Source organism: Capnocytophaga sp. G1920 (assembly GCF_051417515.1).
The window spans coordinates 1-57,671 of sequence record NZ_JBPRKH010000015.1; the positions used below are offsets into that span (position 1 = coordinate 1).

The window sequence follows — 57,671 nt, forward strand, 5'->3', positions numbered from 1 at the left end:
TAAAAGGCGATTTTGTTATGGTTTACAAGATGAAATAATTAAAGAAATTGTAATCCATTGCGGAGGAGATCCTTCAAAAATGTATTCTTATTCAGATAGTTAAAAATGTTCCTTACAACCTTAGTTTGAAACTTTGGCAAAGTTGAAATCTACTAATAACATTCTTCTTATTTATATCTTAGTTTTAACTTACCCCCACTTTTCCTCCGCCTTTTGTTCGTTCTTTGTTCGTTCTTTGTTCGTTCTTTGTTCGTTCTTTGTTCGTTCTTTGTTCGTTCTTTGTTCGTTCTTTGTTCGTTCTTTGTTCGTTCTTTGTTCGTTCTTTGTTCGTCTTTTGTTCGTCTTTTGTTCGTCTTTTGTTCGTCTTTTGTTCGTCTTTCCTATAAGCTCTTTATATCTACATTATTTTATTCTCCCGTCCCCATTTGCTAATTGACTCATTTACTAATTTACTAATTTACTAATTTTATCTGTCTGTTGCGCTACGAGCTCACACTTTACCTTTTACCTTTTACCTTTTACCTTTTACCTTTTATCTTTTACCTTCAACAATTGGCATTATAGTATTAATTATGGATATAGTAAATATTTCTTTCTCACCTCCTTAAACTGCTCTATATCCTTTTGCCACGATTGGCGTATTTCGTCTTCGGTCTTCCCTTCGCTGATTTGCTTCTTTAATATCTCATTACCAGCAATCTTATTGAACGATGAAGTAAAGAAAGGTGTTTTCACTCCTTTGCCCTGTTCAAAAGCTTTTTTAAGCCAAGTGAGATTTAGTTTATCCAAACGAGGCGTTTTTCTCAAGTCCTCACCGTAACATAGTTCACCATTAAACTTCGGATTCTTGTCGCCTGCATTAGGGTGTGGCGTAAAGCTAAAAGCCGTCTTATCAAAATAAGGAGAGCCATAAATCTGAAACTGCATATCGGTACCGCGCCCCATACTTACATTTGTCCCTTCAAAAAAACACAAACTTGGGTACAAGTTCACCGATACATCATTAGGTAAGTTAGGCGAAGGTTTTACTGGTAAGCTATAAGACGTTTGATGTGTATAATAGGCAAGAGGAATCACTTTAAGGTCAGCAGTAACGCCTGCTTGCAACCACTTTTCACCATTTATCATCTGAGCGTATTCGCCAATAGTCATTCCATAAACCACGGGCACAGGGTGCATCCCAATAAAACTCTTAAAGGCAGGTTGCAATACCGCTCCATCAATATAATGCGCATTAGGATTCGGACGGTCGAGTACTATTACAGGAATATGCTGTTCAGCACAAGCCTCCATCACATAATGCAAAGTAGAAATATAAGTGTAAAAGCGCACCCCTACATCTTGCAAATCAAAGAGTACAAGGTCTACACCTTTCAGTTGCTCAGCAGTAGGTTTTTTGTTTTTACCATAGAGCGATACAATAGGCAAGCCCGTTTTAGTGTCTTTGCCGTCTTTCACCACTTCACCTGCATCGGCTTCCCCTCTGAATCCGTGTTCAGGAGCAAAAACCTTACTGATAGATACTTTCTTCTTTAATAACGTATCCACCAAATGCACATAATTCCCTTTTTCGGCTTTCACAATTCCAGTCTGATTCGTAACGATAGCTATATTTTTAGCGCGTAAATCCTTAATGTAAAGATACATTCGGTTAGCGCCTACCACCACTTCTTTCGTCTGCTTTTCAGTGTTTTGCACAGAGGCATTACCTTGTGTCTGTCCATTATTTTTGCACGATATAAGCGTACATAAGAAAAAAAGTGTAACTTTGGCACTTCTAAAAGGCATTATTGTTTTGAATGTTGAATATTTCATAGCAAAAAGAGTTATTTTTTCGAAAGGGGACAAAGGTACAATTTCTTCCCCAATTATCAAAATGGCAATAGCTGCCATTGCTGTGGGTATGGTGATGATGCTCATTGCCATTGCTACGGGTATTGGCTTGCAACGCAAGATTAGGGAGAAGTTGGTAGTCTTTCACGGGCACATTCAGATTTTTGATTACAGCAATAATATATCAGAAGTTAGTACCAAACCTATTAAGTTACAACAAGATTTTTACCCTACTTTTTCAGCAGTACCCGAAGTTACCCATATTCAGGCAGTGGCTACCAAAGGTGGTATTATCCGTACTGAAACCACTTATGAGTCGATTCTTGCTAAAGGTGTAGGAAAAGACTACAATTGGTCGCTTATTCGCGACTTTATTACCGAAGGGCACACCCCTAATGTAGCGAGTGAAGAAGTAACCGATGAGGTGCTAATGTCTACCTATTTAGCCAACAGATTGCACCTAAAACTGGGCGACCGTTGCCAAGCTATCTTTTTAAAAGACGAAGCTGCTCAAGCTCCTAACCAACGTAGTTTTAAAATTGTAGGGCTTTACAATAGTGGCTTTCAAGAATTTGATGCGTCGTACGTCTTCACTGATATACGTCATATTCAGAAAATCAATAAATGGCAACCTGACCAAATAGGCAATTTCGAGCTTTTTATCAAAGATTTTGACCGTATAGAAGAAGTAGGCAAACAAGTGTACGGCAAGGTAGGTTCATTCCTCGATTCGCAAACTATCATTCAGAAGTTTCCTTTTATCTTCGAATGGCTTGGTATGTTCGATTTCAATATTTACCTTATCATCGGGATAATGATAGTGGTAGGTGGATTTAATATGATTACGGCTATTCTCGTGCTCATATTGGAGAAAACACCAATGATAGGTACTTTAAAGAGCTTAGGTGCTTCTGACCGCAGTATCCGCAAGATATTTTTGTATAATGCTACCTATATCATAGGCTTGGGACTCTTATGGGGGAATGTTTTGGGATTCTTATTGCTCTGGTTACAACAGCGTTACAGCCTTATCAAGTTAGACCCTGCCACCTATTATGTAACCGAAGTACCGATTGCTTTCACTCCTCTGTGGGTGTTATTGCTCAATATAGGCGTTTTGCTATTGTGCTTGCTGATGCTACTCATTCCTACCTATGTGATTACCAAAATATCACCTACTAAATCTATGAAGTTTGCGTAAATAATTTGAGATAGCGCAAAAGTGAGAGTATAATTATTTAAAATCTTTGTTTTATTCAAAATAAAGAAGTACATTTGCCACAAATTAAAAAATGTGACTATATGAAAAGAAATATTAGTACTTTGGATAAGAATATCCGTTTGCTCATTATCGTTATCACTGCGATATTGGGGTATTTTAACGAGTTTTCTATTACCATTGCTTCCGTGTTATCAGGCGTTTCTATATTGCTTTTGGTAACCATTCTGATTAATTTCTCACCCATTTACGCACTTTTAGGTATCAGTACCTATAAGCCTAAAGAAAAATAATTATTATGACTTCTTTTTTTAACGAAACTCCCTTTGTCTTCCCTTTTAAGAAAAACGAAGTAAAACGTTGGGTGAAACGCGTAGCCCAATCCGAAGGTAAAGAGGCAGGTAATATCAACTATATTTTTTGCGATGATGAGTATTTGCACAAAATAAATGTAGAGTACTTGCAACACGACACCCTTACCGATATCATCACCTTTGATTATTCTGAGGGAAAGGTACTCCATTCGGATATTTATATTTCGGTAGAGCGCGTAAAGGAGAATGCTAACATCTTTAAAGTGCCGTTCCAAAGAGAGCTCCTGCGGGTATTGTCACACGGCTTGTTACACCTCTGCGGTTATAAGGATAAAACACCGGAAGACAGTGCGCTAATGCACAACAAAGAAGAAGAAAAGATGAACCTTTTTACGGTTGTTTAGGAAGAGTAGATTTGAGCTTTATAGTAAAACTCGCTAAATAACCATAAATAAGCAAAAGTAAGGTGCCTATGTAGATACTATTGTCAAAAGCATAAAAATTTACAAATGAGAAAACAACACTCATTCCAAGGAAGATTTTTATCTTCCTTTTTTTATAGGGTATCGGATAGTATTTTTGTCCGTAGTAATACGAAATAAACATCATCGCCCCATAGGTAATAAGTGTTGCTAAAGCCGCTCCTTTATAACTGAGCCAAGGAATAAGTGCAAAGTTAAACACTACTGTGATAGCCATTCCTATCAAGGATACGATAGCCCCGAAGCTGGTGCGGTCGGTGACTTTGTACCATACCGAAAGACTATGGTAAATACCTAAACATAGGTTAGCTAACAAGATAATAGGCACTATCCAAAGAGCTTCCCAATAGGCTTTGTTAGGTATCAAAATAAGTTTAAAAACATCGGTGAACACGGTAATAAAGAGCAAAATAAAGCCTCCACACACAATGAAGTATTCGGTGATACGAGCATAGGTTTTAGGTGCATTCTTATCCTGTGCACTGCTGAAAAAGAAAGGTTCTATGCCAAGTTTATAAGCAGTGACAAAAAGGTTCATAAATACCCCCATTTTGTAACAAGCTGAGTAGATACCTATAGTTCCATCGGCAGTATCAGCGGGAAGGAGCATACGCAAGAACACTCGGTCAAAACCTTCATTTACCGCAAAAGCAATACCTGCCAATAATACAGGGAAAGCATAAACCATCATCTCTTTCCAAAGTCGATAATCAAAATGGAAATGTATTTTGAAATAGATAGGCAGTAAGACAATGAAAGTCGCTAAACTCGCTATTACGTTGGCTAAAAAGATATAATATACACCACCGTTGGTAGCAAGAGCTTCATCAGGTAAATAGTTCAGGTAGTAAATGTTCAGAGCTAAATTCACTGCTGTATTCCCTATTTTAACAATAGCATAAAGTTTGGCTTTGCCTTTGTTCCTGAGCCACGCAAACGGAATCACCACTAAGGCATCAAGTACTAATATATAAATGGCAAAGACAATATACTGTACATCGTAGTTCAGCCAGGAGGCAATAAAGTGTCGCAATAAGTAAGCAATCAGCAGGAAAAACAAAGAGCTGACTGTAAGAGAAGTAAGCGCGGTAGATTGTACCTTCTTCTTCTGTTCGCCTTTGTTCATAAAACGGAAGAAAGCTGTTTCCATACCGTATGATAGCAGTACGTTCCCCAAAATAAGATAGACAAACAACCCTGAATAAATACCAAAATCGGCAGTATCGAGTTTATTCACGTACAACCTTGTGAGCAATAGGGTAAGCACACGAGGGAGTACAGTAGCAATGCCGTAGATAATGGTATCTTTAAAAAGTTTTTTCAACATAAGGCGTTTTTATTATCCAAATAGTTCTTGTATTGCATCTTCTATTTTGGCAACTTTTACAATCCTAATTTTAGTATTTTTAAGGGCTATTTTGTTATATTTTGATACAAAAATGGTGTTGAAGCCTAATTTCTCAGCTTCAGTAATGCGTTGCTCTACGCGTTGTACAGGGCGTATTTCACCGCCTAATCCTACTTCGCCGGCAAAACAGACGTCCTTTTCAATCGCTATATCTTCGTTAGAAGATAAGATAGCCATCGCCACTCCTAAGTCAGTGGCGGGGTCGTCGATAGTAATGCCTCCGGTAATATTAAGGAAGACGTCCTTAGCTCCTAAGCGGAATCCTGCGCGTTTCTCAAGCACTGCCAAAAGCATATTGAGGCGTTTGGCATTGAAGCCCGTAGTACTGCGTTGTGGTGTTCCATATACCGCTGTACTTACGAGTGCTTGTATTTCAATCATCAGCGGACGCATACCTTCCAAAGTGGCAGCTATGGAGGTACCGCTAATCGTCTCATCGGTTTTGGAAATGAGAATCTCCGAAGGATTATTTACCTCACGCAATCCGTTGCTAAGCATTTCGTAAATACCCAATTCGGAAGTAGAGCCAAAGCGGTTTTTCAGTGAACGCAAGATACGGTACACGTGGTTGCGATCGCCTTCAAACTGCAGAACGGTATCGACCATATGCTCTAATATCTTAGGCCCCGCTATTTGTCCGTCCTTAGTGATATGCCCAATGAGTATTACAGGAGTGTGAGTAGTTTTAGCAAACTTAATCAGTTCGGAGGCACATTCCCTAATTTGAGAAATACTCCCCGCCGAAGCCTCAATATAATCGGATTGTAGGGTTTGAATAGAGTCGATAATCACGATTTCGGGTAAGAGTTCTTTTATCTGCTGAAAGATATTTTGCGTCTTAATTTCAGTGAGGATAAAGCAATTATCGAGCTTATGCGGAATGCGGTCGGCGCGCATTTTTATCTGTTTCTCACTTTCCTCCCCCGATACGTAGAGCGTACGATAAGGCAAGTTAAGAGCTATTTGCAACAATAGCGTACTCTTGCCTATCCCTGGTTCACCTCCTAAAAGAGTAACCGACCCCGGTACAATTCCCCCACCCAAAACGTTATTCAATTCGTGGTTGTTGCTGTTGAGGCGCGCCTCCTGTTGTGTATCGATTTGCGAAATAGAGATATACTTAGGAGCTTTACTCTTGATAGGTGATTCTTTCTCTTGCCAAGCAGGAGCAGTGTCTTTCTGTACGACTTCTTCCACAATGGTATTCCACTGCTTGCAGACGTAACACTGTCCTTGCCATTTGCTATATTGTGCTCCGCAATTCTGACAGAAATATGCTGTTTTTAGTTTTGCCATTTTTTAGGAGATTAGATGTTAGGAGGCACGAGCTACAAGCTCACGCCAGCATAGATTAGGTTTTAGCGTTAGATTATTTGGAAAAGCAAATTATCTATTGTTCATCGTTAATTGCAAAAGGTATTGCCCGTATTGGTTTTTGAGCATTGGTTTTGCTAACTCTTGCAACTTTTCAGCAGTAATCCAACCCTTGCGATAGGCTATTTCTTCCAAACAAGAGATTTTGAGTCCTTGACGTTTCTCTAAGGTTTCTACGAAGTTTGATGCTTCGCTAAGCGAATCGTGGGTGCCGGTATCAAGCCACGCAAAACCGCGCCCTAAGAGTTGTACTTTTAATTCGCCGTCGTTTAGAAACTCTTGATTCACCGTAGTAATCTCCAATTCACCTCGTGCTGAGGGTTTGATACTTTTGGCTACTTTCACTACTTTATTGGGGTAAAAATAGAGTCCTACTACCGCATAGTTAGATTTAGGCTGTGTGGGTTTTTCTTCAATGCTAAGCACATTGCCCTCGGTGTCAAATTCAGCTACCCCATAACGTTCAGGGTCTTTTACGTAATAACCAAAGACAGTAGCTTTGCGTTCTTTCTTTACATTCTCTACCGCTTGAGCGAGCATTTTCGAGAAACTCTGTCCGTAGAAAATATTATCTCCTAATACCAGGCATACATCGTCATCGCCTATAAACTCTTCGCCTATGATAAAAGCTTGAGCTAAACCATCGGGACTGGGTTGCTCGGCATAGCTAAGGCGAATACCGAAGTCGGAACCGTCACCTAAGAGGCGCTCAAAACCTGGTAAGTCCTGAGGAGTAGAAATTACCAATATCTCGCGAATACCCGAAAGCATCAGCACTGATAATGGGTAGTAAATCATTGGTTTATCGTAAATAGGGAGTAATTGTTTAGAAACTCCCTTAGTAATGGGGTAAAGGCGTGTACCTGAACCGCCTGCTAATATAATTCCTTTCATCGGTTGTTAGTTTTCTAGACGTTAGTAATTACTATAACTTTCATATTATATTGAGCATTGCCCAAAGTTGTTATACGACAAGCTATCAAAAAAACTTTGGCAAAGGTACAGTATTTATTTGAAATTAGCAAATGTGTTATTAATACCACAATGCCAATTGTTGAAGGTAAAAGATAAAAGATAAAAGGTAAAAGGTAAAGTGTGAGCTCGTAGCGCAACAGACAGATAAAATTAGTAAATTAGTAAATGAGTCAATTAGCAAATGGGGACGGGAGAATAAAATAATGTAGATATAAAGAGCTTATAGGAAAGACGAACAATGAACGAACAAAAGACGGTGCGAGCCGCACGGGCAGATAATGAAAAGACGAACAAAAGACGAACAAAAGACGAACAAAAGACGAACAAAAGACGAACAAAGAACGAACAAAGAACGAAGAAAAGACGAAGAAAAGACGAACAATGAACGAACAATGAACGAACAAAAGACGGTGCGAGCCGCACGGGCAGATAATGAAAAGACGAACAAAAGACGAACAAAAGACGAACAAAAGACGAACAAAAGACGAACAAAGAACGAACAAAGAACGAACAAAAGACGAACAAAAGACGAACAAAAGACGAACAAAAGACGAACAAAGAACGAACAAAGAACGAACAAAAGACGAAGAAAAGACGAACAATGAACGAACAATGAACGAACAAATGAAGAAGAAAAAATGAAGGTAAGTTAAAGCTAAGATAGAAATAAAAAGAGGGTTATTAGTAGATTTCAACTTTGGCAAATTTTGAAACTTTGGCAAAGTTCGTACATATAAACGAATAAATGACGGTGCGAGCCACACGGCAGATAAACAATGAACAAAGGAAAAGTAGAGACAAGGTGGTGAAAAAGCGGAGAGCAAACGGAGGAAAATGACTGGAAAAATAAATTAGAAAATAATTTTGGGTAAATGAAAATAAATTCCTATCTTTGCCAAATTAACACATAAATAAGATTAAAGATTATGAAGAAATTACTAGCCTTAATAGCTTTTTTATGGGTAATGACTGCCTGTGAAAAATCAGGGGAAGATACGCCCCAAAATACGCAAACTCAAATACCTTATGATTGGGATTTTTATTTGAAGCCTTCTCGGTTATATGCAGTAAAAAATGAAAAAAATGCCGAGTTGAAAAAACTGTATTACCAAGTATATGGTACGCCCTGCGGAGATTGGTATGATGGAATTAACCCAAACAGTAAGGATAGCGACCTCTATCTAAAGAATTTTGTTGAAGGAGCTGAACACGCTCGCAAAACGCCTATTGTGGTGATTTACGGTATCCCCAATCGCGATTGTGGGTCGTTCTCAGGAGGCGGACACCCTAATGCTGCTTCTTACAGAGCGTGGATAGATCGTGTAAGTGCCATTATTGGACAACGCCGTGCAGTAGTAATTATAGAACCAGATGCCATTAACTACTGCGGACATAAAAAGGGCTCGGCTGAATACAAAGAACGCGCTGATTTGCTTACTTATTGTGCAAGAAAGCTAAAAGAGAATAACCCTAATGTAGCGAGCTATATTCACGCTGGGAATTCTGATTTGGTCACAAAACACCCTGAAGCTGTTGCCAATGCCATTATAGATGGAGGCTTACAATATATGCGTGGTTTCGCACTGAATGTTTCGGGCTTAGGAGGCACTGCTGAAGAACAAGCAGGAGCCGAGAAATTTGTAACTTACTTAGCTTCTAAAGGTTTTGACAAAGTGCGTTACGTGATTGACACAGGGCGCAGTGGTATCAATAGACCTAAACACCAAAATGCAAATGCTCCTTATAACTCTTGTAATAACTTTAATGCAGCTTTAGGCCCGCGTAGCACTACCAAAACCACAGGTGCACACGCCGATGCTTATTTGTGGATTAACGGAGGAGGTGGCTCTGACGGTGAATGTAATATGGGAGCCCCAAAAGCGGGAAAGCCTTATCCTGAATATACGAGACACTTGGTGCAAAACGCTATGAGAGTGAAAAGTATAGAGATTTTGGAAGTACCTCAAAACTTAAAATAGTCGTAGCACGACAAGCAATTATAAAATAACCTTTATCATTGCAAAAATAAGAATAATACAGATAAATAAGATTAAAGATTATGAATAAATTACTATCCTTAGTAGCTTTTTTATGGGTAATGACCGCCTGTGAAAAATCAGGGGAAGAGAGCGACCCCTCTACACAGACTCCAACAACGCAAACCTCTACTACACAAACTCCTACTACTCAGACCCCTACTACACCTCCTATTACGCCTCCGGTTACTCCTCCTATTCCACCTAACCCACCACAAGGTAAAAAGCCGGTAGCTTATGACTGGGATTTTTACTTGGAGCCTTCTCGGTTAAATACAGTAAAAAATGAAAAAAATGCCGAGTTGAAAAAGCTGTATTACCAAGTGTATGGTACGCCCTGCGGAGGTTGGTATGACGGCGGTGTTAGTCCTGGTAGTGGTGGTAAAGAGAAAAATGACCGTTGGCTTAAAAACTTCGTTGAGGGAGCAGAACGCGCTCGCAAAACACCTATTGTGGTGCTTTACGGTATCCCCAATCGTGATTGTGGGTCGTTTTCAAAAGGTGGACATCCTAATGCTACTTCTTACAAAGAGTGGATAGACCGCGTAAGTGCCATTATTGGACAACGCCGGGCGGTGGTTATTATTGAGCCTGATGCCATTAACTACTGCGGTCACCCAAGAGGCTCAGCTAAATACAATGAGCGTGCTGAACTGCTTAGTTACGCCGCTGAAAAACTAAATAAGAACAACCCTAATGTAGCGAGTTATATTCACGCTGGGAATTCTGTTTTGGTTACAAAAGACCCTGAAGCTGTTGCCAATGCTATTATAGATGGAGGTTTAAAATATATGCGTGGTTTCGCACTGAATGTTTCGGGCTTAGGAGGCACTGCCGAAGAACAAGCAGGAGCAGAAAGATTTGTAACTTACTTAGCTTCTAAAGGTTTTAAAGATGTGCATTACGTGATTGACACAGGGCGCAGTGGTATCAATAGACCTAAACACCAGAATGCACACCCTCCTTATAACTCTTGCAATAACTTTAATGCAGCTTTAGGCCCACGTAGCACTACCAAAACCACAGGTGCACACGCCGATGCTTATTTGTGGATTAACGGAGGAGGTGGCTCTGACGGTGAATGTAATATGGGAGCTCCCGCAGCGGGACTTCCTTATCCTGAATATACGAGACACTTGGTGCAAAACGCTATGAGAGTAAAAAGTATAGAGATTTTGGAAGTGCCTCAAAACTTAAAATAGTCGTAGCACGACAAGCAATTAGAAACTTTGGCAAAGTGTGTGAAGAGTCGTAGCACGACAGAAGAGACATTTTATTTACATTGCCATTGGAAGTCTTCGACTTTAGATTGCATTTCGGGGCGGTACTCATAGTGCCACCATTCTGAGAAAATAGATTTAAAGTTATATTTGTTGAGTACATCCTTCAACAACTTACGATTCTCAAGTACCTTTTTAGGGAGGGTCGTGCAAGTGTGATGTGCTTTTTTACCAAAGAAATCAAAAGGAGTACCCATATCTAATTCCTTGCCTTGTGCATCTACAAGGGTAAGATCGACAGCAGCCCCGCGATTGTGTTTAGAACCTTTCGCGGGGTTTGCTACGTAGTGGGTACCTGGAAGTATCTTCCACATCTTTTTCTGTACCGAAAGCGGTCGGTAGCAGTCGAACAATTTAATGCGGTATCCCAACGATTTAAACTCTTCATTAGCTTTGACCAAAGCCTTTGCAGTACTCTTGCGGAGATAACACTCACCACAATCATATACTGCTTGTTTGAGGAAATTATCGGGGGTGGCGTATTTCATATCGAATACAAAGTCATTAGAAAGGCTTCTGAGAAGCACAAAATCATTCTGCTGCGCTAAAAGTGAGGACACTGATAATAATGTAAAAAGTTGTAAGAGGTATTTCATAAGAGTGATTTTCGGCAAAAGTACAAAAAAACTTAAAAAAGGCTTGCTATATGTAACAAATTTACTACTTTTGTGCTATGATTCAGAAAACAGTACAAATACTCAACAAACGGGCAAAATTTGAATATGAAATCCTCGACAAATACACGGCGGGGATTGTACTTGTGGGTACCGAGATAAAGTCTATACGAATGGGAAAAGCCTCGATAGCTGAGAGTTTTTGCGAGTTTAACGATAAAGGAGAGCTTTTCGTAATTAACTCTACCATTGAAGCATATGACTTTGGCACCTATTACAACCACCGCCCCAAAAGCGAACGCAAACTGCTTTTGCAGAAAAAAGAACTACGCAAACTCAATAAAGAAGTGAAAAATAGCGGGCTTACTATTGTACCTCTCAAACTCTTTATTAACGAAAAGGGATTGGCTAAAATGGATATAGCCTTAGTACGCGGTAAGAAATTGTACGATAAACGCGAAACTATTAAAGACCGTGATAACAAGAGAAACTTGGATAGGCTGATGAAGAAATAATGGTTAATGATTAATGGTTAATGGTTAGCATAGAGAGCTTACCATTATCATTAGTTGCTAACTACTAAAAAGAAGTCCTTCTCTACGTTCCTTTCTAACAAGGAGAGGGGCAAACTGTGAATTAATTATTAACAATTAATCATTAGATAAGTGTATAGAGATTTTAAAGAACTCCCCGATGATGCCCGTGTGTGGGTATACCAATGCAACCGTAGCTTTACAGAAGATGAGCAAAAGCAACTGCATACACAATTAGAAGAATTTATAAACCACTGGATGGTGCACGGCAAGGATTTGCTATCATCATTTGAATTGCGCTATAACCGATTTATAGTTATAGGAGCATTACCCGATGCCCACGGTGTAGGAGGCTGTTCTCTTGATGCTTTAGCGCACTTTATTCAAGAGCTTGAAGCCCAATACAACGTTACATTGCTTGACCGTATGAATGTGAGTTACCGTCAAGGTGAACACATCGCCTATAAAAACCTTGCCGATTTCAAGAAGATGGCAAAAGAAAAAGCAGTATCGGCACAAACTATAGTGTTCAACAATTTGGTGAATACTAAAATAGAATACGAAGAGAATTGGGAAGTGCCTTTGGAAGACAGCTGGCACAACCGGTTTTTATAGCGCGAGTTGTACAGGCAATAGAAGAAGTATGAACTTTGCCAAAGTCTGAAACTTTGGCAAAGTGTAGCGACGCAAATGCGATTTTAAGACTTTTCGGACAGCCTTTTTTATTGTTAATATATTTGTCCTCTTAGTAAGTCTTCGAAGGTTTCTGCCTTTCTGATAAGTTTAGCTTCCCCATTCTGCCACAATACTTCTGCTGGACGCAAGCGTGAATTGTAGTTGCTCGCCATAGTGTAGCAATAGGCACCTGCATTGTGAAAACACAATATATCGCCCTCAGTAATCTCAGCTATTTGTCGGTTGGAGGCAAAAGTATCGGTCTCGCATATATACCCGACTACTGAATAGAAACGCTTCTTACCTTCGGGGTTAGAAATGTTTTCGATATAATGATTAGCCCCGTAGAGCATTGGTCGGATAAGATGATTGAAACCGGAGTCGATGCCTGCAAATACGGTAGAAGTGGTTTGCTTTACTACATTCACCTTTACTAAAAAGTAGCCTGCTTCACTTACCAAAAACTTACCAGGCTCGAAAGCTAATGTAAGGTTGCGACCGTACTCCTTGCAGAAATCAGCAAAGCGACTGCTGAGACGTTCGCCCAACTCTTCTATATTGGTTTGTATATCTCCCTCCTTATAAGGCACTTTAAAGCCACTGCCAAAGTCGATAAATTGTAAATCCTTAAAGTGTTTAGCGGTTTCAAAGAGTATTTCGGCAGCGTAAAGGAACACATCAATATCTAAAATATCACTACCTGTGTGCATATGAATACCGTTGATGTGCATCTTTGTATTCTGGACGATGCGCAAGATATGCGGTATTTGATGAATGCTAATACCAAACTTACTATCGATATGTCCTACCGAAATATTGCTATTACCGCCTGCCATCACGTGTGGATTGATACGAATACACACGGGTATCTCAGGGTGTTGTGTGCCAAACTGCTCCAAGAACGAAAGATTATCGATGTTGAGCTGTACTCCTAAGCGCATAGCCTCCTCAATTTCGTCCATTGAGACACCATTAGGCGTAAAAATAATTTGCTGAGGGTCAAAACCTGCCAGCAATCCCAACTGTACTTCCTGAATAGAAACGGTATCAAGACCAGCACCCAAGTCCTTCATCAATTTCAAGATAGAGATATTAGAAAGAGCTTTCATTGCATAGTTGATGCGCAACTTAGGTACTGAGGCAAAGGCATTGGTAAGTCGGTTATATTGAGAAGCAATCTTCTGGGCATCATATACATATACAGGGCTACCGTAAGTGTGTGCTATGTTTAGTAAATCGTTTATTTTCATTGAATATACTGTTGTTTAAATGATTATAGGGCACAAAAGTACAAATAATTAGCAAAATGGCAAATTTGAGAATTAGCAAATGGGGGCGGGAGAATAAAATAATGTAGATGAAAGCCTTATTTAATGATTAATGGTTAATGATTAATGATTAATGATTAATGATTAATGGTTAATGGTTAATGGTTAATTTAAAAGAAGCTTATAGGAAAGACGAACGAATGACGAACAAATGACGAATAAATGACGAATAAAAGACGAACAAAAGACGAACAATGAACGAACAATGAACGAACAAAAGACGAACAAAAGACGAACAAATGACGGTGCGAGCCACACGGGCAAATGAACAAATGACGAACAATGAACGAAGATAAGATAAAGCTAAGGTGGAAATAAGAAGAAGGTTGTTAGTAGAATTCATACTTCAACGGCGAAGGGTATATGAAGACGGGGTTGTTTTATGTGTAAAAAGCAGTAGTTTTCAGATATATAAATAATAATCTCAACTTGATTAAACACCTGGTATACAATATATAATAAATTAGTATACACAAAAACAATCTGAAAAAAGAGAAAAAAGTTTTGCTGTTTCAAAAAATAGTTATATCTTTGCGCCCTGAATATAAATAACACATTAATAAATAGAGAAAAAAATGGCAAGAGTTTGTGACTTAACAGGCAAAAAAGCATTGGTGGGCAATAACGTGTCACACGCAATGAACAAAACAAAACGTAAATTCAATGTAAACCTCCGTACAAAACGTTTCTTCATTCCAGAAGAGAATCGTTGGATTACCCTAAAAGTATCGGCAACTGCAATTAAAACTATCGACAAGAAAGGTATCTATGCAGTGCTTAAAGAAGTAGAACGTAACGGATATATTAACTAATTTAAAAGAATACTAAAATGGCTAAAAAAGGAAATAGAATTCAGGTTATTTTGGAGTGCACTGAGCACAAAGAGTCTGGTTTACCAGGAACTTCACGTTACATCACTACCAAAAACAAAAAAAATACTCCAGATAGATTAGAGCTTAAGAAGTTCAACCCTATCCTCAAGAAAGTAACTGTTCATAAAGAAATTAAATAATTAAAACATTATGGCAAAGAAAACAGTAGCAACCTTACAAGGTAAATCTAAGAAGCATACTAAAGCTATCAAAATGGTGAAATCACCTAAAACAGGTGCTTATACTTTCGTAGAAAGCGTAATGGCTCCTGAGCTTGTTGATGAATTTTTGAAGAAGAAATAATTAAATTTTCTCTATTTTTATCATATTTAAAAAAGCTGTCGTGAGACGGCTTTTTTGCATATATAAACTTTTTTACTACCTTTGCACTTATATCCTAAAATATACAATAAGCTATGGCATTGCAATTTCTGAAAAATATCTTTTCAAAAGAAAAGAAAGAAACCTTAGATAAAGGCTTAGAGAAATCTAAAAACAGCTTTTTTGACCGCTTAGGAAAGGCTCTCGTTGGGAAATCGAAAGTAGATGAAGAGGTGCTCGATGACCTTGAAGAAGTGCTTATTGCCAGCGACGTAGGGGTGAATACTACTCTTAAAATCATTGACCGTATAGAGGCTCGTGTGGCTAAAGACAAGTACTTAAATACTTCTGAACTGAATACTATCCTTCGTGAAGAAATAGCAGGACTTCTATCAGAAACTCATACAGGAGAAGCAACAGACTTTACTTTACCTACTGACAAAAAGCCTTATGTGATGATGGTTGTAGGGGTAAACGGGGCTGGAAAGACCACTACTATCGGCAAGCTAGCAAGTCAGTTTACTAAAAAAGGCTTGAAAGTAGTATTAGGTGCTGCTGATACTTTCCGCGCCGCTGCGATTGACCAGCTACAAGTGTGGGCAGACCGTACCGGAGTGCCAATGATTAAACAGCAGTTAGGTAGCGACCCTGCTTCAGTAGCCTATGATACCCTTAGTTCGGCGGTAAAACAAAATGCTGATGTAGTAATTATTGATACGGCAGGACGCTTGCACAACAAAATCAATCTAATGAACGAGCTTTCTAAAATCAAGCGCGTGATGCAAAAAGTGATTCCTGATGCTCCTCACGAAGTGCTGTTAGTACTCGATGGTTCTACTGGACAAAATGCCTTTGAGCAAGCTAAAGAATTTACCAAAGCCACTGAAGTAACCGCTTTGGCTGTTACTAAATTAGACGGTACCGCCAAGGGGGGGGTGGTAATAGGCATCTCTGACCAATTTCAGATTCCTGTAAAATACATAGGAGTAGGAGAAGGTATAGACGACTTACAAATTTTTAACAAATATGAGTTCGTAGATTCTTTCTTTAAAGAATAACAACTTCAAAACTAAAATGAGTAATTGATTAACATTGTACTAAAAGCGAACCTTTATTGTATCGGTCATCGCATAAGCTTGACAGGTAAGAATATAGCCTTGCGATACTTCTTCTTCGCTGAGGGTTTCATTCTTCGCCATTTTGGCTTCTCCTTCCTCTACCCTACCGATACAGCTACTACACACGCCGTTCAGGCAAGAGTAAGGTGCATCGTAGCCACGTAAGAGTGCCGAACTGAGAAGTGTTTGGTTGCGCGCACTCTCAAAGCTGTGCGTCTGTCCGTTAAGTTCAAGAGTAATGGCGACATTGCCTTGTAGAGTGCTGTAATCTATCTCAGCTGGCGATGCCTCAAAAAGCTCTGTAAAAATGCGGTCTTTGTCTATCCCTCTTAACAAGAGTATCTCACGGAGGTTTTTCACCAATTCCGTAGGACCACAAGCATAGTAACGCCCCCAGTTAAGATCTTTGTATTTAGCAAAAATCTCGTTTACTATTCTATCGTTGATACGCCCTGTATAGTGGTCGCCCCAAGGTTCTTGACTAAAGGTATAATGCACCAAAAAACGGTCGGGATATTGCGCTTTTAAAGCCTCAATTTCATCAAAAAACAAAGCCTCCTCTTTAGACTTATTGCCATAGACAAATACTACCTTGATATTCGTTTTAGACAAGGCTGTTTTAGCAATGCTCATCATAGGGGTTACGCCACTTCCTGCCGAGAAGAGCATAATATCGCGGTTGTCAAAGATGTCGTAGAAGAATACGAAAGAACCCTTAGGCGGCATCACTTCTAATACATCACCTGCTTTGAGTTGGGTCGTCGCATAGGTAGAGAACACACCATTAGGCACGCGCTTTACGGCTACGCTCAGTTCATCTTCGTTCACTCCAGAGCAAATAGAATAAGCACGACGCACCTTTTCTCCTCCAATCGTTTGCTGGAGAGTAAGGTATTCGCCAGCTTCAAAGTGAAATACTTTCTTCAATAACTCAGGTACTTCAAAGGTAATCATTACCGATGAAGTAGTAAGTTGTGTGATTTTAGATATGGTTAGTTCGTAAAATCGATTCATTTGTACATTTCATTCAAGCCAAAATAGCCAGAGGTAGAAGTACCAAGCTTCTCAAAGTAAAAAGTTTCTTTCGACGCTGATCGCGAAGCTCTTCCGGCAACATTCCCTGTAATCTCTTGTAAAGTGCGAGCCAAAAGAGGTTCAGTTTCGTCGCCTAATACCCCTAAATCATTTACAATCTCACTAATCTGGATATTAGATTCTAAGCCATTTACGTAATCACCCACACCTTTAGCATTTTCTATCTTCATCACCAAAGGTTGCATCGCCCATTTGTGCTTAGGGTTTTTAACTTTTCGTTGCTTATCGGTAAAGTCGTAAACAGTCACCGAGCCTTGGTTCTTACCCATTGTGGTTTCACCTATCTGCACTACATCTATGTAGGCTTTAAGACCATTGATAACCAATTCACTGGCTGAAGCTGTCCCGTCCGAAGTAATTACGTACACTTTATTAAGGCGCAAACTATTGATAGCCACCTGCCGACTGCCTTTTACCATATTAGACGTAAAATACTCTCTTTCATTCCCTCTAAAAGGTTGCAACTTGCTATTCCATTTTTCTATCGCAAACACCTGACCGTTAAACTGACCTGTAATCATCGATGCTAAGTAAGTAGCCGAATCGACACTTCCTCCTCCATTGTAGCGCAAATCAAGAATTAAGTCAGTAGCACCCTGTGCTTTAAAATCTGCAAAGGCATCGTTCAGTGCCTCATCAAAATCAGCTGTAAAGGCATTGTACATCAGGTAAGCTATTTTCTTTCCTCCCTTGTTGAATACTTTATGAATAAGTACAGGGTTTTCTGGCGTTTGAGCTTGGTGCAAAGTAAACGATTTTTCAGTAGGAGTTGCTTTGCCATTTACAATTCTATAGGTTGAAAACGAAATAGTAGCCGTATTTTGCAACAGTTGAAGATAATTAGAACGGTTAAGTGATTGCCCGTTGATAGTGGTTATCAAATCCCCCCGTTGCAAACCTTGTTGTTCTGCCTCCGATTTAGGCACTACATAACGCACTACAGCATAAACTCTAGTTTTTGTTTCGTCTACAAAACCAAAAGCGTAGTTTATACCCACACTGGCAGTAATCCCCTTGAATTGATTTTCAAGCTCAGTGTAATCATCTGTTATATAACTAAAACGGTCTATTTCTTCATATCTATTAAGTAACCCTTTATAGAAAAGGTCTTCAGGATTGCTAAAACTCTTTAAGAATTGAGTATAACTCTTATTTTTATCAGCTTTGGTATCAGATAGAGAACCAAAACGGTTGTTTTGCAAATTAGGCACATCGGCTTGCCACAAATAATACGTGTTAAGTCCCTTCCAAATAAAATCGCGTACGCGCAAATCGGTATCGTTACCGGTATAGTCAGAGCCCGTAAAAGACACCTCATTGCCATTAGTAACAGGTTCTTTAGCACAAGATAACAAGCTGATAGCTATGAATATAGAGATAAACAAGTGTTTCATATTGAAAATAATTTTCCACAAAAGTAATACTTTTTTTATATTTGCACAAATTTTGTACCAGATAAGAAGTAAAACTAAATACCGATGCGTGAAGTGTGAAAAACAAAATTTTCTGTTTTACAGCATAAAAAGTAGCTCTTTTTTTCAACTAAAATAGAAGATTTCTTCGGTTTTCATACGCTTATTGTTCGTTCATCGTTCGTCATTCGTTCATTTGCCCGTGTGGCTCGCACCGTCATTTGTTCGTCATTTGTTCGTCATTTGTTCGTCATTTGTTCGTCATTTGTTCGTCTTTTGTTCGTCTTTTGTTCGTCATTTGTTCGTCTTTTGTTCGTCTTTTGTTCGTCTTTTGTTCGTCTTTTGTTCGTCTTTTCATTATCTGCCTGTCGTGCTACGACTGTCCGTGTGGCTCACATTGCTTGCCGTGCTACGACCTCGCACTTTACCTTTTACTTTTTATCTTTTACCTAAATAAAATGTCAGATATTATAAAATTACTCCCCGATCACGTAGCCAACCAGATAGCAGCTGGCGAAGTGATTCAGCGTCCCGCCTCAGCAGTCAAAGAGCTGATGGAGAATGCTATCGATGCCGGTGCTACCGAAATAAAACTGCTCATCAAAGACGCAGGCAAAACCCTCGTGCAGGTGATTGATAACGGTGTAGGAATGAGTACTACCGATGCGCGTATGGCTTTCGAGCGTCACGCCACCTCCAAAATACAAAAAGCAGAAGACCTTTTCCATTTGCAAACTAAAGGTTTCCGCGGGGAAGCCCTTGCCTCCATAGTGGCAATTGCGCACGTAGAGATGCAAACCAAGCGCCCAGAGGACGAGTTGGGTACCGAAATACACATCGAAGGCAGTAAGATTACGCGCCAAGAGCCCTGCGTATGCCCTACCGGTACAAGCATTGCGATGAAGAACCTCTTTTTCAACATTCCAGCGCGTCGCAACTTTCTAAAATCGGATACGGTGGAGTTCCGCCATATACTCGATGAGTTTCACCGTGTTGCCTTGGCACATCCTGCCATTCATTTCTTTTTGTACAACAATGGCAACGAGCTGTTCAACCTGCCAGCTACCAATTTCCGCCAGCGTATCGTACATCTTTTTGGAAGCAAAACCAATGAAAAGTTAGTACCTATCATCGCCGAAGACACGCCTTTGGTGCAAATCAGCGGATTTATCGTAAAACCTGAGTATTTAGCAAAGACTAAAAACTTGCAGTTTTTGATGGTCAATCATAGGTTTGTGAAAAATCAATACCTCAACCACGCAATTGCTTCGGCTTACGAAGGTCTTATCCACACCGACCAGAAGGCGGAGTATTTCATCAGTTTGGAAGTAGACCCCACAACTATCGACATCAATATTCACCCTACGAAAACCGAAATTAAGTTTGAAGAAGAGCATAGTATTTATGCCCTACTGAAGTCGGCAGTAAAACACAGTTTGGGTCAGTTTAATATTGCTCCTACGCTCGATTTTAGCAAAGACCCTACTTTCGATATTCCTTATAACTACAAGGATAAAACCCCAGAGTTTCCTAAGATAGAAGTAGACCCCAATTTCAACCCATTTAAAGAAGAATATGTAAGCCGAAGCAGTGGAAGCGATAGCCATAGTAATTTCGGCTCTTACAGCAAAAAAGCACCTACGTGGGAGAGTTTGTACACGGGCATTGAATCTTCCATCAATACCTCAACTCCTGAAACTATCGTGAGTTCGCTCTTTGAAACCGAACCTACACGAAGCCAAGGTAAGAAAATCATTGCTTTGGCAAAGAAGTACCTTATAACTACTTTGGAAGGAGAGCTTATTATCATCAATATCAACAGGGCGCACCAACGCATCTTGTACGAAGATTTTATGAAGCATCTGGAATCCACACATAGTGCAAGTCAGCAACTGATGTTCCCCTACGAACTGCCTTTTGCACCTCACGAATTGGAAGTGATTGCACAACTGCGCGAGCTCTTTGAGTGCAGTGGCTTTATGTTTACCATAGAAACCGACAAGATTGTAGTAAGTGGGATTCCTCTGCACCTTACCGATAGTGAGATTCCTAATATTTTCAACGAACTCTTGCAACAGCATATCGAGGCATTACCCTCTACCGAAAACACTCAGAAAGAAGCCTTTGCTAAAGCTTTATGCAAGAGCTTAGCTGTAAAAACCGGACAAGTACTCAGTGAGGAAGAACAAGAAACTTTGATAAATAATTTGTTTAGTTGTGAAGAAGTATTAATTTCGCCTTTTGGAAAGCGAATTTATTACAACCTTTCAGTAAATGAAATAGAAAACCTATTTTAAATGCGAGTCGGATAGGCAATACAAGCATTATGAACATTGCTAATTAACCAATCTCTAATAACTAATAACTAAAGACTAAAATGGACAGAATATCTAAAACAGTACTACATCTGATTATTATCAATACGATAGTATTAATACTTACCGCATTGAATGAAAAAGGACTATTTTTACCTCAAATAAATATAGTCGGTACTTTTGCCTTACACCATTTTGAAACTCCTTCTTTTCACTGGTGGCAATATATCAGCTATATGTTTATGCACGCTGATTTTACACACCTGCTCTTTAATATGTACGCCTTATGGGCTTTCGGGACACCTTTAGAAAACATATGGGGGCGCAATAAGTTTCTATTCTTCTATTTCTCTTGTGGCGTAGGAGCAGCTTTGCTTCATACGGGAGTAAATTACTACTATGTACATCAAGCTGTCAATGCTTTAGCGGAAGCTGGTGTGCCTGCTAATGAAGTTTTAGAAATTATTGCAGAAGGTAAATACAATCCTAATTGGGGCAATATCATCAATCACAGCACCTTCCAAAGTATGTATGATGTACTTAGATCTACTACCGTAGGTGCTTCAGGTGCTATTTATGGTATATTAGTAGCTTTTGGAATGTTCTTCCCCGATGCCAAACTGATGTTGTTCTTTATCCCCTACCCTATAGCGGCTCGTTATTTTATCCCTTTACTCGTAGCCTTAGACTTAATAATGGGATTTGTAGGAGGAATTACTATTTTCGGTGGTAATATCGCTCATTTTGCACACGTAGGAGGGGCTCTCATAGGCTTCCTAATTATGTTGTACTGGAAAAAGCACAACTTTGATAAGAATAGATGGGACAGAAGATTGTAAAGAGCCTTTAAGTAGAATCCTATTTTTTAATAACAAATGATATGCAAAATATTCAAATTCCAGAAAACTGGACTGTCTATATCGGCAGATTAGAAGATAACCCCGCTGTATTCCGCCTCAATTTAGGATTAGAGGAAATTGCTCCTATCACCCAATACCCTCAAAGCGTACGCCTTACTTTTGAGCTAAAAGAACCTGATGAAAACGGTTTTTCAAATAACCGAGAACGTAACTTCCTCTATACGATAGAAGATGAAGAAATAATGCCTTTGCTTAATGAAAGTGATATCTTAGCGGGTATTGTCACTTATCAAGGCACTATCACGTGGTATTTTTATACCGAAAATACTTCTGATTTAGAAAAACGCTTGCAATCAGTAGTAACCAAACACCCTGATTATAGTACTCAAATCAAAACTACTGACGATACTGATTGGAAGATTTACTTTGAGTTTCTTTTCCCTAATATCTACGAAATGCAAAGCATTCACAATAGTAATTTGCAAGAACATTGTGAAGAAGCAGGCGACCACACCGACCAAGAACGCCCTATTGAACACTGGTTGTATTTCCAAACTGAAAAGGATATGAATAGTGCTATTACAAAAGCTGAAACCTTAGGTTTTTCAGTATATAACAGGGGTAAAATAGAGCCCGAAGAGGGTGAAAACCCTAATGAAGATTTAGGTTACCGCCTTATCCTCACCAAAGTAAATACCGTAGACAACATCGACCCCGATACGTGGGATTTGATAGACCTCGCTCTCGATACTCACGGCGAATACGACGGATGGGAAACAGTTTTAGTTAAGTAAAAATAATTAACCATTTATCATTAAACATTAATCATTATTTTGAACTTAGAAAGTAAAAAAACAATTGTAGAGAAAAGTGCTAAAGACCTCTTTGCACTCTTAGAAAATGTAGCTAATTTTGAACGACTGATGCCCGATAATATTAGTAAGTTCCAAATGCTCAGCGAGCAGTCTTTTGTGTTTGCTTTAAAAGGAATGCCTGAAATTTCTTTAGAAAAGAAAAGTAGTACCCCCAGCAGTCAGTTGGTATTAGGTGAAGCAAAAGGTAAGATTCCTTTTCAGCTTACTGCCAATATTACCGAAGTATCGAACAATGAGAGTGAGGTACAACTACTCTTCGAGGGCAACTTCAACCCCGTAATGGCAATGATGGTAAAGACACCTATCAGTAAGTTTATGGAGACCTTAGTAACCAAAATGAAAGAATTATAATGACTGGAAATAGTATAGGTACACTCTTTAGGCTCACTACCTTTGGCGAATCGCACGGCGAAGCCTTAGGAGGAATTATAGACGGCTGTCCACCTAATATAACCTTAGATTTTGAAGCCATACAGCACGAACTCGACCGTCGGAAACCAGGGCAGTCAGCTATTGTTACGCAACGCAAAGAGGGCGACAAGGTACGCTTCCTTTCGGGTATTTTAGACGGCAAAACTACGGGTACACCGATTGGTTTTATTATTGAAAATGAAAATCAGCATTCAGCTGACTATACCCATATAGCCGAGGTATACCGCCCCAGCCACGCCGATTATGTTTATCAACAGAAATACGGTATACGTGACTATCGTGGAGGCGGTCGCTCGTCAGCGCGTGAAACAGCTTGTCGGGTAGTAGCAGGAGCTATTGCAAAACAGATACTGAAAGGAGTACAAATTACCGCTTATGTATCAAGTGTAGGTGAGCTTACCCTTACCAAACCCTATACCGAACTCAATTTGGCAATAGCCGAAACTAATGCCGTACGCTGTCCCGAACCTACCTTAGCGGAACAAATGGAAGCCTACATCAAAGCCATTCGTAAGGAGGGTGACACCGTAGGCGGGGTAGTAAGTTGTGTAGTAAAAGGAGTACCCGTAGGTTTAGGTGAACCTGTATTCGATAAGCTCCACGCACAGCTTGGCAAAGCGATGCTCTCTATCAATGCGGTTAAAGGCTTTGAATACGGCAGTGGTTTTGCAGGTACTGCAATGCGCGGTAGTCAGCACAACGACCTTTTTAACCCTGATGGCACTACCCAAACCAACTATTCAGGCGGGATACAAGGCGGTATCAGCAACGGTATGGATATTTATTTTAGAGTAGCTTTCAAGCCCGTAGCTACTCTTATGCAAGAGCAACCCGCACTCGATACACACGGCAACATCGTAACAATGCAAGGTAAAGGCAGACACGACCCTTGTGTAGTACCTCGTGCAGTACCTATTGTCGAGGCTATGACTGCAATCATATTATTAGATTTTTGGTTGATTAGTCGTCAAAAAAACTAATGACTAAATATATTAGGAATGAGAGAAAATATAAATTATATTGCCAAGCCTTTTTTGAAATGGGCAGGAGGCAAAACACAACTCATAGAACAGATTAAAAACAACTTACCCAAAATTGTTTTTAAAGAGAAGTTCACCTACATAGAACCTTTTGTAGGGAGTGGCGCTGTGTTATTTTGGTTGCTCAGTGAGTTTCCTAATATGAAAAAAGCAGTTATCAATGATATTAACAAAGAATTGATAGATACTTATAGAACCATTGCTGAAAATCCTGAACAGCTAATTGCTATTCTTAATAGTCTGCAAATAGAATATCACGCTTTAGAAGAGCAACAAGAGGCTAAAAAGGCATATTATTACGAGAAAAGAACCCTATTCAATAGCCGAAGTGAGGGAAAAGTAATGCAATCAGCCTTATTTATATTCTTAAATCGCACTTGTTTTAATGGTCTGTATCGAGTAAACAGTAAAAATGAGTTTAATGTACCTATAGGTAGCTACAAGCGTCCTATGATTTGTGATAAAGAGAATATTTTAGCAGTAAGCAAGGCTTTGCAAAAGGTAGAAATTATTTGTGGAGACTTTGAGCAAACTATTCATTATACCAAAGAAAATACTTTATTTTATTTCGACCCTCCCTATAAACCTTTGAGTGAAACCTCTAATTTTAATGCTTACGCAAAAGATAATTTTGATGATAGTGAACAAATTCGCTTAAGAGATTTCTGCCATAAACTCAATAACTTGAATCATTATTGGATACTGAGCAACTCAGATGTAAAAGGAAAAGACGAAAACAACCATTTCTTTGATGATCTATATGTAGACTTTACAATAAAGCGCGTATTAGCCAAAAGAACTATCAATGCCAATCCTAAAAAACGAGGGGCGTTAAATGAATTATTAATTAACAACTATACTAATAATTTTTTAAATATATGATTTACGGAGGAAAAGGAGGAGGAAATACAAAAACAGGTTTAGTTTTTGAAGGTAAAACTGATTTAGCAGAATTTTTAAACTCCCAAAATGACTATGAAGTAAAAGAAAATAATGTTTTTTACAAAGGAGAACTTGTTGGAAGAATTTTTAAAAAATACGGTTTTTATAAATTTCTTGAAGAGTTAGATATTGATTGGAAACAATTAATATCTAAGAGGTTGTTACCTGATGATAGTATATTTGTAATCATAGCAAATACATTATTCATAATTGAATGCAAATTCCAACAAGTAGCAGGGTCAGTAGATGAAAAATTGCAAACTTGTGATTTTAAAAGAAAACAATACCAAAAACTTTTATCAAAAGCAAATATAGAAGTAGAATATATTTATTTATTAAGTGATTGGTTTAGAAAGCCTGAATACAAAGATGTTTTAAATTATATTCATAGTGTACATTGTTATTATTTCTTTGAGTATATTCCATTAATAAAATTAGGCTTACCTGTTCCTGAATAATGCTTACCCCCTATTTCAAATCCCAAGACAAATCCTTCTACCTCCTTCACGGAAATACGATGGAGCTGTTGCCACAGTTTCATCGTAAGTTTGATATGGTCTTTGCTGACCCTCCTTACTTTTTATCAAACGGAGGGCTTACTGTAAATAATGGTGAGATTGTAAGTGTTAATAAAGGGGATTGGGATAAATCAAAAGGAATAGCTTTTATAAATGATTTTAATAGGCAATGGCTTACTTTAATACGTGAAGTGATCAAAGAAGATGCTACTATTTGGATTAGTGGTACAATGCATAACATCTTTTCAATAGGACAAATACTTACTGAATTAGGCTTTAAAATACTTAATATTATTACTTGGGAGAAAACTAATCCTCCTCCTAACTTCTCTTGTAGATACTTTACTCATTCTACAGAGCAAATCATTTGGGCAAGAAAAGAAGAAAAAACGCCTCATTACTTCAATTACGAACTAATGAAAGAACTGAATGGCAACAAGCAAATGAAAGATGTATGGCGTTTCCCCGCTATTGCTCCTTGGGAAAAGTCGTGTGGCAAACACCCTACTCAAAAACCCTTGTCAGTACTAACAAGGCTTATTTTAGCTTCTACCAAACCTGACGCTTGGATATTAGATCCTTTTACAGGTAGCTCAACCACAGGTATTGCTGCTAATTTACAAGGACGAAAGTTCGTAGGTATTGATAGAGAAAAAGACTTTTTAGAACTGAGTAAACTTAGAAAATTAGAAATAGAAAAGAAAGAGATATTTGTAAAATATAAAAACCGTTTATGAACTCAAAAGAAATAGCAAATGGTATATTGCGTGCCGTAGGAATTATTGTATTGGTAGCCTTAGGGCTCTACACCCTTTACTTGCTACAATCTATTATCATTTACCTCATTGTATCGTTGGTACTGACGCTGATGGGCAAACCACTTATACAGTTTTTTTACAAAAAACTGAAAATAAAAAACCGAACCTTATGTGTAGTTCTTACAATGTTATTGTTCGTGGTATTGAGCCTTGGGGTATTCAGTTTATTTATCCCTTTGCTTATTTCGCAAGGCAAGAACCTCTCAAGCCTTAATATAGACTTGCTGAAGGACAATCTTGATGCCCTCCTCCACCAAACTCTTAGCAAGGTTGGACTTCAGAGAGAAGATTACTCTTTTGGAGTACAAGAGATGTTGAATTTTATCGATATTCCTAACTTCCTAAACTCTTTTATCTCGTTTATCAGTAGTTTTGGGGTAGGATTCTTCTCGGTACTTTTTATTACCTTCTTCTTTATGAAAGACGGTGACAGAATACTTATCGCATTGCTTTCTATTTTCTCTCCTAAACGCAAACGCAAACTAAAAACCTCTATTTTTAAAATAAACAACTTATTGTCGCGTTATTTTGTAGGATTAATGCTACAGTTTACTATTCTTTTTATAATTTACACCATAGTATTGCTTATTTTCGGAGTAGAAAATGCTTTTATCATAGCCCTTTTATGTGCTTTACTGAACCTTATTCCTTATATAGGTCCGATGATAGGTTTTATACTAATGGCTTTACTTACAATGAGTAGCAACCTACAAAACGATTTTATGACGGTAAGTCTGCCTACTACTATCTATGTGTTGATAGGGTTCATAATAGGTCAGTTTATTGATAATTTCTTTTCTCAACCGCTTATTTTCTCTAATTCAGTAAAATCTACTGCCTTAGAGATTTTCCTCATTACCCTTATCAGTGGTACACTTTTCGGGATAACAGGAATGGTAGTGGCTATTCCCGCCTATACGGTACTGAAAGTAGTGTTAAAAGAGTTTTTCCCGAACAACAAGATTGTAGAACTTCTCACTAAAAACATATAGCTATGACTCCTCTTGCTCTCTTCATTTTAAATTAGACAAATGGTGATAAACTCCGATTTTTAGGAAAAGATTGAACGAACAAAAGACGGTGCGAGCCGCACGGGCAGTCGTAGCACGACAGGCACAGATAATGAAAAGACAAATAATGAATGAACGAACAATGAACGAACAATGAACGAACAAATGACGAACAATGAACGAACAAAAGACGAACAATGAACGAACAAAAGACGAACAATGAACGAACAATGAACGAAGCTAAACTGAAGCTAAGACAAAGCTATAATCTTAGAAAAGTGAATACTAATTGCTTTTTTAAGGTAATAAAACTTTGGAAAAAACGCAATGATTTTAGAGTTTTTATGATTTTTAAACTTCAATAAAGTAAATGAGATTTACTTCGGACAATCAGGATTTAAATAGCTATTATTCAAACATATAAAATTACATATAAATAAAAAAGTGATTAAAATAGTTTTTATTCAAAATATTATTCGTAACTTTGTAGCCTAATATCAAACTTGATAAATTTTAAAAGAAATGAGTAAATACGACGTTATTGTATTAGGAAGTGGTCCTGGTGGGTATGTTACTGCCATTCGCGCTTCTCAATTAGGGTTTAAAACCGCTGTTATTGAAAAAGAAAACCTCGGTGGTATTTGTTTGAACTGGGGTTGTATTCCTACGAAAGCTTTGTTAAAATCAGCGCAAGTGTTTGAATACCTAAAGCACGCTGAGAATTATGGTATCACCGTAAAAAAAGAGTCTTTTGACAAAGATTTTTATGCGGTTATCAAACGTAGCCGCGAGGTAGCTGCTACAATGAGCAAAGGGGTGCAGTTCTTGATGAAAAAGAACAAAATAGATGTGATAATGGGCTATGGTACCCTAAAAGCTGGCAAGAAAGTAGACGTAAAAGATAAAGATGGTAAAGTAACTGAATACAGTGCTGACCACATTATTATTGCTACTGGAGCACGTTCACGTGAGTTGCCTGCTTTACCTCAAGACGGCAAGAAAATTATCGGTTACCGCCAAGCACTTACGCTCCCTGAGCAACCTAAGAAAATGATTGTAGTAGGTAGTGGAGCGATTGGTATTGAGTTTGCTTACTTCTATAACGCTATGGGTACTGAAGTAACCATCGTAGAGTTTATGCCTAACATTGTTCCTGTGGAAGATGAAGATATCTCTAAACAATTAGAAAAGAGCCTTACAAAATCAGGTATCAATATTATGACTTCGGCTGAGGTAACCAAAGTAGATACTTCTGGCAAAGGCGTAAAAGCATTTGTGAAAACAGCCAAAGGCGAAGAAGTTTTAGAAGCTGATATCTTGCTTTCAGCCGTAGGTATCAAAACAAATATTGAAAATATCGGTTTGGAAGCGGTAGGTATCAAAACTGAACGCGATAAAATTCAAGTAAACGAGTTCTACCAAACTAATGTTCCTGGTTATTACGCTATTGGCGACGTAGTTCCTGGTCAAGCCTTAGCACACGTAGCTTCAGCGGAAGGTATTATTTGCGTTGAAAAGATTAAAGGAATGCACGTAGAACCACTTAACTATGGTAATATCCCTGGTTGTACTTACTGCACTCCTGAAATTGCTTCAGTAGGTCTGACCGAAAAACAAGCTAAAGAAAAAGGCTATGAAATAAAAGTAGGTAAGTTCCCATTCACTGCCTCAGGAAAAGCAAATGCAGCGGGTACTACTGAAGGCTTCATAAAAGTAATCTTTGATGCTAAATATGGCGAATGGTTAGGTTGCCATATGATTGGCGCCGGTGTTACCGATATGATTGCTGAAGCGGTAGTAGCTCGTAAATTGGAAACTACAGGACACGAAATCATCAAAGCGGTGCACCCACACCCTACAATGAGCGAAGGTGTAAAAGAAGCAGTAGCAGCTGCTTATGGTGAAGCTATCGACATTTAATATTTTTGTTCCAATAAATTCATAAACGCAAGAAACTCCAAGTAAAAAAGATTTTACTTGGAGTTTTTTTATTAGTGGAAATTTGAGATAAGAAATCTAACAGACTGTTAGTTACAATTAACTTTGGCTAAGTTTAAAACTTTAGCTAAGTGTGGGAGTAAAAAACAGTATTGTATTATGTTAAAATAGTGCTAAAAGAGCGTTTGTAGCACCTCTAATGATTTTATTTGTCTAAAATTGGGGAAGTGCCATTCGTAGTATTTAAGCAGTTGAAAAAGCAATGCATTGCGCTCATTCTTATTGCTTTTAACGGTTGATAACTGAGGATAATCGGTGTGTAGGAGGGTTTTGAATAGCAACAAGGTAGTGCCTGCAATGGTGTATTTGCTTTCATCGGTAGTACTGAAAATGCCGTCTTCCAACGAAAAGGAGGGCAAATGCTCGTGAGTGGTATCGGGGTAAAAGCCGAGATAGCGAGTGATATCAAGCAGAAACTTTAAGTGAAAATTGGCAGAGAAGTCGTTTCTATCAAAAAAAAGGAGCTTCTGTTCTAAAAACAAAAACATTTCTTCATCGGGAGCTTCAGATGTGCAAACAAAAGCACATACTTCGGAAAGAAACATACTTACAGCACTCTTATACATATCAGTATGTAACGAGTAATAAGGGACGGCTATCTTAGCTTCCTTTACACGTCCTAACGTACCGTTATTTTTATGGGTAGCTACCAGTTCTAACAGCATAAAAGGCTGAAAAAGGGCTGTTTTTAAGTTCCCTTTCTTCTGTGCTAAAACGCCTTGTAACAAATAACTACGAGTACCCATCGTTTGAGTAAAACACTTCACTATAAGACTGTTATCGCTGTATTTGAGACTTGAAATAACTATGGCTCGGACTTTATCGTACATATTTCTTCTATAAATAGCGTTGCAAAAATACAAAAAAGACTTCAATAGGACGTAATCGATGATATAAATGAAAGGTAACGCCAATAATACCAATGAGAAAATTAGAAAATTAGAGAATTAGTAAATGGGGTACGAGCTTGAGTTAGAGGAATGAGGCTGTGCCTTGTGAAGTAACTTTTTGGAACATTAACTTTGGCAAAGGTCGTAGCACGACGGGCAATAGAAAATTAGAAAATTAGGAAATTAGCAAATGGGTAGTGATAAAAAAGGTTTTTTGACGGGTCTGACTTGTCGGACAAATTGGACTAGTCTGAGTTATCGGAGGAAAACGAAAAATATAAAAAGTGAGTTGGAAGGATTTTTGGTGAAAAAAGGGTGTAAGGAGGGTGGGGTTAGCTTATAGAGAGCTTATAGGAAGCTTATACGAATCTTGGACGATTGATATAGAAAGGGTATATAAGTAGTTGAATCATAATATAATACAACAAGGCTAAAAATGTTAAAAACGGGGTTACGAGGCGAAAGAAAGAGAAAAGGCACTAGGCCTCAGGCCATAGGCAATAGGGGGAAGTATGACAGAAAGAAGAAGGAATAATTAGGAAATTAGTAGGTTAGTGAGGATATTGGAGAATCTTGGAGGAAGTTTGAATATAATGAAAGCATTTGTAATTCGCAATTATTTTGTACCTTTGCACCCATAATGAGCAAAAATAAGCATATAACCATTGAAAATGTAACGGTGATTGATGCAGGAGCCAAAGGCAAAAGCATTGCTAAAGCCCCTGACGGACGTGTGATATTTATAAATAACGCTATTCCTGGTGATGTAGTAGATGTGCAGACCACCAAGAAGAAATCGGCTTATTATGAAGGTTTTGTAACTAAATATCACCAACTATCAGAACAACGAGTAACGCCCGTATGTTCTCACTTTGGCTATTGTGGCGGTTGCAAATGGCAAGATATGAACTACCAAAGTCAGCTATTTTACAAGCAGAAAGAAGTAGAAAACAACTTAGTACGGTTGGGCAGGATAGAAATTCCTGCTGTAATGCCTATCATAGGCTCTGACGAGACTTATTACTACCGCAACAAAATGGAGTTTTCTTTTTCGGATATGCGCTGGCTTACTCCCGATGAAATTAAGAAAGCTGACGAAATAGACAATCGGAATGCCTTAGGTTTTCACATAGCAGGAGCTTGGGACAAGATTTTGGACATAGACAAATGTTACTTGCAAGCCGACCCTTCTAACGCGATACGCTTGGAGATAAAGCGTTTTGCCTTGGCGAACGAAATGCCTTTTTACAGTCCGAGGCAACAAACAGGCTTATTGCGTACTATGATGATACGCATTAGCTCCATTGGGCAAATAATGGTAGTGATACAGTTCTTCCGCAACGACCCTAAAATTACACTGCTCCTCGACCATATTGCAGAGACATTCCCGATGATTACCTCTTTGCAATACTGTATCAATAGCAAAGGCAACGATGCTATTTATGACCAAGAACTTATTTGCTATAAAGGTACTGACTGTATTTATGAGGAAATGGAAGGGTTGCGATTTAAAATCAATGCCAAGTCGTTTTACCAAACTAACTCGGCACAAGCGTACAAGCTGTACCAAGTAGCTCGTAACTTTGCCGATTTAAAGGGTGATGAATTAGTGTACGACCTTTATACGGGGACGGGCACTATTGCGCAATTTGTAGCCAAAAAAGTGAAAAAAGTGATAGGGGTAGAAGCTGTACCAGAAGCTATAACAGATGCCAAAGACAATGCTTTTGCCAATGGTATTGAGAATGTTACTTTTTACGTGGGAGATATGAAAAACATTTTCAACGATACTTTTATAAAAGAAAACGGCACCCCTGATGTGATTATCACCGACCCTCCTCGCGACGGTATGCACAAAGATGTAGTAGCTAAAATTCTTCAAATAGCCCCCAAAAAGATAGTATATGTAAGTTGCAATAGTGCAACGCAAGCGCGAGACCTTTCCTTGCTTGATGTAACTTATAAAGTAACCAAAGTTCAGCCCGTGGATATGTTTCCACAAACCTACCACGTAGAGAATGTTGTATTATTAGAAAAGAGAAATGAAAAAAGCTGAAAAAGTAAACTTTATCATTGATACACTGGAAAGTATCTATCCTGAAATTACTATACCCCTACAACACAAAGACCCTTATACGCTACTAATAGCCGTACTCTTATCGGCACAAACTACCGATGCACGGGTGAACCAAATCACGCCTATACTATTTAGCAAAGCGGACAATCCGTATGATATGGTACTACTTTCGGTAGACGAAATACACGATATTATCAAACCCTTAGGGCTTGCCCCTATGAAATCTAAAGGTATTCACGGGCTTTCCCAAATACTCATAGACAAATACAACGGCGAAGTTCCTCAAACCTTTGAGGGTTTAGAGTCTCTCCCCTCAGTAGGACATAAAACTGCCAGCGTTGTTCTTGCGCAAGCCTTTGGCATTCCGACCTTCCCCGTTGATACCCATATACACCGACTGATGCACCGCTGGAAGCTTTCCGACGGTAGTTCGGTAGTGCAAACGGAGAAAGATGCCAAACGACTCTTCCCCAAAGAAAAATGGAACAAACTGCACGTGCAAATCATCTTGTACGGGCGCGAATACAGTCCGGCGAGAGGCTGGAATATGGAAAAAGATATTATAACCAAAACCATTATACAATCGAAAAAATGAATTTACAACAGCGAGACGAAAAACATTTGTGGCACCCGTATACCCAACATCAAACGGCTGCCAAACCTATCGGAATTGTGAAAGGAAAAGATGCTCTCCTTTGGGACGAGGACGGCAAAGAATACATAGATGCCATTGCCAGTTGGTGGGTGAACCCCTATGGGCATAGCAACGAGCGATTAGCCCAAGCTGCCTACAAACAACTCACCCAGTTAGAGCACGTACTCTTTGGTGGCTTTACACACCGACCTGCGGTAGAGCTTGCTGAAAAGCTTATCAGTATCCTGCCTAAAAACCAACAGAAAGTATTCTTCTCGGATAACGGGTCGACAGCAGTGGAAGTAGGTATCAAAATGGCGTTACAGTACTTTTTCAATAAAGGCGAGAAACGCTTTACGGTAGTTGCTTTTGAAGATGCATTTCACGGAGATACCTTTGCCGCTATGGCAGCTTCGGGTATTTCATTCTTTACTGATGCTTTTAAAGAACACTTGTTGAAAGTAGTGCGCATACCGTTACCCAAAAAAGGAAGCGATGCAGCTGCTAAAAAACTAAAAGAAGTGATTGCTGAACATCACCCTGCCGCCTTTATATTTGAAGCCTTAGTACAAGGAGCCTCAGGAATGCAAATTTATGAACCAGAAGCCTTAGACAAGCTGATTCATATCGCACAAGAAAATGGTGTGATTACCATTGCCGACGAGGTAATGACAGGCTTCGGGCGTACAGGACGCACTTTTGCTTCGGACTATCTCACTCATAAACCCGATATTATGTGCTTATCGAAAGCTCTTACAGGAGGAACAATTCCGCTTGCAGTAACTACTGCTACCCAAGAGATATTCGACGGTTTTTACAGTGAAGACGTGAACAAAGCTCTTTTCCACGGACATACCTTTACAGCAAACCCGACGGGCTGTGCGATTGCCTTAGAAGCCATTCGCATATTGGAAAGTGACGAAATGCAAGCCAATTTAAAACGCATTGCACGCCGTCATCAGGAGTTTTTAGCCCGTATTGCGAAATATCCATCGGTAGAGAATGCACGTACCTTAGGTGTTATTTTGGCATTCGACCTCAAAACCTCTCAAAATACTGACTACTACGGCTCATTCAGGGATAAACTGTACAACTTCTTTATCTCAGAAGGCGTAATACTGCGTCCGGTGGGAAATATTATCTACATTTTGCCCCCTTACATCATCACAGATGCTCAATTAGACCGAGTGTATGATGTTTTGGAAGAAGCGATACAGAAGTTCTCTAATCAGTAAGAGAAAAGAAAAACACATTTAAGAGACTATTTTCATAAGAGAATAGTCTCTTTTTTATTTAGTAACACAAGAGAAAAGTTAAAATAATTTTATTGAGATATTAGTACGAGATGCAATCTTTAGAATTTTATTTTGATAGTAAGAAAATATTCTATATCTTTGCACCACTTATGAAAACTTTATAACAAAGAAGTTTAAATACTGTACACAATGAAAAAATTAGTCTTATTAGTCACCGCTTTATGTATGGTGGCTTGCAAAAGTATTGAAGCCCCAAAATCAGTGGGAGCTATTCCTTCCGCACGTCAGTTGCCGTGGCACGAGTTGGAATATTATGCTTTTATCCACTTCAATATGAACACGTTTACCGATATGGAATGGGGCACAGGTGGCGAAGACCCTGTTTTATTCAACCCTACTGAGTTAGATGTAAATCAGTGGGTGAAAGTCATTAAAGACGCTGGTATGAAAGGCGTTATCATCACGGCTAAGCACCACGATGGTTTCTGCTTATGGCCATCGAAGTACACCGAGCATTCTGTAAAAAACTCACCTTGGAAAAACGGCAAAGGCGATGTTATAAAAGAGCTTTCAGAAGCCTGCCACAAAGCAGGACTTAAATTTGGAGTGTATTTATCACCTTGGGATAGAAACCACGCTGAGTATGGCAGAGAAGCCTACGTAACCTATTTTCATAACCAACTACGAGAATTGCTTACCAATTACGGTGAAATATTTGAAGTATGGTTTGACGGTGCCAACGGTGGTTCAGGTTATTACGGTGGAGCTAACGAAACTCGTACTATTGATGCTCATACTTATTATCAGTGGGATAAAACATTCGCCATAGTACGCGAATTGCAGCCTAATGCTACTATCTTTGGTGATGAAGGTCCGGATATTCGCTGGATAGGTAATGAAAAAGGCTTTGGTACTCCTACTAACTGGAATCCTTTTACCTCTAACCCTTCTCTACAAGGGAAAGATCACTTACATCATTTGGGTGAGGGCGATGAAAATGGCGTAAATTGGATTCCTGCCGAAGCTGATGTATCTATTCGCCCAGGTTGGTATTACCACGCACGCGAAGACCACCAAGTGCGTCCATTAGAAAAAATGGTAGACATATACTACGCTTCAGTAGGTCGCGGTTACAACTTATTACTCAATCTTCCCGTGGATAGACGTGGCTTAGTACACGAAAATGACATCAAGAGACTTATGGAACTCAAAAAAGTTATAGAGGCAGATTTTGCACGTAACCTCGTAACTGATGCCTCTGTAACGGCTTCTAATATTCGTAAAAATAACAAGCAATTTAAACCTGAAAAAACTACCGATAGTGATAAAAATACCTATTGGACAACCGACGAAGGAGTAACAGAAGCTTCTATAGAACTAAACTTTACCAAACCTACTACTTTCAATCGCTTTATGGCACAAGAGTATATCCCATTGGGGCAACGTGTAAAGAAGTTTAAATTAGAATACCAAAAAGATGGCAAATGGGAAACTATAGATGAACAAACAACTATTGGCTACAAGCGATTATTGCGCTTCCCATCAGTAACGGCTACTAAGGTACGTTTCACAGTTTTAGAAGCTAAAGGTTCGCCATTGATTAGCAATATAGGGTTATACAATGCACCTGTGTTATTGGTAACTCCTCAGCTTTCTCGTGATAAGAATGGTCTAGTAACCCTCACTCCCGCTGATACCGAAACTGAAATTTACTATACTTTAGACGGCAGTCAGCCTACTGAACAGTCGTTGCGTTATACAGCTCCTTTCCCCGTTACTCAGCCTACTTCTTTAAAATTTGTAGCCTATGACGGCAAGCAGCAATTGTACAGTGAAGTAGCTTCTTACGCATTGGATATCCCCAAAGCAAAGTGGAAAGTGTTATCTTCTGCTTCCTCTGATATCCAGAAAGTAATTGATGAAAAACCTAACACGTGGTTTGCTCAAGAAAAGGGCAATACACCCACTGCCATTACTATTGATTTGGGAGAGCTGTTAAACTTAAAAGGATTTACCTATTTGCCTTCACAGGACCGCTGGGCTGAAGGCACTATCAGTCATTACATTTTTGAAGTGAGTACTGATAATGTTCATTGGAAGAAGCTAAGTGAGGGAGAATTTGGCAATATCAAGAACAATCCTATTGAACAACGCATTACTTTCCCTGCCGAGAAAGCCCGTTATATCAAGCTTACCGCTACCAAAACTGTAGATGATACCAATAAAGTATCATATGCCGAAATAGGTATTATTACACAATAAAGTTATGTATCTTAAAAACGGAAGATTGTCACAGAGCCCTAAGTGGCTTTATATTATAGTTCCAACCCTGTTCTTTGCTTTTACAGGGTTGAACTTTTTAGTAGCACAGTTTTTTGATACTACTACACTTATACAGTCGGAAATTGCCCAAAAAGGAGAATTACAATTCTTGTTCGAGAGTTTGGCTATCTTTGCTATCTTCTTAGGGTTATTGTTACTATGGGTGAAGTTCATACATCGCCAGCCCTTGGTAGCACTTATTACGGCGCGACCCCGTATCAGTTGGAAGCGTTTTTGGTTTGCTTTCTTGTTGTGGGGAGGCGTAACCATAGGCATAACTTGTATCGACTACTTATTTTTTAACCCCGATGATTATATTTGGAATTTTCAGTGGATACCTTTCTTAAAACTACTCGTGATAGTAGTGCTATTCATTCCTCTGCAAACCGCTTTTGAAGAAATATTCTTTCGTGGCTACCTAATGCAAGGCTTAGGACTCGTAATGCGTAATGCGTGGTTTCCTTTGCTTTTTACCTCTATCACCTTCGGACTAATGCACATTGCCAACCCCGAGGTAGAAAAATTAGGATACAGCTTGCTTATCTATTACATAGGTACAGGCTTGTTCTTAGGTATCACTACCTTAATGGACGATGGCTTGGAATTAGCCTTAGGTTTTCACACCGCCAACAACCTTTTTACAGCTCTTTTAGTAACTTCCGACTGGACAGTTTTCCAAGTTCCTTCCGTCTTGCGTGATGTCTCAGAACCCTCTTTAGGCTTCAGTGTATGGACTCCTCTATTGCTCTGTTTCCCTTTTTTATTGTATATCTACGCCAAGAAATACCATTGGAAAGAGTGGAAAAAACACTTATTATAAAAGAAAACTTAATTTTTTGTTAAAATAATTTCCTTCATATCATAATATTTCATATCTTTGCAACCGATTTTAAATAGCAAAAGGCGACACCCCGAAAAGCCTTTAACAGAGTAGGGAGTAATTTTAATTTTCAGTTTTTTATGGAAGAAAATACAACTTCAACACAAGAGCAATCTGTTTCTCAAGAACAGCAAACTGCTAAAGAAAACAACCCAACCATCATTATCCAAAACTCCTCTAAGAGCAACGGAATAGGCACCGCTGGTTTCGTATTAGCTTTAATAGCTGTATTCTTAGGTTGGGTTCCTGTTTTAGGATGGATTATCTGGCTTTTAGGACTCGTCCTTTCAGGTATAGGTGTTACTAAAACTCCTAAAGGATTAGCCATTGCAGGGCTTGTGCTCTCTTTAATTGGGCTTGTTATCCTTATTCTTTTAGCTACTGTTTTTGCAACAGCGGCAGCTGTTTCTTCAATGCCAGTACAATAAGAATTTACAAAAAAGGCTATCTGAGAAGAATCTCAGATAGCCTTTTTCTATAAAGTTACATATCATTTTAGCTCCCTATAATAAAAATAGTAGGTCTCTTCTGCACATCAATATTCGTTTTCTTCCAATGATGCACAGGGAGTGTTTTAATTTCTTCAGTAGGAAGCGTAATATCGCAAGCCACGCACAAAAGAGTATTAGCCTGTAATGTCTCTATCAAGTCAGTAAGCATCTGCTTATTGCGGTAAGGCGTTTCTATAAATAGTTGCGACTGTCCTTCTCGTGCTTTGCGCTCTAAGGTTTTAAGTGCCTTCTTTCGCTCTTGTTTATCAATAGGGAGATATCCGTTAAAAGCAAAATTCTGCCCATTAAGTCCACTCGCCATCATTGCCAGTAACAGCGAAGAAGGTCCTACCAGCGGAATCACCTTCAGTCCTTTTTGGTGAGCCACCCGCACAATATCAGCTCCTGGGTCGGCTATCCCTGGGCAACCTGCCTCCGAGATAATCCCTATCGAGTGTCCTTCCATACAAGGGGTTAGGAAACTCTGATAGTCAGTATCCTGATGGTGCTTATCTATCACAACTATTTTTAAATCTGCTTGCACCTTGTCCGGAGTAACGAGCTTGATAAACTTCCTTGCCGACTTTTCGTTTTCTACTACAAAATAAGTAAGCGATTGCACTACATTTGCCACCTGTGCTGGCAATACATCAAGAGCTACACCCCCTAATAAGTTCGGTATTAAATAAATATTTCCCATCGTTGTTTGTATCAACATTACTAACAGATTGCAAAGGTATATTTTTTTCATCATACTTATAGTATTAAATGATTAATTATTTGTACCTTTGTCGCGTATATCTCAACAATCTATAATCACAACAAATGAAAAACATTCTCTCTTATAGTATCATTTTCTCGGTTATTACACTGATAAGCTGTAATAAAGACAGCAACAGCAATAACCTTTCTGAGCATTCCCAACAAATGCTACAACAAGCTATGCGCAATACCGAAGCAGGGCACGACACAAATTTTAGTGACAACACTCCCTTCATTTTCAATGGTTATAGTAATACTTCCAACAGATTGTTCGAAAAAGGAGGTAACATATCCATCGGGGCTGCCTTAAATTTTGCGTCTCTTAATCACAACAAAATCATTTATAAAAGTTGTTATTGGGGGCTTTATGGCAAAGAAGGCTACTGCAAGTACCCCAACGAAAACCGATATTTTGAATTGTACAACCTTTGGGGGGTGCTATTTTCTGAAAAGAACAATCAGAACCCTAACGCTTTGATAAATGTAAAAAACTTCCGCTTCTACGTGCTTTACAAAGGTGAAAACGTATGGCGGAGAGTCCATTTTCCTGAAACTGATATTACCGACCAAGCCCCTATCACGTGGGCGGCTACATATTATAAAGATATCGTAACAGAAGCAGGCAATGGGAAGATTAAAGTAATACAAGAAAAAAACTATTCCACTATCCCTATTGCCAAATCAGGAAAATACGACGGCAAATGGTATGATGCCAAAATATTAGTAAACCACTTTGGTTCTAAACTTATGAAACCTGTGGGAGAGTTCACCCCCAGCAAAGTCGAAGGCGTGTATATGCAAGTAGAGGTACGTCTCGACCCAAGTACCCCCAACGCCAAAGTAGGTATACAAGCTGGTATGGACGTCCGCCACGAAGGCATTAAAACTACTTACTATATGGCTTTTGGCTCTACCCGCATCGTTACTGTTGCCCCTCATTGGAAAACCGTTAATTGGGTAAACTACGCAGGCGGACAAGGAGCTGACGAAGGAGGCGTCTTACTGAGTAAAGAACGACTACTAAACACCTCTTTTCCAAGAGAATAACCTCCTATTAAACAGCTCTAAAAAGCACTTTATCTCTCAAAACGAAATATATCTTATATAAAACGAAATTAGAATAGGGATTACTACCTTATATCATTCGTATAGCTTTTCTATATCTATCGTCCAAGATTCGTATAAGCTTCCTATAAGCTTCCTATATCTATCCCTTAACTATCAAGCTCTTACAACAATAGCAAAACAAACCCAAAAAAGTACCTAACAAACTAATTATCACAATGAAACAGTCATTTTATCAAAAAGAAGGAAAAAGAAAGAATAAGACAATTGTCTTCCTTCACGGCTTTTTAGAAGACCATACTATATGGCAACCTATTACTAAAGCTCTCTCTACCGAATATTTCACACTATCCATCGACCTTTTAGGGCACGGGCAGAGCCCCACTATCGCCCCAGTACACACAATGGAAATGATGGCAAACCAAGTAAACGATATCTTACTAAAAGAAGAAATAGAACATTGCACCATCGTGGGGCACTCAATGGGAGGTTATGTAGCCTTAGCCTTTGCCGAGTTATTCCCCAAAAAAGTAGAAGGAATAGTATTGTTAAACTCCACTACCCTACCCGATTCCCCAGAGAAAAAAGTAAATAGAGACCGGGTGCTGAAAGTAATCGATGAAGAAAAAGAACTCTTCGTGCGCACTGCCGTTACAAACCTATTTAGCGATGAAAACAAAACACTGATGAAACCCGCGCTCAACAAACTAATCGATATAGCAATGCGCACCCCTAACGAAGGTATCAAAGCAGCTTCCTTAGGAATGAAACAACGCCCCGACCGCACTGAACTATTTGAACAACTAACCGCTAAAAAGCATATCATTATGGGTAAAAAAGACGCTCTTATCCCTTCCGATAGTTTGATAGCATTAGCCCAAAAAGCAGGCGCAAGCTATACCTTGCTTTCAGGCGGACATTTAGTATATATTGAAAACGAAGCCGAAACCATAGAAGCCTTGCGCAATTTTATGGCACAACCCTAATCTTAACTCCTTTTCTCAAATTCCAAGATATGTATAAGCTATTTATTCGCCCATTCCTTTTCAGTCTCGACCCCGAGAAAGCTCATCACTTTACATTTAAATACTTAAAGTTTGTTCACAAAATCCCCTTAGTGCCTTTGCTCATTCGCAAAATATACAATGTAGAACACCCTTCTCTACATCGCGAAGTCTTTGGGCTACACTTCAAAAATCCCATAGGATTAGCCGCAGGATTAGATAAAGATGCTAAATTGTACAAAGAGTTAGCCAATTTAGGTTTTGGTTTTATCGAAATCGGAACCATTACCCCTAAACCACAACTGGGAAACCCAAAAAAGCGATTGTTCAGACTCATAGAAGACCAAGGAATTATAAACCGTATGGGCTTTAATAACGAAGGAGTTGAAGCTGCTGTAAAGCGCCTTAAAAAGAACACCAATGTACTGATAGGAGGAAATATTGGTAAAAATAAAACTACCCCAAATGAAGAAGCCGTAAACGATTACCTGATTTGTTTTGAACAACTCTTTAATTATGTCGATTATTTTGTAGTAAATGTAAGCTCTCCCAATACTCCTAATTTGCGTACATTACAAGAAAAAGAACCACTTAAACAGCTTTTAAGCACTTTGCAAAACACAAACCTAACCCATAAAAACCCTAAGCCTATCCTCTTAAAAATCGCCCCTGACCTTACCGACGAACAGCTGTTAGATATCATCGAAATCGTACAAGAAACTCATATTGCAGGCGTAATAGCTACCAACACCACGATTGGTAGAGAAGGGTTAGTATCTGGTAATCAAAAAGAAACCGGCGGACTCAGTGGGAAACCTCTAAAAAATCGCTCCACTGAGGTAATACGTTTTCTAAGTGAAAAGAGCAACCACGCATTTCCCATCATTGGCGTTGGAGGAATATTTAGTGAAACCGATGCCCTCGAAAAGTTAGAAGCAGGAGCCTCACTTATCCAGCTCTATACAGGTTTCATTTACGAAGGCGCAGGTCTCATAAAACGTATTAATAAACAGCTAATTGCTAATTCTAACCAACATTAGCATTATTTTCGTTATTTGTTATTTGCGATTCTTAATTCACCGATACAAACCAAACGCATTGATGAAATAAAAGTCTTGATGAAATTTTATAAACATACTCACCTCACAAATATTGTCAATTACTAATTATTTTATACCTTTGCACTTATTTTCAAAAACGATATTATGATACAGTCAATGACAGGCTTTGGCAAGAGTGTACTATCTCTCACCGATAAACATATTAGTATAGAAATCAAATCCCTAAACAGTAAGAGTATTGATATCAATACACGTATTCCGCAAGCGTATCGCGAAAAAGAACTCGATTTCCGTAAACTCATTGCCGAGCAACTCTTGCGCGGGAAAGTAGATTTTAGTATCTTTGTAGAAAATACAGGTACACAAACACCTTCTAAAATCAATCCTAATATCGTAAAATCCTATATCGAGCAAATGCGTACTATTGTTGATGGTGACCTTACCGAACTGCTAAAAATGGCAGTACGTATGCCCGATGCCTTACAAACCACCACCGAAAGTGTTTCCGAAGAAGAACTTTCAGCTATTTTCGAACATATCAGCCTCGCCATTACCGATTTGCAAACCTTCCGCATTCAAGAAGGTAAAGTTTTAGAAAAAGACTTCGTTTTGCGTATTAGTAACATCGATAGCTTACTGCAAGAGGTACAAGCTCTCGACAGTGAACGCTTAGCGCTCATTCGCGAACGCTTGGAAAAAGCGGTAGCTGATATCCAGAGTGTAGACGCCAACCGCTTTGAGCAAGAACTCATTTTCTACTTAGAAAAATTGGACATCACAGAAGAAAAAATCCGACTCAAAAAACACTTAGACTATTTTCTCGAAACCCTTCACAGCGAAGATTCTAACGGACGTAAATTGAGTTTTATTGCACAAGAAATAGGCAGAGAAATCAACACCTTAGGTTCAAAAGCTAACTTCGCTCCTATGCAACAGTTAGTAGTCCAAATGAAAGACGAACTCGAAAAGATTAAAGAACAAGTATTAAACGTCCTGTAACCTGACACCTATCACCTGACACCTAAAAATGAACAAACTAATTATTTTCTCAGCTCCTTCTGGGAGCGGCAAAACTACCATAGTGAGGCATTTACTCTCGCTCGAAAAACTAAACTTAGCCTTTTCTATTTCGGCTACTTCTCGTGCACCTCGTGGTGAAGAACAACACGGCAAAGAATACTATTTCCTTTCTGCTGATGAATTCAAAAAACGTATTCAGCACAACGAATTTATGGAATGGGAAGAGGTATACACAGGTTGTTATTACGGCACATTAAAATCAGAAGTAGAGCGCCTATGGGCAATGGGAAAGAATGTGGTATTCGATATTGATGTCGCAGGAGGTCTCCGTCTCAAACAACAATATCCTGGGCAAACCTTAGCAGTATTTGTTGAACCGCCAAGCCTTGTTGCCTTAGAAGAACGCTTACGCAACCGTAAGACCGAAACAGAGGAGAAAATACAAATGCGTCTCAACAAAGCCGAACAAGAAATGGCAACTGCTCACCAGTTTGATGTGATTATCAAAAACGATAATCTACAACAAGCCCTACAAGAAGCAGAGCGCATAGTAACCGATTTTATCAACCGATGAAAAAACAAATAGGCTTATTCTTTGGCTCGTTTAACCCTATTCATATAGGGCATCTCATTATCGCCAATCATTTGGTGGAGCATAGTGCAATGAACGAACTGTGGTTTGTAGTAACACCTCAAAATCCGTTTAAAGAAAAACAATCGTTATTAGACAACCACTTGCGATTGGAAATGGTCAATTTGGCAATAGAGAGCTATCCCAAGTTACGCGCCTCAAACATCGAGTTTCACTTGCCACAACCTAATTACACAGTTAATACCTTAGCCTATTTAGAGGAAAAACACCCTAATACTAACTTTGCCCTAATTATGGGGGAAGACAACCTAAAAAGCTTTCACAAATGGAAGAACTACGAGCATATTTTAGCAAATTACTCTATTTACGTCTATCCTCGTATTTCAGAAGGTACAGTGCCCGAAGCTTTAACTGAGCACCCGCATATCACCCGTGTACCCGCCCCTATCATCGAACTCTCAGCCACCTTTATCCGTGAAGAAATCAAAGCTGGGCACAATATACGCCCGCTCCTCCCCGAAAAAGTATGGCAATACATTGATAAATTAGGACTCTATTTCAATTAACAATTGACAAGTAACAACTAACATTTTTGCGTCACACACTTAGCCAAAGTTTCACACTTTGGCTAAGTTAAAACCAATAATCTCTTTGTTTAATTTCTAAGGCGTAAGCCTTATCTCTTTTAATATATGAAAAAAACGAAAATACTAATGGTTTGCTTAGGCAATATTTGCCGTTCTCCTTTAGCCGAAGGCGTGATGAGGAGCAAACTCCCTTCCGATAACTTTGAAGTAGATTCAGCTGGTACCGCCAACTATCACGTAGGCGATGCTCCTGACACTCGTTCTATCGCCTCTGGCAAAAAACACGGAGTAGATATCTCTATGCTTAGAGGTCGTCAGTTCTCAGCCAAAGATTTTGCCCTTTTCGATTATATTTTCGTAATGGATAAAAGCAATTACCAAAACGTTATCCGGCTTGCTAAGAACGAAAAAGAGCGTGCTAAAGTACATTTCTTAGCTGATGCTTTGGGTAGAATGACACAACACGAAATCCCCGACCCTTATTACGGCACAGAAGCTGATTTCGAAAACGTCTATCAGCTCATTGACGAGGCTTGCACCAAAGTTGCTCACAAACTATCTCCTAACCCCTAACTACTATCTCCTAAAATGGACTTCTCATCTAAACTCTTAGAAAACGCCGTCTACGAAATAGCCCAATTGCCTAGTATAGGCAAACGTACGGCTTTGCGTTTAGCCTTGCACCTGCTCAAACAACCCGAAGAACAATCACTACAATTGGCACAAGCTATTGTGGCTTTACGCACCCATATCCAGTATTGTAAAAACTGCCACAACATCTCCGATGTAGATTTGTGTGAGATATGTGCTAACCCTATGCGTGATACGGGAGTCGTTTGTGTTGTAGAAGATTTTAGAGATGTAATGGCAATAGAAAACACAGGGCAATTCTTTGGTCAGTATCACGTCTTAGGAGGCAAAATATCCCCTATCGATGGCATCGCTCCTTCCAATCTACACATTGCCTCACTGATAGAAAAAGTAAAGACAGGTAAAGTAACTGAGTTAATCCTCGCTCTGAGCAATACAATGGAGGGCGATACTACCAATTTCTATATTTACAAACAAGTAGAGCCTTACCATATCACCATTTCTACCATTGCCCGAGGCATAGCCGTAGGAGGCGAACTCGAATATACTGATGAGGTAACTTTGGGCAGAAGTATTACTCAGCGCATTCCCTTTGAAAAAGCTATTAAAGCCGTTTAAAATATGATACAAGTAGCCAATACCATTATTTCGGAAGATATCATAGATTGCGATTTTGTTTGCAACCTTAATGCTTGTAAAGGTGTTTGTTGTATAGAAGGTGATGCAGGAGCACCCGTAGAAGAAAGCGAACTAAAAGTGATGAAGCGCATTTATCCCGAAGTAGCTCCTTACCTTACCGAGGAAGGTCGTACAGCTATCGAGGAACAAGGAGTATACATCAAAGGAGAAGACGGCGAATGGGAAACTCCTCTCATCAATGGAGGCGAATGTGCTTATGTAGTACGCAATGAAAAAGGTTGGGCTCTTTGTGCTATCGAGCAAGCATATAACGATAAAAAGATAGACTGGAAGAAACCTATATCGTGTCACTTATATCCTATACGATTACAAGAGTACAGCTCCTTCACAGCAGTCAATTACCATCGTTGGAGTCCTATATGCGATGATGCTTGTGTCTTAGGTAAAAAGTTACAAGTGCCTATCTACAAATTCGTAAAAGAGGCTCTTATTAGAAAGTTTGGAGAAGAGTGGTATCAAGAGTTAGAGCTTATAGCTGAGCACTTGAAAAAATAACATACAAATAACAAAATAAAAGAGACAGTACTTTTAATATTGTACTGTCTCTTTCTTATATAGATATTATGGGATTTCTTACTTCATTGTCTCTAACTTCCCTTGTGATTTGAGCAACTGTATTTCTGCTAATTTGTAGTCCAACAAAGCATTGGTATAATTGTTCTTAGCATCCGATAAAGAGCGTTCTGCTTCCAATAAATCTGTAAGCGAAGCCAAACCTTGTTGGTAGTTGTTTTGGGTGTTGAGCAATACCTCTTCTGCAAGCTTTACATTCTCCTTTTGCGAATCAATAGTAAGAAGATTATTAGTAAGCCTACTGTGGGCATTCTCATAAGCCAAATCCATTGCCAAACGAGTGTCTTTAAGGGTCGCTTCAAGCGCTTGACTTTCTATCTGTGCTTGGCGTATCTTAGCACGTGTACCAAAACCCGAAAATATAGGTATTTTAAGTCCCAATGTAATAGCCGAATAATCAGCTCCGTACACTTTATCTTTCTTGCCGTAAATAATCGGTGTTTTGGGTCCCATACTCAAATAACCATAAGTAGCCTGCAATGCTAATGATGGATAAAGTGCTGCGCGTTGTACTTTGGTATTGAGGTCAAGGAGTTGCTTTTGCTTTTCGAGTACTTGTAACTCTATACGAGTATTGCTATTACCTTTCTCAAAAGCCAAATCGTAATTGGCTTCAAAGCCTTCTTTAGGCAAAGTAATTGCTTCACTCATTGGCATACCTATCATATATTTGAGCGCGTTCTCCGAGAGTTGTACCCCATTAAGGGCTTGTTGGCGAGCCGATTTGAGATTATTTACAGCTACAGTAGTGCGGTCAACGTCTATTTTTTTTGCTAATCCCGATTGATTTAATCCTTTTACAACATTAGCCGTTTTCTCGGTAAGAGCCAAATTACTTTCTATATTTTCTAATGTTTGTCGGGTTTGGTATACTTGATAGTAGGCTTGTGCTACTTTCTCAATGATTTCATTCTCGGTAAGCTGTTGGTTAAGCATATAAAACTCACGTGTCGTACGAGCCGCTTTCAAGCCCATAAACACCGTTTGATTAAACAATACTTGGGTAAGTTTAGCCTCAGCATTAGCCGACCATTTTTGCCCCATTTCCATCTTTATAGGCTCATTACTTGCGGACATACCCGGGAAAGGAAAAGTGCTGGCATCAATATAAGTAGCTTGTAACTTAGGGTTGTACACCATACCGCCCGAAGCCGAAATACTAGGCAGTGCGTTAGCGCGTACTTCTTGTATTTTGTATTCACTTTTGGTTACTTCCAATCGCGCTTTCTCAGCGTCCGCTTTATTTTCTAAAGCATAACGAATAGCGTCTTTTAAAGTCAATTCTTTTTGTTGTGCAAAGCTCATAAAACTGAGGAACAACAAAGCACTCGTAATGATTTTTTTCATAATAATTGTATTGCCTATTAATAGGCTTATTTATATTGTCTTTTTAATTCTGTTGTAACTTCTTTTTACTTTGTTTATTCAGATACCCTTCTCTCGCTGATCTTACTTTTTCACCTCTGATGATTAGTATTATTGGCATTTTTAGTATTATAGTATTAAATTAACCTTTTACCTTTTATCTTTTACCTCCTTAAGCACTCGTTCCAATTCTTTGAGTCCTTTTTCATTCACAAGTATCCTGAAAAAATACTCTATAATAGTATAAATAGTTTCCCAAAAAGAAAACTCAGTTTCAGGAAATAACTCCGATTGTGCTTTCATTCGTTGTACAGCCGTATAGAAAATCTTAAAGAATTTAAGATTGATATCTTCTCTAAAAAGTCCCTCCTGTATACCTCTTTCCATTACTTTATCCACAAAAAGACAGTCAGCTTCTATAAACTCCTTATCCATTCGTTCATAAGTTTTAGAATAGTATTTTTGCAATTCCCAAATAGGACGACCACTTTTTATATTGAATGTAGTTTGAACTGTTCTTTCATTCCTAAAAACATTCTCTATCACTGAACCCTCTCCTTGTACAAAGTTCTCTATGTTTTTACAAGTCATCTGCAAAACGTAGTCTAAAGTACTCTCTACTAAATCTGTCTTAGAAGGAAACAACTCATACAGTGTTTTCTTAGACATACCTAACTTATGAGCTAAGTCGTCCATAGTAAAACTCTTAAACCCATAGTGCATAAACTCCTCTAAGGCTCTTTTCACGATTTCTTCTTTCATCTCTCTCATCTTTAAATTCGGGGGCAAAGGTATAACAAAAAAACTTAATAAACAAAAAAAGTTTCCATTATTACCTCTTACCTCTTACTTCTTATCTGTTTAAAGACTCAAGAAAGTAAAGCCTACTCCCACAATAGTTTGTTTGTAATTGTAATCGATAAGAGAATCACCATAACCGTGAGAGGCTTGCAACAAAATACGCAGGTCGCGACTCAGTGGATATACCCAGTTCAGCTCTACGTGTCCGCGATTATGATTAAAATTTAAATTATTCCTCACTCGCAAATTAAAAACACTTTTACGGAAGGGGTAAGCAATGCTCAATTCACAACGTCCTATATAATTCTCAATATCGGGATTGTCATCTTCCCTTGCCTTTTCTGAGAAACGCCACCAAAAACGGCTATTAACCATTAAATCATTCCATTGGAAAATACCTGATAAAATAATTCTGTTCCAACTGCGCGAATGTGCCGCTTCTTTACCATTAGATTGGTGGTTTACGGATAGTCCTGCCATTTTCATTTTAAAATTCCCCACCGAGAGATTCAGCGGATAAGTAAATATCAATTCAGGTTCGTAATTCACTTCTCTAAACGGACGTGAAAGCTCACCGTTGTACATCTGCCAATACGATTGCTGAGTGAAAGCTACCCACACATCACCCTTCCCAAAAGCATCTTGCATAATCTTAGCTTTTAAGCTCACTTGAAATTTTAACTCTACGTGCTGGTAGTCGCGCCATTCAGGTATAGGGCGGTCGGGGTTCAAACTTATAGGTTGTTCCGTAGGTTTATCCGTAAAACGGAAAGGCATTACGTACATAGGTAAGTAATCCACAAATTTAAAAGTACCTCTTTGGTCTTCTCGGTCAAGCTCCCATAGCTTAGAAATAGCCCTCTCTAACTGGGCTCTTCTATCGGCTTTTATTCCTGTCTTAGGAAGTTCCTGCAATGTGTCATTCTCCACCTCCTGAGGAAAAATAGGTGTTGCAATAGCCAAGAGCATTATAAATAAAGTGTATTTCATCATTTTGTTTTTTGCGGGTGCAAAAGTACAGCAAATAAACTTTATAAACAAAAAAAGTTTCCTACATTTTAATATGAGGAAACTTTTTCTATTCTGATACTTTATGTATATCAATACTTCTTCTTACTCAAACTCCGATGTAAAGTGCAACTTTAAGTTCGGATATTTTTGTTTTACCATCTCAATAGAGAAAGCTGAGTCGGCTAAGAAGACTAATTGATTCTGCTTATCGCGTGCTAAGAACTTCTGTTTTACGCGTAAGAAATCAAGATACTCAGCATCTTTGGGGTTTTCAGGCGTCTCTACCCAACAAGCTTTATAAATAGGAAAGTTTTCATAACTACACTTTGCCCCATACTCGTGTTCTAATCGATACTGAATCACCTCGTATTGGAGTGCTCCTACCGTCCCAATTACTTTGCGACCGTTGAAGTCTAACTTAAAGAGCTGTGCTACCCCTTCGTCCATTAGCTGGTCAATGCCTTTTTCTAATTGTTTAGATTTCAGTGGGTCAGCATTGTTAATGTAGCGGAAGTGCTCAGGAGAGAAGCTCGGTATCCCCTTAAAGTGCAATATTTCACCTTCGGTAAGTGTATCGCCTATCTTAAAGTTTCCCGTATCGTGCAAACCCACAATATCCCCCGCATACGAGATATCCACTACTTCTTTCTTTTCGGCAAAGAAAGCATTTGGACTGGAGAACTTCAACTTCTTGCCCAGACGCGTATGTAAATAAGGTTTATTACGCTCGAATGTGCCCGAAACAATTTTTACAAACGCCAAACGGTCGCGGTGGTTAGGGTCCATATTTGCGTGAATCTTGAAAACGAAGCCCGTAAAAGTAGGTTCTTCAGGGTTTACGATGCGCTCTTCACTGGCTTTCGGGCGGGGCGAAGGAGCAATTTCCACAAAACAATCCAAGAGTTCTCTTACCCCAAAATTGTTCAATGCCGAGCCAAAAAATACGGGTTGTTGGTCTCCTTTGAGGTAGGCTTCTCTATCAAATTTAGGATATACTTCATACACTAACTCCAAATCGGAACGGAGGTTCTCGGCAGATTGTTCGGATATAATCTTCTCTAATTCAGGACTGTTAATATCGTTGAAGGCAATAGTCTCCTCTATATTCTTACGGCTGTCGCCTGAAAAAAGGTTGATATTCTTCTCCCAGATGTTGTAAATCCCTTTGAAATCATACCCCATCCCTATGGGGAAACTCAGCGGAGTAACCTTTAAGCCCAACTTCTGTTCTACTTCGTCCAACAGGTCAAAGGCGTCTTTCCCTTCACGGTCTAACTTATTAATGAACACAATCATAGGAATATTGCGCATACGGCACACCTCAACGAGTTTTTCGGTTTGCTCTTCCACCCCTTTGGCAACGTCAATAACCACGATTACACTGTCCACAGCCGTGAGAGTGCGGAAGGTATCCTCGGCGAAATCCTTGTGCCCGGGGGTATCTAAAATGTTTATTTTATGCTCTTTGTAGTTAAAAGCCAGCACCGAAGTAGCTACGGAAATCCCACGTTGGCGTTCAATCTCCATAAAGTCGGAGGTAGCTCCTTTCTTTATTTTATTCGATTTCACCGCACCAGCTTCTTGGATAGCCCCCCCGAAAAGTAAGAGTTTTTCGGTAAGGGTTGTCTTTCCCGCGTCGGGGTGAGAGATGATGCCGAAGGTACGGCGTTTTTGTATTTCTTGTTGTAAAGACATAAAGTTAATTTGCTAATTGACAAATTTGCTGATTTGCTATTTTTTAAAGGGTATAATTGGTAGCGAGTTCACTATCATTAATGCTGTTACCTTATTAGTCGAACATTCTTCGTAAGTGCTTACATACGAACAACCATAGGTTGTAAACAACAGCGCTACCACACTGAATATTAATAAGATTCTTTTCATTCTTACTAATATTTTATCCAAAAATCGGGTGCAAAAGTAGTGAATAAACTCCAAAAAGAGACATAAATAAGTAAAAAATTCACTTTACCTTAATTTAATCCTCCTCTTAACCTCAACGTACCCCCACCCTTCCTTCGCTTATTAGTTATCTGCCCGTGCAGTTCGCACCGTCATTTGTTCGTTCTTTCTCCATCTGCCCGTGCGGCTCGCACCGTCTTTTGTTCGTCTTTTGTTTATCTGCCCGTGCGGCTCGCACCGTCATTTGTTCGTCATTTGTTCGTCATTTGTTCGTCATTTGTTCGTCATTTGTTCGTCATTTGTTCGTCTTTTGTTCGTCTTTTGTTCGTCTTTTGTTCGTCTTTTGTTTATTTGCCTGTCGTGCTACGACTGCCCGTGTGGCTCGCACCGTCTTTCCTATAAGCTTCTCCCAAATTAACCATTAACCATTAATCATTAACCATTAAACAATCGGTATTATTAGCATTATTAGCATTTTTGGCATTGTGGTATTAAACTCATTTATCCATTTGATAATCAATAAATATATAAGAGCATTCACCCCTTATACCAGCCTTTCAAATGTAAATAAAATATATTTTTTTAGGACTTTATTTTTCTATGTTCAGTAAAATATATATCTTTGCCGTTTGAAGAGATAAAATAAGTAAATTATTTAATTAAAAAAATGCAAAACAAAGGACTTGTGAAACTATTTGCCATATTGTTTGGGCTAATATGTATTTATCAGCTTTCATTCACTTACGTGGCAGGTAGAGTAGAAGATGAAGCCAAAGCATTCGCTGAGGCAAAAGTGCCTAATACTCAAGCTGACTATATCGCTAAACGCGAAGCTATAGAAGCGAAGTATTTGGACGATAAAATGGGGCAAGATGTCTATAACCTCGGTTTTACAAAATTCACTTATGGTGAAGTAAAAGCTAAAGAATTGAACCGTGGTCTTGACCTTAAAGGCGGTATCAACGTGATTCTGCAAATTTCCGTAAAAGACATCTTGAGAGGTCTTGCTGACAACTCCAAAGACCCTATCTTTAACAAATCATTAGCCGAAGCCGATGAACAGCTCCGCAAAACCGACAAAACCTATTTGGATTTGTTCTTCGAGGCTTACGCTAAGAACGGAGGTAAATTAGCCTCCCCCGATGTGTTCGCTAATAAAACTCTCAGCGACCAAATCAACTTCCAAATGAGTGATAGTGAGGTGCGCCCTATCATCAGAAAACGCGTAGACGAGTCTATCGTATCTGCTTTTGAGGTATTGCGCAAACGTATCGATAAATTTGGTGTTTCTCAACCTAATATCCAGCGCCTTGGTAACTCAGGTCGTATTCTTGTAGAACTTCCAGGTGCTAAAGATATCACTCGTGTGCAATCACTCTTGCAAAGTACCGCTCAGCTTGAGTTCTGGGAAACTTATAAGAATACTGATGTTTTCCCTTATTTACAAGCCCTCAACGAGCAACTTAAATCTACTGCTAAAACTACAGATAAAGTAAAAGATACGCTCACAGCCGCTACTCAATCAGGTAGTAGTGCTATCGACTCTCTACTTACTGATGTAAAGAAGGATTCTGTTCCTACTCAACAAGGAAAAGGAAATCCTTTGTTTGACCTTATCAAAGCTAATTCTTATGAAGGTTCTCCAGTACTTTTTACAGTAAGTTTAAAAGATACTGCTCAAGTAAATAGCTATATCAATTCTCCTGAAGCAAAACATTTGATTCCTGCTTCATTGCAGTATGTAAAATTCGCTTGGGGTAAACCTGATAAAAAGACCTCCCTTATCGAACTTTATGCCCTAAAAGGTAACCGCGATAACACCCCTCCTCTTACAGGTAACGTAGTAACCCAAGCCGAACAAACCTATGATGTTCGTAACCAGCCTGCCGTATCTATGCAAATGGACGGTAAAGGAGCCCGCATTTGGGAAGCGCTTACAGGTAAAGCATTTACTCAAAACACCAATATTGCTATCGTACTCGATAACATCGTATATTCAGCACCAGGAGTAACTACAGGTGCTATTTCAGGAGGTCGCTCTGAAATTACAGGGCATTTTACTTTAAATGAAGCTGTCGACCTTGCTAACGTGCTCCGTGCTGGTAAATTACCTGCAAGCGCTGATATCGTACAATCTGAAATCGTAGGACCTTCTTTAGGACAAGAAGCTATTGATAGTGGTATGAACTCTTTCCTTATCGCTACTATCTTCATCTTTGCGTGGATGATATTCTACTACGGTCGTGCCGGTATTTATGCCGACCTCGCTTTGGTATTCAATATACTCCTTATATTTGGAGTGCTAGCAAGTATAGAAGCTGTACTTACGCTCCCTGGTATTGCGGGTATCGTGCTTACCATTGGTATGGCAGTCGACTCGAACGTGCTGATATTCGAGCGGTCGAAAGAAGAACTGCGCAAAGGTAAAAACATCAATCAAGCAGTGGTTGATGGTTTCAAACACGCCCTATCGTCTATCTTAGACTCTAACATTACTACAGCACTTACTGCTCTTATCTTGTTGTTCTTTGGTAGTGGTCCTATCCAAGGTTTTGCAACTACCTTGCTTATTGGTATTGCAACTACTTTGTTCACCGCTATCTTTATCACTCGTTTGTTTATTGACTATAGCGTTGAGAAAAAACATACGCTTACTTTCACCACTCCTATTACTAAGAACTGGTTCAAAAATGTAGATCTCAACTTCATCGGCAAGCGCAAAATAGGATATGCTTTTTCTATTATCCTATCAATAATAGGTATCATTTCTCTCTCTACTCGTGGTCTCGACCAAGGTATCGATTTCGTAGGTGGTAGAACTTACCAAATTCGTTTTGAAAAAGAAGTAAACCCTACCCAAGTAGCCGACGCACTCAAACTTACTTTAGGAAATGTGGAAGTGAAGACTTTTGGTGCTCCTAACCAAGTTAAAATTTCTACCAAATACAAAGTACAAGAAGAAAGTACTGAAGTAGATAATGAAATACAAGAGCTCTTGTACAAAGGCTTACAGAAATTCTTACCTGAAGGTACTTCATTCGATAGTTTTGCTAAAGCTACTTCTACTGATAAGATTGGTATTATGCAATCTATGAAAGTAGGGCCTACTATCGCTGAAGATATTAAGAGCAGTGCGTTCTGGTCAGTTATCGGTTCGCTTATTGTAATCGGTCTATATATCTTATTCCGTTTCCGAAGATGGCAGTTCTCTATGGGTGCGATTGTATCTTCAGCACACGACGTGCTAATGGTACTCGGTATCTACTCGCTCACTTATAGCATTATGCCTTTCAATATGGAAATCGACCAAGCCTTTATCGCAGCTATCCTTACAGTAGTAGGTTACTCACTAAACGACACGGTGATTATCTACGACCGTATCAGGGAAGTAATGCGTGAGCCTCATTGGTCAAGGGAGAAAATCAATCACGCGCTCAACGCTACCCTTAGCCGTACCTTGAACACCTCATTCACTACTTTGGCAGTACTCGTTACTATCTTTATCTTTGGTGGTGAAACCTTGCGTGGCTTTATGTTTGCTATGATTATCGGGGTTTTCATCGGTACTTACTCTTCTGTCTTCGTGGCAGCTCCTCTCATTTACGATACTGTAAAGGACGAAGCTGACCATACTAAAGAACAATCTAAGAAGTAATATCTAATTACTGAATATATAAAAGGGACTTTCCTAAAAAGGATAGTCCCTTTTTCTATGCGGGTAGAAAAAAGTGATAAACTACTTGCAAATATCAATTATAAACCCTAACTTTGCCTTTCAAAAAAACTAAGTAATATGAAAACATACGACATTGTTATCATCGGTTCAGGTCCTGGCGGTTATGTAGCAGCTATCCGCGCAGGTCAATTGGGCTTTAAAACTGCCCTTATTGAAAAATATAATACCTTAGGAGGCACTTGCCTTAATGTAGGTTGTATCCCTTCTAAAGCCTTACTGGACTCTTCTCACCACTACGAAAACGCTTCCAAACACCTCGAAGCCCACGGTATTGAAATCACAGGCAAAGTAAAGTTTAGCTTAGAGAAAATGATTGCTCGTAAAGCAGCTGTGGTAGAGCAAACTTGCGCAGGGGTAAAATTCCTAATGGAGAAAAACAAAGTAGACGTTTTTACCGGGGTAGGGAGCTTTGTATCACCCACACAAATTAAGATTACTCCTAATAAAGGCAAGGCAGAGACCATAGAAGCCAAGCACACCATTATTGCTACCGGCTCTAAACCTGCCTCCTTACCTTTTATTACAGTCGATAAAGAACGTATTATTACTTCTACTGAAGCCCTCCAGCTAAAAGAAGTACCAGAACACCTCATCGTAATTGGTGGGGGCGTAATAGGCTTAGAATTGGGGCAAGTATACAGTCGCTTAGGAGCTAAAGTGTCGGTAGTAGAATACACCGATAGCATTATCCCTACGATGGATAGAGGCTTAGGGCGCGAACTTACCAAAGTACTCAAAAAACAAGGCTTTGCTTTCTATACAGGTCATCAGGTGAAAGAAGTAACTCGCAAGGGCAAAACGGTAACTGTAAAAGCTACCACTCCCAAAGGCGAAGAGCTTATCCTTAAAGGTGATTACTGCTTAGTAGCCGTAGGTCGTCGCCCTTATACCGAGGGTCTTAACCTCGAAGTAGCAGGTGTACAGAAAGACGAGCGCGGTAGGGTAATAGTAAACGACCACCTGCAAACCAATGTGCCTAACATCTATGCCATAGGTGATGTAGTACGCGGGGCTATGCTCGCCCATAAAGCCGAAGAAGAAGGCGTATTGGTAGTAGAACAACTCGCTGGACAAAAACCACATATCGACTATAATCTTATCCCTGGTGTTGTTTACACCTGGCCTGAAGTAGCTTCAGTAGGAAAAAGTGAAGAGCAACTAAAAGCTGACGGCATAGCCTATAAAGTAGGGCAATTTGCTTTTCGTGCCTTAGGGCGCGCCCGTGCCAGTATGGATACCGACGGCTTTGTAAAGATTTTAGCTGACCCCAAAACCGATGAAGTACTTGGCGTACACATCATTGGAGCTCGTGCTGCCGATATGATAGCCGAAGCCGTTACAGCAATGGAGTTCCGTGCCAGTGCCGAAGATATCGCTCGCATCTGCCACGCTCACCCTACCTTTACCGAAGCAATAAAGGAAGCCGCCCTTGCTACCACCGAAAACCGCGCTATCCATAGTTAACTACCGATGCCTATACAGGTAATAAAGATTTAAGTTCGATAGAAGGATATACGTTGCAATTAATGATTAGTGGTAAATACAGTGATAAAAATAATTAAGAAAAAGTTTGTTTCTTTCAAAATAAATAGTAACTTTGCCTCAACTAACCTTTAATCATTAATCATTATGAGTAGATTTTCCGATACCCAAACCGCTTTTGCCCTCAAAAGCCAATCCGAACTCAACTGGGCTTACCGCCTTTTTAAACTTATTGGCAGTAATACCCTTACTCGTGTGGGCACTGCCCTTACCAACTTCTCCTTAAAACTGCGCCTGCCCGTCGAAGGACTCATCAAGCGCACCGTCTTTAAGCAGTTCTGCGGAGGTATCTCCGAACAAGACTGCCTTCCCGTAATCCAAAAGATGCATCAAAAAGGAGTAGGCTCTGTGCTCGACTATTCCGTAGAAGGTAAAGAAGACGAATCCTCTATCGAAGCTACTTTCGAAAAAACAATGGAAACCATCGATTTTGGTAATCTCCATCGCGACGAAGGTATTCCTATTGTGGTATTTAAACCTACGGGATTTGGGCGTTTTGCCATCTTCCAAAAACTCACCGAGAAAAAAGCCCTTACCCCCGAAGAAGAAAAAGAATGGGAGCGCATCAAATCTCGTTTCGACGCAGCCTGCAAGCGCGCCTACGAGTATAAAATTCCTATTTTGGTAGACGCCGAAGAAAGCTGGATGCAAACTGCTGCCGATGACCTCGTAGAAGAGATGATGCAGAAGTACAACAAAGAAGAACCTATCGTATACAATACCTTGCAAATGTACCGCCACGACCGTTTGCCTTACCTAAAAGAACTTTATGAACGTGCCGTAGATAAAGACTTCTACATAGGCGTAAAAATCGTACGAGGTGCCTATATGGAAAAAGAAAACGAACGCGCTGCCGAGCTAGGCTATCCCACTCCCATTTGCCCCAGCAAGCAAGCAACCGACGATAATTATAATGCTGTTGTGCGCTATATTATTGACCATATCGATAGGATTGCGCTCTTTGCAGGTACTCACAACGAAGAAAGTGCTGCCCTGGTAATGGATTTGATGCACAAAAAAGGCTTGCAACCTAACGACAAACGCGTGTGGATAGCACAACTCTACGGTATGAGCGACCATATCAGCTTCAATGCCTCTAAGGAAGGCTATAAC

General features: G+C 39.3%; 57 protein-coding genes (1 of these 57 running past the window's edge). 42 read left to right on the plus strand and 15 right to left on the minus strand.

What is annotated here, in order from left to right; all coding sequences use genetic code 11:
- Window positions 1-570: 570 nt before the first annotated feature.
- Window positions 571-1,893, minus strand: a complete 1,323-nt coding sequence (locus tag ACSQ7D_RS09105; RefSeq protein ID WP_437136076.1) for an exo-beta-N-acetylmuramidase NamZ family protein — start codon at window positions 1,891-1,893, stop codon at window positions 571-573.
- Between ACSQ7D_RS09105 and ACSQ7D_RS09110 the strand changes: the two genes are divergently transcribed.
- The 3 genes from ACSQ7D_RS09110 to ybeY all read left to right on the plus strand — a co-directional run bounded on the left by ACSQ7D_RS09110 (window position 1,877) and on the right by ybeY (window position 3,770).
- Window positions 1,877-3,034 carry an ABC transporter permease gene (locus tag ACSQ7D_RS09110; protein ID WP_437136023.1) on the plus strand — a complete coding sequence of 386 codons (1,158 nt, stop codon included), beginning with the start codon at window positions 1,877-1,879 and terminating at the stop codon, window positions 3,032-3,034. The two genes, ACSQ7D_RS09105 and ACSQ7D_RS09110, sit on opposite strands and share 17 nt — an antisense overlap.
- A 101-nt stretch (window positions 3,035-3,135) precedes the next feature.
- Window positions 3,136-3,345 (plus strand): YgaP family membrane protein, encoded by a 210-nt coding sequence (locus ACSQ7D_RS09115; protein ID WP_002672528.1) that lies wholly within the window; start codon window positions 3,136-3,138, stop codon window positions 3,343-3,345.
- Window positions 3,346-3,350: 5 nt separating this feature from the next.
- Window positions 3,351-3,770, plus strand: a complete 420-nt coding sequence (gene ybeY, locus ACSQ7D_RS09120) for an rRNA maturation RNase YbeY (protein WP_437136024.1) — start codon at window positions 3,351-3,353, stop codon at window positions 3,768-3,770.
- Here the strand turns inward: ybeY and ACSQ7D_RS09125 are convergent.
- The 3 genes from ACSQ7D_RS09125 to rfbA form a co-directional block, all read right to left on the minus strand.
- Window positions 3,757-5,175 (minus strand): lipopolysaccharide biosynthesis protein, encoded by a 1,419-nt coding sequence (locus ACSQ7D_RS09125; protein ID WP_437136025.1) that lies wholly within the window; start codon window positions 5,173-5,175, stop codon window positions 3,757-3,759. The genes ybeY and ACSQ7D_RS09125 overlap by 14 nt on opposite strands.
- Window positions 5,176-5,187: 12 nt before the next feature.
- Window positions 5,188-6,552 carry a DNA repair protein RadA gene (gene radA, locus ACSQ7D_RS09130; protein WP_437136026.1) on the minus strand — a complete coding sequence of 455 codons (1,365 nt, stop codon included), beginning with the start codon at window positions 6,550-6,552 and terminating at the stop codon, window positions 5,188-5,190.
- Window positions 6,553-6,642: 90 nt separating this feature from the next.
- Window positions 6,643-7,524, minus strand: a complete 882-nt coding sequence (rfbA, locus tag ACSQ7D_RS09135) for a glucose-1-phosphate thymidylyltransferase RfbA (protein WP_178976643.1) — start codon at window positions 7,522-7,524, stop codon at window positions 6,643-6,645.
- A gap of 359 nt (window positions 7,525-7,883) precedes the next feature.
- On the opposite strand from rfbA, the gene ACSQ7D_RS09140 reads away from it, so the two are divergent.
- The 3 genes from ACSQ7D_RS09140 to ACSQ7D_RS09150 all read left to right on the plus strand — a co-directional run bounded on the left by ACSQ7D_RS09140 (window position 7,884) and on the right by ACSQ7D_RS09150 (window position 10,843).
- The gene (locus ACSQ7D_RS09140) at window positions 7,884-8,210 is read left to right on the plus strand and encodes a hypothetical protein (RefSeq protein ID WP_437136027.1); all 327 of its coding nucleotides are present in this window, start codon (window positions 7,884-7,886) and stop codon (window positions 8,208-8,210) included.
- Between the two features lie 321 nt (window positions 8,211-8,531).
- The gene (locus ACSQ7D_RS09145; RefSeq protein ID WP_009417331.1) at window positions 8,532-9,584 is read left to right on the plus strand and encodes a glycoside hydrolase family 6 protein; all 1,053 of its coding nucleotides are present in this window, start codon (window positions 8,532-8,534) and stop codon (window positions 9,582-9,584) included.
- Between the two features lie 80 nt (window positions 9,585-9,664).
- Window positions 9,665-10,843 carry a glycoside hydrolase family 6 protein gene (locus tag ACSQ7D_RS09150; protein ID WP_437136028.1) on the plus strand — a complete coding sequence of 393 codons (1,179 nt, stop codon included), beginning with the start codon at window positions 9,665-9,667 and terminating at the stop codon, window positions 10,841-10,843.
- Between the two features lie 71 nt (window positions 10,844-10,914).
- Here ACSQ7D_RS09150 and ACSQ7D_RS09155 read toward each other — a convergent pair whose 3' ends face one another.
- Complete coding sequence (locus ACSQ7D_RS09155) at window positions 10,915-11,517, minus strand: M15 family metallopeptidase (protein ID WP_009421329.1); 603 nt, start codon at window positions 11,515-11,517, stop codon at window positions 10,915-10,917.
- A 77-nt stretch (window positions 11,518-11,594) separates the two neighbouring features.
- On the opposite strand from ACSQ7D_RS09155, the gene smpB reads away from it, so the two are divergent.
- Together smpB and ACSQ7D_RS09165 are read left to right on the plus strand one after the other, a co-directional pair.
- Window positions 11,595-12,050 (plus strand): SsrA-binding protein SmpB, encoded by a 456-nt coding sequence (smpB, locus tag ACSQ7D_RS09160; protein ID WP_009410605.1) that lies wholly within the window; start codon window positions 11,595-11,597, stop codon window positions 12,048-12,050.
- Window positions 12,051-12,200: 150 nt separating this feature from the next.
- The gene (locus ACSQ7D_RS09165) at window positions 12,201-12,683 is read left to right on the plus strand and encodes an ABC transporter ATPase (protein ID WP_437136029.1); all 483 of its coding nucleotides are present in this window, start codon (window positions 12,201-12,203) and stop codon (window positions 12,681-12,683) included.
- A gap of 113 nt (window positions 12,684-12,796) precedes the next feature.
- On the opposite strand, the gene lysA is transcribed toward ACSQ7D_RS09165, so the two are convergent.
- Complete coding sequence (gene lysA, locus ACSQ7D_RS09170; protein ID WP_181830846.1) at window positions 12,797-13,993, minus strand: diaminopimelate decarboxylase; 1,197 nt, start codon at window positions 13,991-13,993, stop codon at window positions 12,797-12,799.
- A gap of 653 nt (window positions 13,994-14,646) precedes the next feature.
- On the opposite strand from lysA, the gene rpmB reads away from it, so the two are divergent.
- The 4 genes from rpmB (at window position 14,647) to ftsY (ending at window position 16,322) form a co-directional block, all read left to right on the plus strand.
- Window positions 14,647-14,883 carry a 50S ribosomal protein L28 gene (rpmB, locus tag ACSQ7D_RS09175; protein ID WP_002672544.1) on the plus strand — a complete coding sequence of 79 codons (237 nt, stop codon included), beginning with the start codon at window positions 14,647-14,649 and terminating at the stop codon, window positions 14,881-14,883.
- Between the two features lie 17 nt (window positions 14,884-14,900).
- Window positions 14,901-15,083, plus strand: coding sequence for a 50S ribosomal protein L33 (gene rpmG, locus ACSQ7D_RS09180; protein WP_002672545.1), 183 nt, complete (start codon window positions 14,901-14,903; stop codon window positions 15,081-15,083).
- Window positions 15,084-15,093: 10 nt separating this feature from the next.
- Window positions 15,094-15,246 carry a DUF4295 domain-containing protein gene (locus ACSQ7D_RS09185; protein ID WP_002672546.1) on the plus strand — a complete coding sequence of 51 codons (153 nt, stop codon included), beginning with the start codon at window positions 15,094-15,096 and terminating at the stop codon, window positions 15,244-15,246.
- A 113-nt stretch (window positions 15,247-15,359) separates the two neighbouring features.
- The gene (ftsY, locus tag ACSQ7D_RS09190) at window positions 15,360-16,322 is read left to right on the plus strand and encodes a signal recognition particle-docking protein FtsY (protein WP_009417856.1); all 963 of its coding nucleotides are present in this window, start codon (window positions 15,360-15,362) and stop codon (window positions 16,320-16,322) included.
- 39 nt (window positions 16,323-16,361) lie between these two features.
- Here the strand turns inward: ftsY and ACSQ7D_RS09195 are convergent, their stop codons facing one another.
- Window positions 16,362-17,396, minus strand: coding sequence for a 2Fe-2S iron-sulfur cluster-binding protein (locus ACSQ7D_RS09195; protein WP_437136030.1), 1,035 nt, complete (start codon window positions 17,394-17,396; stop codon window positions 16,362-16,364).
- A complete protein-coding gene (locus ACSQ7D_RS09200; RefSeq protein ID WP_437136031.1) occupies window positions 17,393-18,871 on the minus strand; it encodes a S41 family peptidase in 1,479 nt (492 codons plus the stop codon). Before ACSQ7D_RS09200 ends, ACSQ7D_RS09195 begins: the two co-directional genes overlap by 4 nt.
- Window positions 18,872-19,347: 476 nt before the next feature.
- Between ACSQ7D_RS09200 and mutL the strand changes: the two genes are divergently transcribed.
- From mutL to lpdA (ACSQ7D_RS09255), 11 genes are all read left to right on the plus strand, one after another.
- Window positions 19,348-21,186, plus strand: coding sequence for a DNA mismatch repair endonuclease MutL (gene mutL, locus ACSQ7D_RS09205; RefSeq protein WP_437136032.1), 1,839 nt, complete (start codon window positions 19,348-19,350; stop codon window positions 21,184-21,186).
- 80 nt (window positions 21,187-21,266) lie between these two features.
- Window positions 21,267-22,043: a rhomboid family intramembrane serine protease gene (locus ACSQ7D_RS09210; RefSeq protein WP_015783103.1), complete on the plus strand. Its 777-nt coding sequence runs from the start codon at window positions 21,267-21,269 to the stop codon at window positions 22,041-22,043.
- A 41-nt stretch (window positions 22,044-22,084) separates the two neighbouring features.
- The gene (locus ACSQ7D_RS09215) at window positions 22,085-22,858 is read left to right on the plus strand and encodes a DUF695 domain-containing protein (RefSeq protein WP_437136033.1); all 774 of its coding nucleotides are present in this window, start codon (window positions 22,085-22,087) and stop codon (window positions 22,856-22,858) included.
- A 39-nt stretch (window positions 22,859-22,897) separates the two neighbouring features.
- Window positions 22,898-23,290 (plus strand): hypothetical protein, encoded by a 393-nt coding sequence (locus ACSQ7D_RS09220; RefSeq protein ID WP_002672562.1) that lies wholly within the window; start codon window positions 22,898-22,900, stop codon window positions 23,288-23,290.
- Entirely contained in the window at window positions 23,290-24,351 is a 1,062-nt protein-coding gene (aroC, locus tag ACSQ7D_RS09225; protein WP_437136034.1) for a chorismate synthase, read from the plus strand. Before ACSQ7D_RS09220 ends, aroC begins: the two co-directional genes overlap by 1 nt.
- Window positions 24,352-24,369: 18 nt before the next feature.
- Window positions 24,370-25,293, plus strand: a complete 924-nt coding sequence (locus ACSQ7D_RS09230; protein WP_437136035.1) for a DNA adenine methylase — start codon at window positions 24,370-24,372, stop codon at window positions 25,291-25,293.
- Window positions 25,290-25,811, plus strand: coding sequence for a PD-(D/E)XK nuclease superfamily protein (locus tag ACSQ7D_RS09235; protein ID WP_009417824.1), 522 nt, complete (start codon window positions 25,290-25,292; stop codon window positions 25,809-25,811). The genes ACSQ7D_RS09230 and ACSQ7D_RS09235 overlap by 4 nt, the downstream gene beginning before the upstream one ends.
- Window positions 25,811-26,608: a DNA-methyltransferase gene (locus ACSQ7D_RS09240; protein WP_437136036.1), complete on the plus strand. Its 798-nt coding sequence runs from the start codon at window positions 25,811-25,813 to the stop codon at window positions 26,606-26,608. Before ACSQ7D_RS09235 ends, ACSQ7D_RS09240 begins: the two co-directional genes overlap by 1 nt.
- A complete protein-coding gene (locus tag ACSQ7D_RS09245) occupies window positions 26,605-27,681 on the plus strand; it encodes an AI-2E family transporter (protein WP_437136037.1) in 1,077 nt (358 codons plus the stop codon). Before ACSQ7D_RS09240 ends, ACSQ7D_RS09245 begins: the two co-directional genes overlap by 4 nt.
- Before the next feature lie 215 nt (window positions 27,682-27,896).
- Window positions 27,897-28,064 (plus strand): hypothetical protein, encoded by a 168-nt coding sequence (locus ACSQ7D_RS09250; protein ID WP_308765850.1) that lies wholly within the window; start codon window positions 27,897-27,899, stop codon window positions 28,062-28,064.
- A gap of 157 nt (window positions 28,065-28,221) precedes the next feature.
- Window positions 28,222-29,619: a dihydrolipoyl dehydrogenase gene (lpdA, locus tag ACSQ7D_RS09255; RefSeq protein WP_002672574.1), complete on the plus strand. Its 1,398-nt coding sequence runs from the start codon at window positions 28,222-28,224 to the stop codon at window positions 29,617-29,619.
- Between the two features lie 191 nt (window positions 29,620-29,810).
- On the opposite strand, the gene recO is transcribed toward lpdA (ACSQ7D_RS09255), so the two are convergent.
- Complete coding sequence (recO, locus tag ACSQ7D_RS09260; RefSeq protein ID WP_437136038.1) at window positions 29,811-30,527, minus strand: DNA repair protein RecO; 717 nt, start codon at window positions 30,525-30,527, stop codon at window positions 29,811-29,813.
- A 250-nt stretch (window positions 30,528-30,777) separates the two neighbouring features.
- Between recO and ACSQ7D_RS09265 the strand changes: the two genes are divergently transcribed.
- The 7 genes from ACSQ7D_RS09265 to ACSQ7D_RS09295 all read left to right on the plus strand — a co-directional run bounded on the left by ACSQ7D_RS09265 (window position 30,778) and on the right by ACSQ7D_RS09295 (window position 38,184).
- The gene (locus ACSQ7D_RS09265) at window positions 30,778-30,930 is read left to right on the plus strand and encodes a hypothetical protein (RefSeq protein ID WP_053580910.1); all 153 of its coding nucleotides are present in this window, start codon (window positions 30,778-30,780) and stop codon (window positions 30,928-30,930) included.
- A gap of 297 nt (window positions 30,931-31,227) precedes the next feature.
- Window positions 31,228-32,643, plus strand: coding sequence for a 23S rRNA (uracil(1939)-C(5))-methyltransferase RlmD (rlmD, locus tag ACSQ7D_RS09270; RefSeq protein ID WP_437136039.1), 1,416 nt, complete (start codon window positions 31,228-31,230; stop codon window positions 32,641-32,643).
- Window positions 32,630-33,259: an endonuclease III domain-containing protein gene (locus tag ACSQ7D_RS09275; RefSeq protein WP_437136040.1), complete on the plus strand. Its 630-nt coding sequence runs from the start codon at window positions 32,630-32,632 to the stop codon at window positions 33,257-33,259. Before rlmD ends, ACSQ7D_RS09275 begins: the two co-directional genes overlap by 14 nt.
- A complete protein-coding gene (gene bioA / locus ACSQ7D_RS09280) occupies window positions 33,256-34,533 on the plus strand; it encodes an adenosylmethionine--8-amino-7-oxononanoate transaminase (RefSeq protein ID WP_002672582.1) in 1,278 nt (425 codons plus the stop codon). The genes ACSQ7D_RS09275 and bioA overlap by 4 nt, the downstream gene beginning before the upstream one ends.
- Window positions 34,534-34,743: 210 nt before the next feature.
- Window positions 34,744-36,816: an alpha-L-fucosidase gene (locus ACSQ7D_RS09285; RefSeq protein WP_437136041.1), complete on the plus strand. Its 2,073-nt coding sequence runs from the start codon at window positions 34,744-34,746 to the stop codon at window positions 36,814-36,816.
- 4 nt (window positions 36,817-36,820) lie between these two features.
- The gene (locus tag ACSQ7D_RS09290; RefSeq protein ID WP_437136042.1) at window positions 36,821-37,696 is read left to right on the plus strand and encodes a CPBP family intramembrane glutamic endopeptidase; all 876 of its coding nucleotides are present in this window, start codon (window positions 36,821-36,823) and stop codon (window positions 37,694-37,696) included.
- Window positions 37,697-37,836: 140 nt separating this feature from the next.
- Entirely contained in the window at window positions 37,837-38,184 is a 348-nt protein-coding gene (locus ACSQ7D_RS09295; RefSeq protein ID WP_009410361.1) for a hypothetical protein, read from the plus strand.
- Window positions 38,185-38,251: 67 nt separating this feature from the next.
- Here the strand turns inward: ACSQ7D_RS09295 and ACSQ7D_RS09300 are convergent, their stop codons facing one another.
- A complete protein-coding gene (locus ACSQ7D_RS09300; protein WP_437136044.1) occupies window positions 38,252-39,001 on the minus strand; it encodes an SAM-dependent methyltransferase in 750 nt (249 codons plus the stop codon).
- Between the two features lie 71 nt (window positions 39,002-39,072).
- Between ACSQ7D_RS09300 and ACSQ7D_RS09305 the strand changes: the two genes are divergently transcribed.
- From ACSQ7D_RS09305 to ACSQ7D_RS09345, 9 genes are all read left to right on the plus strand, one after another.
- Window positions 39,073-40,056 (plus strand): hypothetical protein, encoded by a 984-nt coding sequence (locus ACSQ7D_RS09305; protein ID WP_437136045.1) that lies wholly within the window; start codon window positions 39,073-39,075, stop codon window positions 40,054-40,056.
- Between the two features lie 236 nt (window positions 40,057-40,292).
- Window positions 40,293-41,060, plus strand: a complete 768-nt coding sequence (locus ACSQ7D_RS09310) for an alpha/beta fold hydrolase (RefSeq protein WP_437136047.1) — start codon at window positions 40,293-40,295, stop codon at window positions 41,058-41,060.
- 29 nt (window positions 41,061-41,089) lie between these two features.
- Window positions 41,090-42,118, plus strand: a complete 1,029-nt coding sequence (locus ACSQ7D_RS09315) for a quinone-dependent dihydroorotate dehydrogenase (RefSeq protein WP_437136049.1) — start codon at window positions 41,090-41,092, stop codon at window positions 42,116-42,118.
- A gap of 165 nt (window positions 42,119-42,283) precedes the next feature.
- Window positions 42,284-43,138 (plus strand): YicC/YloC family endoribonuclease, encoded by an 855-nt coding sequence (locus tag ACSQ7D_RS09320; RefSeq protein ID WP_053580767.1) that lies wholly within the window; start codon window positions 42,284-42,286, stop codon window positions 43,136-43,138.
- A gap of 28 nt (window positions 43,139-43,166) precedes the next feature.
- Entirely contained in the window at window positions 43,167-43,733 is a 567-nt protein-coding gene (gene gmk / locus ACSQ7D_RS09325; protein WP_009421393.1) for a guanylate kinase, read from the plus strand.
- Window positions 43,730-44,317, plus strand: a complete 588-nt coding sequence (gene nadD, locus ACSQ7D_RS09330) for a nicotinate (nicotinamide) nucleotide adenylyltransferase (RefSeq protein WP_437136051.1) — start codon at window positions 43,730-43,732, stop codon at window positions 44,315-44,317. Before gmk ends, nadD begins: the two co-directional genes overlap by 4 nt.
- A 126-nt stretch (window positions 44,318-44,443) precedes the next feature.
- On the plus strand, window positions 44,444-44,911 hold the full coding sequence (locus ACSQ7D_RS09335; RefSeq protein WP_437136053.1) for a low molecular weight protein-tyrosine-phosphatase: 468 nt from the start codon (window positions 44,444-44,446) through the stop codon (window positions 44,909-44,911).
- 15 nt (window positions 44,912-44,926) lie between these two features.
- Entirely contained in the window at window positions 44,927-45,547 is a 621-nt protein-coding gene (recR, locus tag ACSQ7D_RS09340) for a recombination mediator RecR (protein WP_009419002.1), read from the plus strand.
- Between the two features lie 3 nt (window positions 45,548-45,550).
- Window positions 45,551-46,123 (plus strand): DUF3109 family protein, encoded by a 573-nt coding sequence (locus ACSQ7D_RS09345; RefSeq protein ID WP_289013047.1) that lies wholly within the window; start codon window positions 45,551-45,553, stop codon window positions 46,121-46,123.
- A gap of 78 nt (window positions 46,124-46,201) precedes the next feature.
- Here ACSQ7D_RS09345 and ACSQ7D_RS09350 read toward each other — a convergent pair whose 3' ends face one another.
- From ACSQ7D_RS09350 to ACSQ7D_RS09370, 5 genes are all read right to left on the minus strand, one after another.
- Window positions 46,202-47,548 carry a TolC family protein gene (locus ACSQ7D_RS09350; RefSeq protein ID WP_437136055.1) on the minus strand — a complete coding sequence of 449 codons (1,347 nt, stop codon included), beginning with the start codon at window positions 47,546-47,548 and terminating at the stop codon, window positions 46,202-46,204.
- 168 nt (window positions 47,549-47,716) lie between these two features.
- Window positions 47,717-48,328 carry a TetR/AcrR family transcriptional regulator gene (locus ACSQ7D_RS09355; protein WP_181463682.1) on the minus strand — a complete coding sequence of 204 codons (612 nt, stop codon included), beginning with the start codon at window positions 48,326-48,328 and terminating at the stop codon, window positions 47,717-47,719.
- A gap of 99 nt (window positions 48,329-48,427) precedes the next feature.
- Window positions 48,428-49,360 (minus strand): phospholipase A, encoded by a 933-nt coding sequence (locus ACSQ7D_RS09360; protein ID WP_437136056.1) that lies wholly within the window; start codon window positions 49,358-49,360, stop codon window positions 48,428-48,430.
- Between the two features lie 120 nt (window positions 49,361-49,480).
- The gene (locus tag ACSQ7D_RS09365; protein WP_437136057.1) at window positions 49,481-51,073 is read right to left on the minus strand and encodes a peptide chain release factor 3; all 1,593 of its coding nucleotides are present in this window, start codon (window positions 51,071-51,073) and stop codon (window positions 49,481-49,483) included.
- A gap of 36 nt (window positions 51,074-51,109) precedes the next feature.
- The gene (locus tag ACSQ7D_RS09370) at window positions 51,110-51,262 is read right to left on the minus strand and encodes a hypothetical protein (RefSeq protein WP_155813351.1); all 153 of its coding nucleotides are present in this window, start codon (window positions 51,260-51,262) and stop codon (window positions 51,110-51,112) included.
- 685 nt (window positions 51,263-51,947) lie between these two features.
- On the opposite strand from ACSQ7D_RS09370, the gene secDF reads away from it, so the two are divergent.
- From secDF to ACSQ7D_RS09385, 3 genes are all read left to right on the plus strand, one after another.
- Window positions 51,948-54,935, plus strand: a complete 2,988-nt coding sequence (secDF, locus tag ACSQ7D_RS09375; protein ID WP_437136059.1) for a protein translocase subunit SecDF — start codon at window positions 51,948-51,950, stop codon at window positions 54,933-54,935.
- A gap of 138 nt (window positions 54,936-55,073) precedes the next feature.
- Entirely contained in the window at window positions 55,074-56,480 is a 1,407-nt protein-coding gene (gene lpdA, locus ACSQ7D_RS09380) for a dihydrolipoyl dehydrogenase (RefSeq protein ID WP_437136060.1), read from the plus strand.
- 165 nt (window positions 56,481-56,645) lie between these two features.
- Window positions 56,646-57,671, plus strand: partial view of a proline dehydrogenase family protein gene (locus ACSQ7D_RS09385; RefSeq protein ID WP_437136061.1) — the 5' portion only. Its footprint extends 156 nt past the window's final position; only the first 1,026 of its 1,182 coding nucleotides appear in the window; the start codon lies at window positions 56,646-56,648; the stop codon falls past the right edge of the window.

Excerpts from the sequence above, each read along its gene's own strand:
- rlmD (WP_437136039.1), top strand. The coding sequence starts at position 31,228 with ATGAGCAAAAATAAGCATATAACCATTGAAAATGTAACGGTGATTGAT.
- smpB (WP_009410605.1), top strand. The coding sequence starts at position 11,595 with ATGATTCAGAAAACAGTACAAATACTCAACAAACGGGCAAAATTTGAA.
- ACSQ7D_RS09150 (WP_437136028.1), top strand. The coding sequence starts at position 9,665 with ATGAATAAATTACTATCCTTAGTAGCTTTTTTATGGGTAATGACCGCC.
- rfbA (WP_178976643.1), bottom strand. The coding sequence starts at position 7,524 with ATGAAAGGAATTATATTAGCAGGCGGTTCAGGTACACGCCTTTACCCC.
- ACSQ7D_RS09105 (WP_437136076.1), bottom strand. The coding sequence starts at position 1,893 with ATGGCAGCTATTGCCATTTTGATAATTGGGGAAGAAATTGTACCTTTG.
- ACSQ7D_RS09125 (WP_437136025.1), bottom strand. The coding sequence starts at position 5,175 with ATGTTGAAAAAACTTTTTAAAGATACCATTATCTACGGCATTGCTACT.
- ACSQ7D_RS09230 (WP_437136035.1), top strand. The coding sequence starts at position 24,370 with ATGAGAGAAAATATAAATTATATTGCCAAGCCTTTTTTGAAATGGGCA.
- ACSQ7D_RS09285 (WP_437136041.1), top strand. The coding sequence starts at position 34,744 with ATGAAAAAATTAGTCTTATTAGTCACCGCTTTATGTATGGTGGCTTGC.
- ACSQ7D_RS09290 (WP_437136042.1), top strand. The coding sequence starts at position 36,821 with ATGTATCTTAAAAACGGAAGATTGTCACAGAGCCCTAAGTGGCTTTAT.
- ACSQ7D_RS09265 (WP_053580910.1), top strand. The coding sequence starts at position 30,778 with ATGGGTAGTGATAAAAAAGGTTTTTTGACGGGTCTGACTTGTCGGACA.
- ACSQ7D_RS09250 (WP_308765850.1), top strand. The coding sequence starts at position 27,897 with ATGAACGAACAAAAGACGAACAATGAACGAACAATGAACGAAGCTAAA.
- lpdA (WP_002672574.1), top strand. The coding sequence starts at position 28,222 with ATGAGTAAATACGACGTTATTGTATTAGGAAGTGGTCCTGGTGGGTAT.
- ACSQ7D_RS09350 (WP_437136055.1), bottom strand. The coding sequence starts at position 47,548 with ATGAAAAAAATCATTACGAGTGCTTTGTTGTTCCTCAGTTTTATGAGC.
- ACSQ7D_RS09335 (WP_437136053.1), top strand. The coding sequence starts at position 44,444 with ATGAAAAAAACGAAAATACTAATGGTTTGCTTAGGCAATATTTGCCGT.
- ACSQ7D_RS09240 (WP_437136036.1), top strand. The coding sequence starts at position 25,811 with ATGCTTACCCCCTATTTCAAATCCCAAGACAAATCCTTCTACCTCCTT.
- ACSQ7D_RS09195 (WP_437136030.1), bottom strand. The coding sequence starts at position 17,396 with ATGAATCGATTTTACGAACTAACCATATCTAAAATCACACAACTTACT.
- ACSQ7D_RS09210 (WP_015783103.1), top strand. The coding sequence starts at position 21,267 with ATGGACAGAATATCTAAAACAGTACTACATCTGATTATTATCAATACG.
- ACSQ7D_RS09215 (WP_437136033.1), top strand. The coding sequence starts at position 22,085 with ATGCAAAATATTCAAATTCCAGAAAACTGGACTGTCTATATCGGCAGA.
- ACSQ7D_RS09370 (WP_155813351.1), bottom strand. The coding sequence starts at position 51,262 with ATGAAAAGAATCTTATTAATATTCAGTGTGGTAGCGCTGTTGTTTACA.
- ACSQ7D_RS09315 (WP_437136049.1), top strand. The coding sequence starts at position 41,090 with ATGTATAAGCTATTTATTCGCCCATTCCTTTTCAGTCTCGACCCCGAG.
- recO (WP_437136038.1), bottom strand. The coding sequence starts at position 30,527 with ATGTACGATAAAGTCCGAGCCATAGTTATTTCAAGTCTCAAATACAGC.
- ftsY (WP_009417856.1), top strand. The coding sequence starts at position 15,360 with ATGGCATTGCAATTTCTGAAAAATATCTTTTCAAAAGAAAAGAAAGAA.
- rpmG (WP_002672545.1), top strand. The coding sequence starts at position 14,901 with ATGGCTAAAAAAGGAAATAGAATTCAGGTTATTTTGGAGTGCACTGAG.
- recR (WP_009419002.1), top strand. The coding sequence starts at position 44,927 with ATGGACTTCTCATCTAAACTCTTAGAAAACGCCGTCTACGAAATAGCC.
- nadD (WP_437136051.1), top strand. The coding sequence starts at position 43,730 with ATGAAAAAACAAATAGGCTTATTCTTTGGCTCGTTTAACCCTATTCAT.
- ACSQ7D_RS09115 (WP_002672528.1), top strand. The coding sequence starts at position 3,136 with ATGAAAAGAAATATTAGTACTTTGGATAAGAATATCCGTTTGCTCATT.
- lysA (WP_181830846.1), bottom strand. The coding sequence starts at position 13,993 with ATGAAAATAAACGATTTACTAAACATAGCACACACTTACGGTAGCCCT.
- ACSQ7D_RS09320 (WP_053580767.1), top strand. The coding sequence starts at position 42,284 with ATGATACAGTCAATGACAGGCTTTGGCAAGAGTGTACTATCTCTCACC.
- ACSQ7D_RS09275 (WP_437136040.1), top strand. The coding sequence starts at position 32,630 with ATGAAAAAAGCTGAAAAAGTAAACTTTATCATTGATACACTGGAAAGT.
- secDF (WP_437136059.1), top strand. The coding sequence starts at position 51,948 with ATGCAAAACAAAGGACTTGTGAAACTATTTGCCATATTGTTTGGGCTA.
- ACSQ7D_RS09200 (WP_437136031.1), bottom strand. The coding sequence starts at position 18,871 with ATGAAACACTTGTTTATCTCTATATTCATAGCTATCAGCTTGTTATCT.
- ACSQ7D_RS09310 (WP_437136047.1), top strand. The coding sequence starts at position 40,293 with ATGAAACAGTCATTTTATCAAAAAGAAGGAAAAAGAAAGAATAAGACA.
- ACSQ7D_RS09365 (WP_437136057.1), bottom strand. The coding sequence starts at position 51,073 with ATGTCTTTACAACAAGAAATACAAAAACGCCGTACCTTCGGCATCATC.
- lpdA (WP_437136060.1), top strand. The coding sequence starts at position 55,074 with ATGAAAACATACGACATTGTTATCATCGGTTCAGGTCCTGGCGGTTAT.
- ACSQ7D_RS09355 (WP_181463682.1), bottom strand. The coding sequence starts at position 48,328 with ATGAAAGAAGAAATCGTGAAAAGAGCCTTAGAGGAGTTTATGCACTAT.
- ACSQ7D_RS09360 (WP_437136056.1), bottom strand. The coding sequence starts at position 49,360 with ATGATGAAATACACTTTATTTATAATGCTCTTGGCTATTGCAACACCT.
- ACSQ7D_RS09110 (WP_437136023.1), top strand. The coding sequence starts at position 1,877 with ATGGCAATAGCTGCCATTGCTGTGGGTATGGTGATGATGCTCATTGCC.
- bioA (WP_002672582.1), top strand. The coding sequence starts at position 33,256 with ATGAATTTACAACAGCGAGACGAAAAACATTTGTGGCACCCGTATACC.
- ACSQ7D_RS09140 (WP_437136027.1), top strand. The coding sequence starts at position 7,884 with ATGAAAAGACGAACAAAAGACGAACAAAAGACGAACAAAAGACGAACA.
- ACSQ7D_RS09245 (WP_437136037.1), top strand. The coding sequence starts at position 26,605 with ATGAACTCAAAAGAAATAGCAAATGGTATATTGCGTGCCGTAGGAATT.
- gmk (WP_009421393.1), top strand. The coding sequence starts at position 43,167 with ATGAACAAACTAATTATTTTCTCAGCTCCTTCTGGGAGCGGCAAAACT.
- ACSQ7D_RS09235 (WP_009417824.1), top strand. The coding sequence starts at position 25,290 with ATGATTTACGGAGGAAAAGGAGGAGGAAATACAAAAACAGGTTTAGTT.
- aroC (WP_437136034.1), top strand. The coding sequence starts at position 23,290 with ATGACTGGAAATAGTATAGGTACACTCTTTAGGCTCACTACCTTTGGC.
- ACSQ7D_RS09295 (WP_009410361.1), top strand. The coding sequence starts at position 37,837 with ATGGAAGAAAATACAACTTCAACACAAGAGCAATCTGTTTCTCAAGAA.
- ACSQ7D_RS09345 (WP_289013047.1), top strand. The coding sequence starts at position 45,551 with ATGATACAAGTAGCCAATACCATTATTTCGGAAGATATCATAGATTGC.
- ybeY (WP_437136024.1), top strand. The coding sequence starts at position 3,351 with ATGACTTCTTTTTTTAACGAAACTCCCTTTGTCTTCCCTTTTAAGAAA.
- radA (WP_437136026.1), bottom strand. The coding sequence starts at position 6,552 with ATGGCAAAACTAAAAACAGCATATTTCTGTCAGAATTGCGGAGCACAA.
- ACSQ7D_RS09300 (WP_437136044.1), bottom strand. The coding sequence starts at position 39,001 with ATGATGAAAAAAATATACCTTTGCAATCTGTTAGTAATGTTGATACAA.
- ACSQ7D_RS09305 (WP_437136045.1), top strand. The coding sequence starts at position 39,073 with ATGAAAAACATTCTCTCTTATAGTATCATTTTCTCGGTTATTACACTG.
- ACSQ7D_RS09185 (WP_002672546.1), top strand. The coding sequence starts at position 15,094 with ATGGCAAAGAAAACAGTAGCAACCTTACAAGGTAAATCTAAGAAGCAT.
- rpmB (WP_002672544.1), top strand. The coding sequence starts at position 14,647 with ATGGCAAGAGTTTGTGACTTAACAGGCAAAAAAGCATTGGTGGGCAAT.
- mutL (WP_437136032.1), top strand. The coding sequence starts at position 19,348 with ATGTCAGATATTATAAAATTACTCCCCGATCACGTAGCCAACCAGATA.
- ACSQ7D_RS09155 (WP_009421329.1), bottom strand. The coding sequence starts at position 11,517 with ATGAAATACCTCTTACAACTTTTTACATTATTATCAGTGTCCTCACTT.
- ACSQ7D_RS09145 (WP_009417331.1), top strand. The coding sequence starts at position 8,532 with ATGAAGAAATTACTAGCCTTAATAGCTTTTTTATGGGTAATGACTGCC.